General features: G+C 68.5%; 49 protein-coding genes, 1 tRNA gene and 1 pseudogene (2 of these 51 running past the window's edge). 17 read left to right on the top strand and 34 right to left on the bottom strand.

Annotation, left to right across the window (positions count from 1 at the left end; all coding sequences use genetic code 11):
- Positions 1–204 carry the 3' end of an aldo/keto reductase gene (locus JJJ14_RS05920; protein ID WP_201444961.1) on the top strand. 777 nt of this gene lie to the left of the window's left edge, so the window shows 204 of its 981 coding nt (coding positions 778–981); its start codon lies off the left edge, out of view; it ends in the stop codon at positions 202–204.
- A 38-nt stretch (positions 205–242) separates the two neighbouring features.
- On the opposite strand, the gene JJJ14_RS05915 is transcribed toward JJJ14_RS05920, so the two are convergent.
- From JJJ14_RS05915 to JJJ14_RS05870, 10 genes are all read right to left on the bottom strand, one after another.
- Positions 243–1,001 (bottom strand): iron ABC transporter ATP-binding protein, encoded by a 759-nt coding sequence (locus JJJ14_RS05915; RefSeq protein ID WP_201444960.1) that lies wholly within the window; start codon positions 999–1,001, stop codon positions 243–245.
- On the bottom strand, positions 998–1,981 hold the full coding sequence (locus JJJ14_RS05910) for an iron chelate uptake ABC transporter family permease subunit (RefSeq protein ID WP_201444959.1): 984 nt from the start codon (positions 1,979–1,981) through the stop codon (positions 998–1,000). The genes JJJ14_RS05915 and JJJ14_RS05910 overlap by 4 nt, the downstream gene beginning before the upstream one ends.
- On the bottom strand, positions 1,974–2,996 hold the full coding sequence (locus JJJ14_RS05905) for an ABC transporter permease (protein ID WP_201444958.1): 1,023 nt from the start codon (positions 2,994–2,996) through the stop codon (positions 1,974–1,976). The genes JJJ14_RS05910 and JJJ14_RS05905 overlap by 8 nt, the downstream gene beginning before the upstream one ends.
- Positions 2,993–4,084 (bottom strand): siderophore ABC transporter substrate-binding protein, encoded by a 1,092-nt coding sequence (locus JJJ14_RS05900; RefSeq protein WP_185989473.1) that lies wholly within the window; start codon positions 4,082–4,084, stop codon positions 2,993–2,995. Before JJJ14_RS05900 ends, JJJ14_RS05905 begins: the two co-directional genes overlap by 4 nt.
- A gap of 188 nt (positions 4,085–4,272) precedes the next feature.
- Positions 4,273–4,596: a DNA primase gene (locus tag JJJ14_RS05895; RefSeq protein WP_201444957.1), complete on the bottom strand. Its 324-nt coding sequence runs from the start codon at positions 4,594–4,596 to the stop codon at positions 4,273–4,275.
- Positions 4,597–4,667: 71 nt separating this feature from the next.
- The gene (locus tag JJJ14_RS05890; protein WP_201444956.1) at positions 4,668–5,768 is read right to left on the bottom strand and encodes an NAD(P)/FAD-dependent oxidoreductase; all 1,101 of its coding nucleotides are present in this window, start codon (positions 5,766–5,768) and stop codon (positions 4,668–4,670) included.
- A gap of 48 nt (positions 5,769–5,816) precedes the next feature.
- Positions 5,817–7,868 carry a M3 family metallopeptidase gene (locus JJJ14_RS05885; RefSeq protein WP_201444955.1) on the bottom strand — a complete coding sequence of 684 codons (2,052 nt, stop codon included), beginning with the start codon at positions 7,866–7,868 and terminating at the stop codon, positions 5,817–5,819.
- Between the two features lie 58 nt (positions 7,869–7,926).
- Positions 7,927–8,496, bottom strand: coding sequence for a TetR/AcrR family transcriptional regulator (locus tag JJJ14_RS05880; protein ID WP_101558244.1), 570 nt, complete (start codon positions 8,494–8,496; stop codon positions 7,927–7,929).
- Positions 8,493–10,007 (bottom strand): MFS transporter, encoded by a 1,515-nt coding sequence (locus JJJ14_RS05875; RefSeq protein WP_201444954.1) that lies wholly within the window; start codon positions 10,005–10,007, stop codon positions 8,493–8,495. The genes JJJ14_RS05880 and JJJ14_RS05875 overlap by 4 nt, the downstream gene beginning before the upstream one ends.
- A 55-nt stretch (positions 10,008–10,062) precedes the next feature.
- Positions 10,063–11,202, bottom strand: a complete 1,140-nt coding sequence (locus JJJ14_RS05870) for a bifunctional GNAT family N-acetyltransferase/nucleoside triphosphate pyrophosphohydrolase family protein (RefSeq protein WP_101558245.1) — start codon at positions 11,200–11,202, stop codon at positions 10,063–10,065.
- Positions 11,203–11,320: 118 nt separating this feature from the next.
- Between JJJ14_RS05870 and JJJ14_RS05865 the strand changes: the two genes are divergently transcribed.
- Positions 11,321–12,670 (top strand): hypothetical protein, encoded by a 1,350-nt coding sequence (locus tag JJJ14_RS05865; protein WP_201444953.1) that lies wholly within the window; start codon positions 11,321–11,323, stop codon positions 12,668–12,670.
- Here the strand turns inward: JJJ14_RS05865 and JJJ14_RS05860 are convergent.
- Positions 12,652–13,935 (bottom strand): annotated as a pseudogene (locus JJJ14_RS05860) (MFS transporter). The gene JJJ14_RS05865 and the pseudogene JJJ14_RS05860 sit on opposite strands and share 19 nt — an antisense overlap.
- A gap of 210 nt (positions 13,936–14,145) precedes the next feature.
- Between JJJ14_RS05860 and JJJ14_RS05855 the strand changes: the two are divergent.
- Together JJJ14_RS05855 and JJJ14_RS05850 are read left to right on the top strand one after the other, a co-directional pair.
- On the top strand, positions 14,146–14,715 hold the full coding sequence (locus JJJ14_RS05855; protein WP_201444952.1) for a DUF805 domain-containing protein: 570 nt from the start codon (positions 14,146–14,148) through the stop codon (positions 14,713–14,715).
- Between the two features lie 302 nt (positions 14,716–15,017).
- Positions 15,018–15,515 (top strand): DUF805 domain-containing protein, encoded by a 498-nt coding sequence (locus JJJ14_RS05850; RefSeq protein WP_201444951.1) that lies wholly within the window; start codon positions 15,018–15,020, stop codon positions 15,513–15,515.
- A gap of 66 nt (positions 15,516–15,581) precedes the next feature.
- On the opposite strand, the gene JJJ14_RS05845 is transcribed toward JJJ14_RS05850, so the two are convergent.
- Both JJJ14_RS05845 and JJJ14_RS05840 read right to left on the bottom strand, forming a co-directional pair.
- Positions 15,582–15,672: transfer RNA gene (locus JJJ14_RS05845), tRNA-Leu, on the bottom strand.
- 113 nt (positions 15,673–15,785) lie between these two features.
- Positions 15,786–16,697: a D-hexose-6-phosphate mutarotase gene (locus JJJ14_RS05840; RefSeq protein WP_201444950.1), complete on the bottom strand. Its 912-nt coding sequence runs from the start codon at positions 16,695–16,697 to the stop codon at positions 15,786–15,788.
- A 69-nt stretch (positions 16,698–16,766) separates the two neighbouring features.
- Between JJJ14_RS05840 and JJJ14_RS05835 the strand changes: the two genes are divergently transcribed.
- Positions 16,767–18,224, top strand: coding sequence for an AI-2E family transporter (locus JJJ14_RS05835; protein ID WP_201444949.1), 1,458 nt, complete (start codon positions 16,767–16,769; stop codon positions 18,222–18,224).
- A gap of 12 nt (positions 18,225–18,236) precedes the next feature.
- On the opposite strand, the gene JJJ14_RS05830 is transcribed toward JJJ14_RS05835, so the two are convergent.
- The 5 genes from JJJ14_RS05830 to JJJ14_RS05810 form a co-directional block, all read right to left on the bottom strand.
- Positions 18,237–21,644, bottom strand: a complete 3,408-nt coding sequence (locus tag JJJ14_RS05830) for an error-prone DNA polymerase (RefSeq protein WP_201444948.1) — start codon at positions 21,642–21,644, stop codon at positions 18,237–18,239.
- A 23-nt stretch (positions 21,645–21,667) separates the two neighbouring features.
- Positions 21,668–24,016 (bottom strand): HNH endonuclease signature motif containing protein, encoded by a 2,349-nt coding sequence (locus JJJ14_RS05825; protein ID WP_201444947.1) that lies wholly within the window; start codon positions 24,014–24,016, stop codon positions 21,668–21,670.
- Positions 24,017–24,467: 451 nt separating this feature from the next.
- Positions 24,468–25,274: a hypothetical protein gene (locus JJJ14_RS05820; RefSeq protein WP_201444946.1), complete on the bottom strand. Its 807-nt coding sequence runs from the start codon at positions 25,272–25,274 to the stop codon at positions 24,468–24,470.
- On the bottom strand, positions 25,271–25,969 hold the full coding sequence (locus JJJ14_RS05815) for a SatD family protein (protein WP_201445091.1): 699 nt from the start codon (positions 25,967–25,969) through the stop codon (positions 25,271–25,273). Before JJJ14_RS05815 ends, JJJ14_RS05820 begins: the two co-directional genes overlap by 4 nt.
- Positions 25,970–26,099: 130 nt before the next feature.
- The gene (locus JJJ14_RS05810; RefSeq protein WP_201444945.1) at positions 26,100–26,747 is read right to left on the bottom strand and encodes a thymidine kinase; all 648 of its coding nucleotides are present in this window, start codon (positions 26,745–26,747) and stop codon (positions 26,100–26,102) included.
- 147 nt (positions 26,748–26,894) lie between these two features.
- Here JJJ14_RS05810 and JJJ14_RS05805 point away from each other — a divergent pair, with 147 nt between their 5' ends.
- Positions 26,895–27,638, top strand: coding sequence for a phosphatase PAP2 family protein (locus JJJ14_RS05805; RefSeq protein WP_201444944.1), 744 nt, complete (start codon positions 26,895–26,897; stop codon positions 27,636–27,638).
- Here JJJ14_RS05805 and JJJ14_RS05800 read toward each other — a convergent pair.
- Positions 27,603–29,303 (bottom strand): DNA polymerase Y family protein, encoded by a 1,701-nt coding sequence (locus JJJ14_RS05800; protein ID WP_101558258.1) that lies wholly within the window; start codon positions 29,301–29,303, stop codon positions 27,603–27,605. The genes JJJ14_RS05805 and JJJ14_RS05800 overlap by 36 nt on opposite strands.
- A complete protein-coding gene (locus JJJ14_RS05795) occupies positions 29,300–30,214 on the bottom strand; it encodes a hypothetical protein (protein ID WP_201444943.1) in 915 nt (304 codons plus the stop codon). The genes JJJ14_RS05800 and JJJ14_RS05795 overlap by 4 nt, the downstream gene beginning before the upstream one ends.
- Before the next feature lie 229 nt (positions 30,215–30,443).
- Between JJJ14_RS05795 and JJJ14_RS05790 the strand changes: the two genes are divergently transcribed.
- Both JJJ14_RS05790 and JJJ14_RS05785 read left to right on the top strand, forming a co-directional pair.
- Complete coding sequence (locus JJJ14_RS05790) at positions 30,444–31,019, top strand: YbhB/YbcL family Raf kinase inhibitor-like protein (RefSeq protein WP_201444942.1); 576 nt, start codon at positions 30,444–30,446, stop codon at positions 31,017–31,019.
- On the top strand, positions 31,016–31,879 hold the full coding sequence (locus JJJ14_RS05785; protein WP_201444941.1) for an SDR family oxidoreductase: 864 nt from the start codon (positions 31,016–31,018) through the stop codon (positions 31,877–31,879). The genes JJJ14_RS05790 and JJJ14_RS05785 overlap by 4 nt, the downstream gene beginning before the upstream one ends.
- Positions 31,880–31,902: 23 nt before the next feature.
- Here JJJ14_RS05785 and JJJ14_RS05780 read toward each other — a convergent pair whose 3' ends face one another.
- From JJJ14_RS05780 to JJJ14_RS05765, 4 genes are read right to left on the bottom strand one after another with little or no spacing between them, the layout of a single operon-like run.
- Positions 31,903–32,361, bottom strand: a complete 459-nt coding sequence (locus JJJ14_RS05780; protein ID WP_201444940.1) for a tRNA (cytidine(34)-2'-O)-methyltransferase — start codon at positions 32,359–32,361, stop codon at positions 31,903–31,905.
- A gap of 44 nt (positions 32,362–32,405) precedes the next feature.
- Positions 32,406–33,188 carry an ABC transporter permease gene (locus JJJ14_RS05775; protein WP_201444939.1) on the bottom strand — a complete coding sequence of 261 codons (783 nt, stop codon included), beginning with the start codon at positions 33,186–33,188 and terminating at the stop codon, positions 32,406–32,408.
- The gene (locus JJJ14_RS05770) at positions 33,188–33,928 is read right to left on the bottom strand and encodes an ABC transporter permease (protein WP_236592924.1); all 741 of its coding nucleotides are present in this window, start codon (positions 33,926–33,928) and stop codon (positions 33,188–33,190) included. The genes JJJ14_RS05775 and JJJ14_RS05770 overlap by 1 nt, the downstream gene beginning before the upstream one ends.
- Before the next feature lie 14 nt (positions 33,929–33,942).
- Positions 33,943–34,938 carry an ABC transporter ATP-binding protein gene (locus tag JJJ14_RS05765; protein ID WP_201444938.1) on the bottom strand — a complete coding sequence of 332 codons (996 nt, stop codon included), beginning with the start codon at positions 34,936–34,938 and terminating at the stop codon, positions 33,943–33,945.
- A 337-nt stretch (positions 34,939–35,275) separates the two neighbouring features.
- Here JJJ14_RS05765 and JJJ14_RS05760 point away from each other — a divergent pair, with 337 nt between their 5' ends.
- The gene (locus JJJ14_RS05760; protein WP_201444937.1) at positions 35,276–35,929 is read left to right on the top strand and encodes a GNAT family N-acetyltransferase; all 654 of its coding nucleotides are present in this window, start codon (positions 35,276–35,278) and stop codon (positions 35,927–35,929) included.
- 6 nt (positions 35,930–35,935) lie between these two features.
- A complete protein-coding gene (locus JJJ14_RS05755; RefSeq protein WP_141110816.1) occupies positions 35,936–36,529 on the top strand; it encodes a YbaK/EbsC family protein in 594 nt (197 codons plus the stop codon).
- 43 nt (positions 36,530–36,572) lie between these two features.
- Here JJJ14_RS05755 and JJJ14_RS05750 read toward each other — a convergent pair whose 3' ends face one another.
- Entirely contained in the window at positions 36,573–38,024 is a 1,452-nt protein-coding gene (locus JJJ14_RS05750) for a dihydrolipoyl dehydrogenase family protein (RefSeq protein WP_201444936.1), read from the bottom strand.
- A 367-nt stretch (positions 38,025–38,391) separates the two neighbouring features.
- Between JJJ14_RS05750 and JJJ14_RS05745 the strand changes: the two genes are divergently transcribed.
- Both JJJ14_RS05745 and JJJ14_RS05740 read left to right on the top strand, forming a co-directional pair.
- Entirely contained in the window at positions 38,392–38,853 is a 462-nt protein-coding gene (locus JJJ14_RS05745) for a prevent-host-death protein (RefSeq protein WP_101558267.1), read from the top strand.
- Between the two features lie 119 nt (positions 38,854–38,972).
- Positions 38,973–39,197, top strand: a complete 225-nt coding sequence (locus JJJ14_RS05740) for a hypothetical protein (RefSeq protein ID WP_233431529.1) — start codon at positions 38,973–38,975, stop codon at positions 39,195–39,197.
- A 14-nt stretch (positions 39,198–39,211) separates the two neighbouring features.
- Here the strand turns inward: JJJ14_RS05740 and acnA are convergent, their stop codons facing one another.
- Entirely contained in the window at positions 39,212–41,884 is a 2,673-nt protein-coding gene (gene acnA / locus JJJ14_RS05735) for an aconitate hydratase AcnA (protein ID WP_201444935.1), read from the bottom strand.
- A 647-nt stretch (positions 41,885–42,531) separates the two neighbouring features.
- On the opposite strand from acnA, the gene JJJ14_RS05730 reads away from it, so the two are divergent.
- The gene (locus JJJ14_RS05730) at positions 42,532–44,658 is read left to right on the top strand and encodes a DUF7926 domain-containing protein (RefSeq protein ID WP_236592923.1); all 2,127 of its coding nucleotides are present in this window, start codon (positions 42,532–42,534) and stop codon (positions 44,656–44,658) included.
- An 81-nt stretch (positions 44,659–44,739) separates the two neighbouring features.
- Here JJJ14_RS05730 and JJJ14_RS05720 read toward each other — a convergent pair whose 3' ends face one another.
- The gene (locus JJJ14_RS05720; protein WP_101558270.1) at positions 44,740–46,137 is read right to left on the bottom strand and encodes a class I SAM-dependent RNA methyltransferase; all 1,398 of its coding nucleotides are present in this window, start codon (positions 46,135–46,137) and stop codon (positions 44,740–44,742) included.
- Entirely contained in the window at positions 46,134–48,242 is a 2,109-nt protein-coding gene (locus JJJ14_RS05715; protein WP_201444934.1) for an APC family permease, read from the bottom strand. Before JJJ14_RS05715 ends, JJJ14_RS05720 begins: the two co-directional genes overlap by 4 nt.
- 91 nt (positions 48,243–48,333) lie before the next feature.
- Between JJJ14_RS05715 and JJJ14_RS05710 the strand changes: the two genes are divergently transcribed.
- Both JJJ14_RS05710 and JJJ14_RS05705 read left to right on the top strand, forming a co-directional pair.
- On the top strand, positions 48,334–48,957 hold the full coding sequence (locus tag JJJ14_RS05710) for a potassium channel family protein (protein ID WP_010615099.1): 624 nt from the start codon (positions 48,334–48,336) through the stop codon (positions 48,955–48,957).
- 3 nt (positions 48,958–48,960) lie between these two features.
- Complete coding sequence (locus JJJ14_RS05705; protein WP_065362316.1) at positions 48,961–49,623, top strand: potassium channel family protein; 663 nt, start codon at positions 48,961–48,963, stop codon at positions 49,621–49,623.
- 15 nt (positions 49,624–49,638) lie between these two features.
- Here JJJ14_RS05705 and JJJ14_RS05700 read toward each other — a convergent pair whose 3' ends face one another.
- The 4 genes from JJJ14_RS05700 to JJJ14_RS05685 are packed head-to-tail and all read right to left on the bottom strand — an operon-like array spanning position 49,639 to position 51,867.
- Positions 49,639–50,415: a DUF3159 domain-containing protein gene (locus JJJ14_RS05700; protein ID WP_201444933.1), complete on the bottom strand. Its 777-nt coding sequence runs from the start codon at positions 50,413–50,415 to the stop codon at positions 49,639–49,641.
- 33 nt (positions 50,416–50,448) lie between these two features.
- Positions 50,449–50,826 carry an OB-fold nucleic acid binding domain-containing protein gene (locus tag JJJ14_RS05695; protein ID WP_004565028.1) on the bottom strand — a complete coding sequence of 126 codons (378 nt, stop codon included), beginning with the start codon at positions 50,824–50,826 and terminating at the stop codon, positions 50,449–50,451.
- On the bottom strand, positions 50,827–51,534 hold the full coding sequence (locus JJJ14_RS05690) for a DUF3710 domain-containing protein (RefSeq protein ID WP_201444932.1): 708 nt from the start codon (positions 51,532–51,534) through the stop codon (positions 50,827–50,829).
- A gap of 27 nt (positions 51,535–51,561) precedes the next feature.
- Entirely contained in the window at positions 51,562–51,867 is a 306-nt protein-coding gene (locus JJJ14_RS05685; RefSeq protein ID WP_004565030.1) for a DUF4193 domain-containing protein, read from the bottom strand.
- 338 nt (positions 51,868–52,205) lie between these two features.
- Between JJJ14_RS05685 and sepH the strand changes: the two genes are divergently transcribed.
- On the top strand, positions 52,206–53,666 hold the full coding sequence (sepH, locus tag JJJ14_RS05680) for a septation protein SepH (protein WP_020991548.1): 1,461 nt from the start codon (positions 52,206–52,208) through the stop codon (positions 53,664–53,666).
- A 41-nt stretch (positions 53,667–53,707) separates the two neighbouring features.
- On the opposite strand, the gene JJJ14_RS05675 is transcribed toward sepH, so the two are convergent.
- Positions 53,708–55,063: an alkaline phosphatase family protein gene (locus JJJ14_RS05675; RefSeq protein ID WP_201444931.1), complete on the bottom strand. Its 1,356-nt coding sequence runs from the start codon at positions 55,061–55,063 to the stop codon at positions 53,708–53,710.
- An 11-nt stretch (positions 55,064–55,074) separates the two neighbouring features.
- Complete coding sequence (locus JJJ14_RS05670) at positions 55,075–55,695, bottom strand: DUF5998 family protein (RefSeq protein ID WP_175284670.1); 621 nt, start codon at positions 55,693–55,695, stop codon at positions 55,075–55,077.
- A gap of 151 nt (positions 55,696–55,846) precedes the next feature.
- Here JJJ14_RS05670 and JJJ14_RS05665 point away from each other — a divergent pair, with 151 nt between their 5' ends.
- Positions 55,847–56,599, top strand: partial view of a DNA gyrase/topoisomerase IV subunit A gene (locus tag JJJ14_RS05665; RefSeq protein WP_201444930.1) — the start only. 1,791 nt of this gene lie beyond the right edge of the window; the window shows 753 of its 2,544 coding nt (coding positions 1–753); the start codon lies at positions 55,847–55,849; the stop codon falls past the right edge of the window.

Here is a 56,599-nt window from a genome sequence, read left to right as displayed (position 1 = left end):
TCGGGCCTGGACCGTAAGCCGGCCGAGGTCGCACTCGCTTGGGCCCGCGATGCCCCCGGGATCGCCTCAACCATTGTGGGTGCCCGCACTCCGGCTCAGCTCCAGGGCGTGCTGTCGGCAGACGACCTGGAGCTTCCGGTTCAGATCCGACACGCCTTGGACGAGGTCACCTCCGTCCAGCTCGGCTACCCCGAGCGCTTCTAAAGCTCCCGGCGCTGCTGTGAAGCGGCCCCTGGCGAGTATCAGCCCCAGACGAGGGCGATGCGCCTGCCGTCGATCTCATGGACCGGTACATCCATGCCGAAGACCTCACTCAGACACTCCCGGGTCATGGTCTCCTCGGGGGTTCCTTGAAGGACGACCCGGCCCTCACGCATGGCGACGATCCGGTCCGACCATGCAGCAGCCATATTGATGTCATGCATGACAACCACGACCGTGCGCTCGAGCTCGTGGGCGGCAGCGCGTAGACGACGCATCATGGCTACCGAGTGGACCATGTCCAGGTTGTTGAGGGGCTCGTCCAGGAGCATATAGGGAGTCTCCTGGGCCAGCACCATGGCGACGAAGGCCCGCTGGCGCTGCCCGCCGGACATCTCGTCGAGGTAGCGGTCGGCCAGCTCTGTCAGGTCCATCCACTCCAGGGCCTGGTCGACGATCGTCTCATCGTACTCGGTGGGACGTCCCCGGTTGTGCGGATAGCGGCCGAATCCCACGAGGTCACGCACAGTCAGTCGCACGGCGAGATGGTTGTCCTGCTTGAGGACGGACAGAACGGTGGCGAGCTGGCGTCCCGGGGCGGTGGCGACGTTCAGACCACCGACTTCCACCGTGCCGGCGTCGGCTCCCAGGAGTCTGGCGATCACGGACAACAGCGTTGACTTACCGGCCCCGTTGGCACCAACCAGCCCGATGACTCCGCCGGCCGGCAGGTCGAGGTTGACGTCGGAGAGCACCTGACGCTCACCGTAGGACTTGGCAAGGCTACGAACTGCGATCATGAACGTCTCCTGGAGCTGATGATGAGGGCGATGAGGGTGAGCCCGCCGAGGAACTCGATGATGACGGACAGGACGTTGTCGGCGTCCAGGACATGAGCCAGCACTGTCTGTCCGGTCACCAGGACGAGCATGGCGACGAGTGCCGCCATGGGCACGGTGACCACATGACGGTTGGTACCGGCGGCCCAGTAGGCCAGGTGGGCAACGAGGAGGCCCAGGAACATGATCGGCCCGACCAGGGCCGTGGACACGGATACCAGCACGGCCACCATGACCATCACGCGCCGGCTGATACGACGGTGATCGACTCCGAGTGCGGTGGCGATATCAGGCCCGAGAGCCACGACGTCGAGCGCCCGCAGCTCCCGGATCGCCAGAATCGACACGGCGGCGGTCAGGACCAGCGAGAGCACCAGCAGATCGGGGTTGATCGAGCCGAAGGAGGCGAAGAGCCGGTCCTGAAGGATGAGGAAGTCATTGGGATCCAGGAGCCGCTGGATGAAAGTGGTCCCAGAGCGCAGGAAGGTTCCCAGCACGATGCCCAGCAGCACCAGAGTGGTCACCGAGCGCCTGGCACCGAGCACGGCCCCCATGAGTGCCACGGACACACCGATCATCACCAGAAGCGTCAGGACGAAAGCACCCAGGTCCGGCAGCGAGGAGAGTCCCGCCGCCCCCAGCACGAGAAGAAGAACCACCTGCAGCAGGGCGTAGAGCGCATCCAGACCGAGCACGGAGGGCGTGAGGATCCGGTTGCCGGTGACCGTCTGGAACATGACGGTGGACACGCCACTGGCCCATCCCACACACAGCATCGCCCCGAGGGAGGGCAACCGGTAGGGCAGGACCAGAAGCGGGTCGAAGGCGTTGATGACCAGGAAGACGCCGCTGGCCACCAGCACCAGGAGCAGGACGACCACCAGGCGGAGGATGGAACGCCGGTTCTCCCGGCGACGACGTCCGGACAGCGCGTCAGCCACGTTCCACTCCTCGCAGGATAAGCACGGTGAAGACGCCGGCGCCGACGACCCCCATGATGACGGACAGCGGAACCTCGTAGGGGTAGCGAACCACGCGTCCGACGACGTCGCACCCCAGCGTCAGAACAGCACCACCGACGGCAATGATCGGAAGACTCCGGCGCAGATTGTCCCCCATGAGCCGGGAGACGATGTTGGGTACCACGAGCCCGAGGAACGGCAGGCTCCCGACCACGACGACGCTGACCGCCGTCATGACGGCTGCGGCCATGATCGTGAGGTTGATGGTGCGGTGATAGCTCAGCCCGAGCCCGGTGGCCGTCTCCGCCCCAAGGCTCGCCACAGTGAGGCGGTCGGCGGCGAGATAGAGCAGCAGGACGATGAGCGCCACCAGCCAGAGCAGCTCATAGCGGCCGGCCAGCACCCGGGACAGGTCGCCGGCCGTCCAGGAACCTAGTGACTGCAGCAGGTCGTAGCGCCAGGCCACGAAGGTGGTACCCGCTCCGACCACGCCACCGAGCATGAGGCCGATCAGGGGGACCGTGACGTCATCGGACGTGCGCCGGTGGGGCAGCAGTCGCAGGAGCCACAGGAAGACTGCCGAGCCCGCTACCGCGCATGCCGAGGCCACCAGCATCTTCGCCAGAACACTGGTGCCCGGTGCGAAGAGAGCCACAAGCAGCAGCCCGACGACGGCGAACTGAGTCGTGCCTGCCGTGGTCGGGGACACGAAACGGTTGCGCACACTCATCTGCATGACGGCGCCCGCCACAGCGATGCCCGAACCGGCGAGCACGGCCGCCAGGGTGCGCGGCACTCTCGAGACCATGAAGAGGCGCATGGAGCGGCCCTGCGAACCGGTGCGAACCAGGTCCACCGGATCGAAGTCTGCCACTCCGATACACACCGACACCAGTCCCAGGACGAGCAGAAGCAGAAGACCACCGACCAGGAGCGACAGGCCTGACCGTTGCGACCTGCGCCCCCAGGCCGCAACGGGGTTCCTGGGGCTCATGCGGACAAATCGCCCTTGATCTCCTTGGCCATGCGCAGACTGACTCCGAATCCGGCGCCCAGGAGGTACCAGTCGGGGCCGTCAAGGTAGTAGACCTTGTTGTTCTTCCAGGCATTGGTGGCGGTGACCAGCTCGTTGTCGAGAATCTCCTTGGCCGAGGAGCCCTCTTGCCCGATGGTGGCGTCGCGGTCCAGGACGAAGAGGACATCAGGGTTGGCCTGCCCGATGAACTCGAAGGAGACGGCCTCGCCGTGGGTCGCCGCCTCGATGTTCTCAACAGCGGGGGTGACACCGAACTCGTCAAAGATGACGTCAAAGCGGGAGCCCTTGCCGAAGGCACTCACTTTGCCGCCGGTGGTGAGAAGGCACAGGCCCTTGCCGGCGTTCTTGGCCACCGTGGCCACCTGAGCGGCAGCATCGGTGAACTCCTTGACCTTGGCCTGCGCCGCGCTCTTCTTTCCGAAGATCGAGCCGAGGATCGTGGAGTGGCTGGTGAGGATCTCCGTCATCGACGCGGAGGGCTCGTTCTTCTTGCCCTTGTCCCCGTTACCGCCCTGGCCACCCTGATCGGGGCTCGCGGCCGCCGTCGCACTCGCACCCTGCGGCTTGACAGTCATGTCAATGGTGGTGAACTTGCTTGAGAAGTCCTCATAGGACTTGGCGGTCCGGTTCGCCACGATCACCAGGTCCGGCCCGACCTCGGCGATGGCCTCCTGCTTGGGCTCCTTGAGGCCGCCCATATCCTTGTACTTATCGTCCTGGAACTGGGACAGGGACTTGGGCAGGTTGCCACCGGTCTTGGGGATGCCGACGACGAGGTCGGCCAGGCCCAGTGCGGCCATGGAGTCCAGGACACCGTAGTCGAGAACGACGACGCGCTGGGGCGCCGCCTTGATCGTGGTCTCCCCTTGGGCATGCTTCACGGTGACCGGGTACGTCACCGCCTCTGCGCTCGATCCGGCAGAGGCGGCGCCGGCCCCGGTGCCTGACGAGCTCGAGGACTTCGAACCACAGGCGGACAGAGCCAGCAGACCGGCTGTGGCCGCGGTCGTGGAGAGCAGCTGACGGCGGGACGGAGACATGGGCATCAGGATTCCTATCTTCGTGGGCGACAACCGAGGACGGGTCACAGGCACACAACTACTGAGGGAAGGCTTACCTACGGTATTTAACCGTATCATACCCAGGACAAAGCGGTGGGGCCCACGCAGTTCGCGTGGGCCCCACCGCCGAGAGATGGGCTGAGGAACGTCGTCCGTCCAGTCAGGGACCTCAGTCAGTCCTCGTCGTCGTAGTCCTCATCATCCTCATCATCGCTGTCGTCGTAGTCGTCGTCATCCTCGTCGTACTCGCCGTCGTCGTAGTCCTCATCATCGTCATCGTCGTCCTCATCGTCGCCATCGGAGTCGAAGGCCTCGAAGGGGAGCTCGATGCCGTATGCGGTGAACAGCGAGTCGTCGTAGGTGAAGAAGGCGTCCTGGAGGGCGTTCTCGGCCGCGACCACGGCCGGGGAGAGCTCGTCACCGGTCGCGGCAGCATCCAGGTGCGCCTCGAAGGCGGCAATGAGTCGGTTGAGTGCGGACCGCGGATCGTTCGTCATGTGGGACACACTACCGGCTATCCCCCGCGCAGCGCACAGGCGAACGGCGTTGCCCGGCCACGTCGACCCGATCAGGCCTCCGACTCGACTCCCAGCTCCTGACGGATGAAGCCCAGGAAGAGGTCCTCTCCCTTGATCTTGCTGGTCTCCTCGGGGCCGACGACGACGCGCACACCGTCGCGCAGGATCTGGGAGGCACCGCCGTCGGGCCCCAGGGGCAGGATGATCCGCTCGGTTCCGGGCGTGTAGGTCGCGGAGGGCTCGCGGCCCGCGATCATGTCGGCGATGTTGCTGGCGACCACTCGGGCATGGGCGCGGGCGGCGTCGGCGCGCTTGGACTCGCGCACGTCGGTGATGTCTCCGATGGCCCAGACACCGGGGTGGTCCACCACGCGCAGGTACTCGTCGACGCGGATCGTGCCGTCGTAGTGGCGCACCTCGTCATAGTCCTCGCTGAGGAATCCGGTGGCGGCCGCCGAGCCGTAGGCACGGAACCACATGTCGGCCTCGAGCTGGCGCCCGCCCTGGGTGGTGACCCGGAAGGGAGAGAGCACACCGACGTCGACCGGGGGCAGGAAGCTGAGGGAGTCACCGGTGAGGATCTCCACTCCGCGCTGGGTGAGCTGGTCGGCGATGGCCTCACGAATCTCCGGCTTGTAGTCACCGGCGGGCAGAATCCTGTCGGCGGCCTCCAGCATGGTCACCTTGACCTGCGGGAAGGCCGAGGTGATCTCACCGGCCAGCTCGATGCCGACGGCGCCGGCGCCCACGATGAGCACTCGCGAGGACTGCTCGAGGTTGGAGTGGACGCGCTCGATACGGGCCTTGGCGATGACGGAGGAGGACTCCATGTGCTTGGCGGGGAAGGGGTAGGCGGTCCCGGTGGCCAGCACCAGGTAGTCGGCCTCGATCTGCCCGTGACCGGAGACCTCGACGGTGGTGCCTCGCACGGTCAGCGCCGTTCCGTGAATGACGCGCCCGTTGGTGAGGAGCTTGTCGTAGGGCAGGAAGATCTTCTCCGCCCAGTCACGGTCGACCGCAGCGCGCAGCGCCGCGGCGTGGCTGACGAAGGCGTCCTTCTGCTCCACGAGGGTGACCTCGGCGACGTCGTCGAGGGCCTTGGCGGCGGTGATGCCACCGTATCCACCGCCGACGATGGTGACGCGAGCCATATTGTGTTCCTTCCGGTGATGAGAGGGTGAAGAAGCGAACTGCGCCCGTCAGGCAAGTCCGCGACGTTGAAGAAGAGGCAGGATGCCGGGTTCACGCCCAGTGAAGGCCCGATAGGAGACCAGGGGGTCTCGACAGTCGCCGCGGGAGAGGAACTCGCGACGGAAGATCTCTCCGGCCCGACGATTCAGGCCGAGGTCGCCGTCGATCGCGCCGTCAGTGGTGAACCACTCGATGGCATCGGCGTCCATGACCTCGCTCCAGATGTAGGCGTAGTAGGCGGCGCTGTAGCCCCCGGCGAAGACGTGGGAGAAGTAGGTGGAGCGGTAGCGGGGAGGCACGAGCGCGTCATCGACTCCGGCCTGGGCCAGGGCCCGGTGCTCGAAGTCCTCCACCTCGGCAACGTCTCCGGGGACCTCGTCGGGGGCCAGGGTGTGCCAGGCCTGGTCGAGCAGAGCCGCCCCCAAGTACTCGGTGGTGGCGTAGCCCTGGCCGAAGGTGCCCTGGCCGCGCAGCTGCTCGGCGAGGTCGGAGGGCATGGGCTCGCCGGTATCCACGTGGCGCGCGTAGGAGGACAGCACCTCGGGGTGAAGCGCCCACTTCTCGTTGACCTGGCTGGGGAACTCGACAACGTCGCGGGGCACGGCCGTTCCGGAGGCCGAGGGGTAGCGGGCCTGGGAGAACAGGGCATGCAGAGCGTGCCCGAACTCGTGGAAGCACGTAACGACCTCATCCCAGGTCAGCAGGACCCGGCCGGAGGTGGGCTGCTCGATATTGCAACAGTTGATGACGACCGGCTTGCGGCCGGTGAGCGTTGAGCCGGTGACGAGGCTGTCCATCCAGGCGCCGCCGGACTTGCCCGCCCGGGCGTAGTAGTCGCCGACGAACAGACCCAGGACCGGCGCCTGGGCGTCCTCACCGTCGCGCACCTCCCAGACCTTCACGCCCGGGGCGTACATGTGCTCGGCCAGGTCCTCGCGCTCGTGGAAGGTGATGCCGTAGAGGCGGTTGGCGGCGTAGAAGACCCCCTTGGTGACCACGCTCCACAGCTCCAGGTAGGGGGCCAGCACCTCGTCGTCGACGCCGAAGCGCTCCTTGCGCTCAGCGGCCTCGTAGAGGGGCCAGTCGGCGGGCCCGAAGGTCTCACCGGCCTGGGTCTGCGGGTCCAGGTCCATGCGGGCGGCGTAGACCTGAGCGTCAGCGCGGGCGTTGTCCATGGCCGGCGCAGTGAGCCGGGCGAGCAGCTCTGAGACCGCCTCGGTGGTGCGGGCGGCCGACTCCGCGGCCACGAGGGCGGCGTGGTGCGGGAAGCCCAGGAGGACGGCCCGCTCAGCGCGCAGCCGGGCGAGTTCCAGAACGATGCCGCGAGTGTCGCCGAAGGCGCCCTGCTCCCCCAGCCCCCGGCTCATGGAGGTCTCCAGCAGGGCGAGCCTGGCGCCGTGGGGCCGGGTGGTGGCCAGGGCCGGCGGCACCGTGACATTCGTGACCCCGGCGGTATGCATGGCCTCGGTGACCAGGACGGAGAAGCGCATCTTGAGCGCGTTGACGCGGGCGTTGATCTCCTTGAGCGCCTGCGTATCCGCTTCGTCCAGGCCGACGCCGTTACGTTCGAACTCCTCGACGGTCAGGCGGATGAGGCGGGCGGCCTCAGCACCGATGACGGCGCCGTCGGCGTCGCGCGCGGCCTGCCCCTCAGGGGCTTGGGACACGAGCTCGTCGAGCGCCTTGAAGCGTCGGTAGAGACGGGAGTCGAGGTGATAGGCGTCGGAGTGGGCCGCCAGCTCGGGGGCCAGGGCCTCCTCAAGCTCATCGAGGTCCGGGCAGTCGGTGGCGGAGGTCAGAGCGTCCAGCACCGTCAGCGCCCGCTCCAGCAGCTCGCCGGATCGCTCCAACGCGTCGACGGTGTTGGCGATCGTGGGTGCGTCCTCGTTGGTGGCGATCGCCTCCCACTCCTGGCGCTCGGCAGCCATCCCGGCGCGGATGGCCGGTTCGATGTCGGCATGGTCCACGGCTGTGAAGCCGGGCAGGCCGAGATCGAGCGGCCATGGCTTGGCGAAGACGTTCGACTCCGGGAGGTCGGTGCCGTCGGTGGTCTCGCTCATGGGCCCATCGTGCCATGAGCCCAGGGCATCTCAAGCACAACCTGCAGACATTCGTGGGTCATTGGTCCTTATTGGAGGGCTTGCAGAGCTTCTCGTCGGGCGGGTTTCCCGCCACCAGGGACACGATGAGCTCGGCGATGGCGGGCTCATCGGGATTACGGCTACGGCTGTCGACAGCGCGGTTCGCCCACCATCCGTCCACGGCCAGCAGCGCCACGCGCTGCATCGCGCTGAGCTCGTCCACCTCGCCGATCCACTCGTCACGCAGCATGTCCCAGGCGTTCTTGATCGTCTCGGCCTGCGGCGTGGACGAGAGTATGAAGCTGACCTCTCCGGGGAGGATCTCGCCATCGAGGACGGAGCGCGCCAGGGCCTCGATGCGCTCGGTGCGGTTCGCCTCCTCCAGGGGCTTGCCCAGTGCTTCCAGCGCCTCGGCCCGCCACCGTTCCTGGAAGGCCACAGCGATCCCCTCCAAGAGCTCGGTCTTGGTGCGGAAGTGGTAGATGACACCGCCTCGAGTCAGTCCGACGTGCTCGGCCAGGGCGTCGAAGGTGAGGGCATCGAAGCCGTCTCGGTGGGCGAGCTCGAGCGCCCCGGTGATGATGCGGTCCCGTTTCGAGGTTCTCATGCGGACTCCTCACTCGTCTCGCTCGTGGCCGGAACATGGCGGGCGGCCATGACGCCCGCACCCAGGAGGATGACGGCGGCGATAACGGCCGTGGCCTGCATGGCGCAGGTGAACGCCTCCCGGGCCTGGACCATCAGCTCGGCCTGCCCGGGGTTGCTCAGGTCGATGGCACCCGCCAGGGTGGCCAGGGACTGCTCGGCGGCCTCGGCCACCCGCTGCGGAAGACTGGAGGGGGCGGGTCCGAGCAGCAGCCGGTAGCCGACGTCCTGAATCGTGCCGAGCACCGCGATCCCCAGGGCGACACCCAGCTCGAGACCGGTCTCGGAGATGGCCGAGGCCGCTCCTGCCCGGTCCGCCGGCACCGCTCCCAGGACCGCTCCGGTGGAGACCGTGAAGGCCAGGCCGATACCTGCGCCGATGACGAGCAGACCGACGCCGATGACCACGATCCCACCGTAGGACTCCCCCAGCGCGACCACGACCATCCCCACCGCGGCCACCAGCAGGCCGCTTCCGAGCGCCCGACCGTTGCCGAGCCGGCGCACCACCGCGGCGACGACCGCGACCACAACGATGGAGGCCAGCGACGCGGGCAGCTCAGTCAAGCCGGCTCGGAGTGTGGAGTAGCCCCGGACGAGCTGGAGGTACTGGGAGAAGAAGTACAGCAGGCCGGCCAACGCGAAGATCGCCAGGACGGTGGCCGCGATCGCCCAGGTGAATGCGGGCCGCCGGAAGAGCTCGACGTCGATCAGCGGCGTGGCCAGCGTGCGCTGACGCCTGATGAACAGCCAGCCGGCGGCCAAACCGCCCACCAGTGCCGCGATCGCAACGACGGTGAGGCCGTCGTGCGCGAAGGACTTGACGGCGTAGGTGATAGGCACGATGGCCAGGACCGACAGGACCGCGGAGGCCAGGTCCACCGGGGCTCCCTGATCGTTCTTGGACTCCGGCAGGAGCCACAGGCCCGTGACGATGACGGCCGCCATGACCGGGACATTGATGAGGAAGACGCTGCCCCACCAGAAGCGCTCGAGCAGGACTCCGCCCACCAGGGGCCCCAGGGCGGTGCCACCCGAGCTGCCGGCGGACCAGATCGCAATGGCGGTGGTGCGGTGGCGGGCGTCGGGGAAGATGTTGCGGATGAGGGAGAGGGTGGAGGGCATGATCGTGGCACCGCCGACGCCCAGCAGGGCTCGGGCGGCGATAAGGGCTCCCGCGCTGGGAGCGAAGGCCGCCATGATGCTGGCCGTTCCGAAGCCGAACGTCCCGATGAGCAGGAGGCGTCGCCGACCGATGCGGTCGGCGACATTGCCCATGGTCACCAGCAGACCCGCCAGGGTGAAGGAGTAGATGTCACCGATCCACAGCAGCTGGCTGGCCGTTGGACTCAGGTCCGCACTCAGCGAGGGGATGGCCAGAGCCAGCACCGTGGAGTCGATGGCCAGCAGGGTCACGGCCAGGGTCAGGACGGCCAGGGCCGCCCAGGCGCGAAGTCCAGGAGTACGAGTCACGGCCAGAACTGTACTACATGCACAGTATAGTTATGGCCGCGTCGCAGGGCTCCTCTCAGCGCAGGCGGCGACGGCGCAGCACAGCCTCCACATTCGGAGGGAAGTAGTCCGGCCCCTTGAGGACCTTGCCGTCCTCGCGGTAGACCGGCTTGCCGTCGGCACCCAGCTTGGACATGTTGGAGCGCTGCACCTCGGCGAGCACGGATGCCAGGTCGATCCCGGTCTCCAGGGCCATGCCGTAGATGACGTAGATGAGGTCCGCCAGGGCGTCGGCGGTCTCGACGGTGTCGCGAGTACCGTCGTCGGCGGCCACGGCGCGACGGTAGCTCGACTCGATCTCGGCGCGTGCGGCCTGCCCGTAGACGGCGCCGACGAGCTCGGAGAACTCCTCGGCGATGAGACTCATGCGCATGTCGAGACTCTCGCGCTCAAGGCTGGCGCCGTCGGTCTGGACGGGAAGTCCGTAGACGTGGTGGAAGCGGCGCACCAGAGCCTCGGGGTCGTCACCCTCCCTCTCTCCGACGCCGTCGTGAGCCACGAGGGGAAGCACGCCGCCTGTCTCAACGGGGCCGTCCCAGGGAGCTCGCGGCTCGCGCGGGTCGTCGGGCAGCAGGGTGGCGATCCAGCCATCATGGAGCCGACCGTCATTGGGCAGGAAGCGGCGCACTCGCCCCTCCCGCTGGAAGCCGAGGGACCAGGCGACCTTCCAGGAGGCCCAGTTGGGCACGGGGCCGTGGCTCGTCTCATGGATGTCGCAGCGCCACCGCAAAGCGGACAGGGCCAGGGGGCCACTTGGGTCGAAGGCCGTATCGATGAGGGCGGCGACGGCGCGAGTCATGGTTCCGCGCCCGCGCGCCGCAGCAGCGAGCCAGTAGCCGACCTCACCGGTCCGCGCACCCTCAGGGCCACTCAGGGTGATGCCGAGCATGCCCACTAGGTCCGGAGGGGCACCGGCATCAGCCTCGCGGATCGCCCAGGTGAGCTCGCGTCCCTCGCTCCAGCCCTTAGCCACGACCTGCTCGACGAAGAACTGCGCGTCACTGCGCTGATAGTTGCGGGGGACGAAGGTCCACTCCTGAATGTCCGCGTCCTGACAGATGTCGGTGATGCGGTCGAGGTCGTCTCCGGTGGGGACCGACAGGACCAGAGCGGGCAGGTCGCCGTCAGCAGCAACGGTCATCTCAAAGGAGTCCATGGAGGCTGATGCTAACGCCTCTCCCCCACCAGACTCTTGATGAGATCCCCATAATCCTCCCTCAGGTCATTTCATGGGCCTATGCTCGAGAGCGACGTTCCCGACGAGAAGAGCCTGAGTGACTACCGCATCCACACCTGAGAGCCAACGCCATGGTGCCGCCATCCCCCGCTGGATGCTGCCCTCGGTCCGAGTACGCAGACGCGGCGATGTCATCACGGTCGAGCAGCGGGTCCCCGCCCGTGTGGAGAGCATTCAGACAAGCAGCAGTTACGACTCGGCCCATCGCGGCTACGTGGAGCACCATGACATTCCGAGCTTCGAGTCCGGCCTGGGGTCTCCGACCGGCCTTGCCCTCGTCAAGGAGCGTCTGACCATTCCGGCCAGTGCGGCGAGTGAGCAGCAGGTGCGTCAAGCCGTGGACCAGGCCATCGCCGCCTATGACCCGGGCACGGCGGCGTCGGCCGTTCTGCTCGGTGGGGGCGGGCTGCTGCGGCTGCTGCAGGCCTTCTCCTCGCTAGGGCTGGCAGTAGCCGGCCTGATTCTCACCATCTCCTTCCTCCGAAGCCCCTCCACCGCACCCCCGGGCGATCTCTTCGCCAGTGCCCATAAGATCTTCACGGTTCTTTCCGGCGCCTTCACCCTCGTGACGCTGACCATTGCAGTCACCTGCGCTTGCGCCGCCTGGATCCTGCGTACTCCGAGGTTCGTGGCCGAGGAGCAGTGGGGGCTGTTGCGTCAGACTCTGACCCAGCTGGCAGGGCAGGAGCCCGGATCCTCGCGTCCCCTGGACATTGAGGCGGGCCTGCGCCGAGATCTCATCACGCACCCGAACGGAGGGTCCCTCGCGCGTGGCGTCACTCGTGACGGGCGTATGGGTCCCCCGTGGCCGGATGCCTACGATGTCGACAAGCGCGTCAGGCAGGGGCGGCGCGCCCTGGTCGGCATGACCGTCTTCGCCTCAGTCTTCCTGCTCGTGGGGATCGTGATCTTCCTGCTGTTCATAGCCGCCGGACAGCTCACGCTCATTCCCCTGCTCCTCGGCGTCAGCGTTTTCGGCGCGCTCCTCTCCCACACCTCCAAGCAGTGCGACCGGCTCCTCGTCTCGTATCCCCGCATGATGCCCGGAGGAGAAGAGCCGCGGGAACTCAGCTGGGAGGATGTCGACGCTCCCTCCTTGCCCGCGTGGTGCTATGCGCGCCGGCGCGAGCGCTACTGGAACCTTGCTGCGATCGTGTTCCTGGTTGAGTTCGTTGTGGCTGTTCTCGCCATCTTCGCCTCCGTGATGCTGAATCAGACTGCGTTCTCGGCCGGCTCCTCCTCGCAGGATGCTCACACTCACGCACTGATATGGAACTCGGTCCTTGCACTCGTCGCTATCGCTGCGGCACTCGCCACCGTCGCGATCGGCAGACTCTGGACTCGGAAGAAGGACAGCGAGCTGCGCCATCAGGCAGGACTGCTCTGAGCTCGGCCCCGCCGCTGACTCACCGCAGGCCTGCGGCGCAGGACCGGCCAGCAGGAGACCATGATGAGACCTCCCAGTAGGCCATAGGCCAGAGCCACCTACAGTCCGTGATCGTCAGCGAGCCGGCCGACAACCGGTGGCGCCAGGAGACCCGCCAGACGGGCCAGCCAGGACACGATGGTCAGTCCCAGCCCGGGAGGAAGCCCTTCAACGTCGTCGGCGGCGGAGTAGGTCACGGGGACGGCGACGGCGCACCCCGCCCCGGAGATCGCCATCCCCAGCAGTGTCCCGGGTACGGAGGAGACCAGGAGGGCGATACTCATTCCGAGGGTGACCAGTGCTCCGCCCCAGGCGATCACGGCCCGCTGACCGACAGCGTCGATGATGCGGTCGCCCACCAGGCGCCCCACGATCATCGTTCCTTGAAGGGCCACCAGCCCCAGCCCGACGTGACCGGCACCGGCGCCCTGTTCGAACAGGAACAGGGAGGACCAGTTCATGGCGACGTCTTCGGGGAACATCGAGGCCGCGCATAGCAGTCCGACGACGAAGAGCACGAGGATCGTGACCGGTCGGACTCGACGAGGCGATGTCGCCGGCCTCATCTCGGGGGCGTCGTCGAGCTCCTTGTTCTGATCGGGGGTGCGATCATCACGATCATGGCCGGGGAGGAACCAGCCTGCGAGCAGGGGGCCTACCGAGAGGACGAGCAACACCACCGCCGTCAGCACCATGTGGGTTCCCAGCCCCACTCCGGCTCCGGCCATGGCCTGACCCATGGCTGCCCCCAGGACCGCCCCCAGCGACCACGAGGCGTGGAAGCTCGTCACGATGGAGGCGCCCCAACGGCGCTGGACCCGCAGTCCGTGAGCGTTCTGCGCGACATCGACAATGGAGTCCGTCCCGCCCACAACCAGCATGCAGACCGCCAGGACGAGCCATGAACGGGCCAGCCCCGCTCCGAGGAGCGCCAGGGCCACCACGAGCATGCCCAGGCTGGCGACCTTGGCCGAGGTCAGGCGGGAGATGAGCCATGACGCGGCCAGCCCCGCCACCAGAGCACCGACGCTGGCTGCTGCCACAGCCTGCCCGAAGTCGCTCTTGCTCAGCCCCAGCCCCGCCACAATCTCTGGGAAACGCGGAACCAGGTTGGCGAATCCCAGGCCATTGGCCAGGAACACCAGACAGACCCCGGCGCGCGCACGGAGCAGATCGGGACTGTGCCGTGTCCCTGGAGGGCTGCTCAGTGAACTGGCGGAGTGCATGAGGGCTCACTCTACCGACATAGGTGTTCCGTGGCCTGGTATAGGGAGTACTCCCCACCGCAGCGGGAGGGAATCGAGGTGACGAGCCCTCCCCTCTGCCCTTAGGCTGTGACTCGTACGCCGATCTGACACCAGAAAGCGCATCAGTCCGGGTGCTCTCAACCATGACGGCACCCGTTTACTCCCTGCCCCGTCTTACATGGAGGATTCATGTCCTACGGAACCGGCCCCGCACCCTATGGCGACCAGGCGCCATACGGCGGTCCCGCACCCTATCCCGGTGGTCCCGCTCCCTACGGCGCCCCCAGCCAGTTCGGACAGTTCGGCCCGCCACCTCTGACACCCGACATCGCCCCGCAGCCTGGCGCAAGCTTCGGTGAGGCCGTCAAGCGCTTCTTCCAGCGCTACGCCCAGTTCAGCGGATATGCGTCCCGCTCCGAGTACTGGTGGGTTGCGCTCTTCAACGCTCTCGTCGGACTTGGCATCTACGTCCTGCTGTTCATGGTCATTGGTCTTGGTGGAGCGTTGGGTGGTTCCTCAGACGATGTCGAGACCAGTATGGGTATCGGGGCGATCATCGTCATGCTTCTCGCCTTCGCCTATTCGATAGCTACATTAATCCCGGGCCTGGCCCTCACGGTGCGGCGCCTGCACGATGTGGGAAAGCCCGGAACATGGTGGTTCATTCAGCTCATTCCGTTCGGCGTCGGCACCGTCTGGTTCCTGATCCTGATGGCATCAGAGTCCCGCCCCGACCTCTACCGTCCCGAGTGGAGCTAAGTAAAGCCTCCTGAAGGACAATAGATGGTCCCCGGAACCTCCTGGTTCCGGGGACCATTGCATTGGCAGTGCTCGGGGAGAAAGTGAACCCCCGCCTGACTCATGGCAGCTTGGTGGGATCGAGTATTTTAGGCTGATATTCTTCCGGTATTCCGTGTCCCTGTATCCCGGCATAGGAAGGGCCCCCTCCACCCTTAGGATGTGACTCGTGCGCCGACCTGACACCAGAAAGCCCATCAGCACGGGTATTCTGAGCCATGACGGTACCCACCACTCCTCTCCCCGCCTTACATGGAGGATTCATGTCCTACGGAACCGATCCCGCACCCAACGGCGACCAGGCGCCATATGGTGATCCCAACCAGTTCGGGCCCATGTCATTGGCTCCTGACGTCGCCCCCCTTCCTCGTGCGCGCTTGGGAGAGGCCGTCAAGCGCTTCTTCCAGCGCTACGCCCAGTTCAGCGGATACGCCTCCCAGTCGGAGTTCTGGTGGCCCTTTCTACTGCTCCAGATAGTCATCCCCTCTGGTCTCTACACGCTGATAACCATCATCAGTGCTCCGTCAGCACTGACGCCCGTTCCTGACATACCTGCAGCAGTGTACGTGATCTTAGGTCTATTGTTTTTCTACGAGATCGTACTCATTACCCCGGCGCTCGCAGTGACGGCCCGCCGTCTCCATGACACCGGAAAGTCAGAGCTGTTCCTGCTTTTCTACTTCATTGGACTGGGGATCGTTCCGCTCATCATGTGCTGCATGCGTTCCCAACCTGACCTCTACCGTCCCGAGTGGGGCTGAGCGAAGCCCCCTGAAGGACAACGCAATGATCCCCGGAACCTTCCGGTTCCGGGGATCATCTGTTGGTGGTGTCCGAGGGGGGACTTGAACCCCCACGCCCGTTTAATAAGGCACTAGCACCTCAAGCTAGCGCGTCTACCTATTCCGCCACTCGGACTTGTGTTGTCTCCTCCGCCTTTCAGCGGCCTGGCCAGGCCCTCGTCCTGGCGACGCAGAGAAACTTAGCATGGCGGCCACCGAGGCCACCAAGCCACGTTCAAGTGCTTCCCATCACACTGCGGTGTTCTCGACGCTCACGGTCACCTGCATGGACCAGCTTGCCCCGGGCTCGATGGTGGGCGCGTGCTCTCGTACCGCCCCGCTTTCAACGCACACCATCGCAGGGAACTCGTCGTCGGCCATGTCCGGCAGCGGGGCGCTGTGCGTGGACCAGGGGTTCCACACGATCGTCGAGGGCGCGTTGCGCTTGTCGATGCCGATGATGCGCTGATGCCCGGGATCAGTGACGATAATCGGCTCGGCGGAGTCATAGATGCGGTCCACGGGGCCATGGATCGTCACATCGCCCTCCTGGACGTGGTGGGCCTCCTGCGGGCTGCGAGCCAGGTTGTCGCTGTAAGGGGCGCCTTCGAGCCCGCTGATGCGGCTGGCGGTGACGTCGTGGACTGAGAGATAGGTGTGCGCGGCCGCCTCCACCGTGCGGGGCTCACTCCCCTCGTTGCGCAGGCTGAGTCCCAGGCGCAGCGTCTCTCCGACCTCGACCTCGTAAAGCGCTGTCAGGCCGTCGCGACTGACGCTGAGAAGAGCGCGGACACCGCCGCCGTCGGTGCTGGTGACTGTCAGCAGCCGCCAGGGGGCGATACGGGCCCACCCGTGCTTCGGTACGGCGTCACCGTTGATGCCAACCCCGAACTCCGGCAGGCACAGGGGGATTCCTCCACGGATGGCGGTAGCGCCGTCGAAGACCGCCTGCCGGGAGGTGAAGATGACCTCTGAGCCGCCGCGCGGCACCCAGGAGGTCACGGTGGCGCCGTGGAGGTAGATCTCTGCGGCCCCTGCTGGGGCGTCGATGAGGAGCCTCTGCTGTCCTCCCCGTCCTGACCCTAACGCGGCGGTGCGAGGCAGACGCAGCTGGTTCGTCACGGCGGGGTGAGTCGGATTGCCGACATTCGGGGCGGTCATGGGGCCACGCTAGTAGGCTGGGCGTGTTTCGTCAGCCCGTTATCCAGCGAAGGACTGATCGTTCACCCCATGGCAACCAACAGCTCTCCGTCACAGGAGCCGACGCAGGACGCGCCGCCCGAGGTTCCCGAGTCCTCCCAGAGCTCCGACTCCCACCAGGCGGTTCAGGGACCCGGCTCGGGGAAGAAGTCCGCCCGAGAGACGCTCAGCAGCAGTGGCTTGCTGAGCCGGCTCAAGAGCGCCCGTACGGCGCTGGACCGGGGGATCGACTGGGCGGAGAGGCGCAGGCAGGCGGACCGCGACTACCAGCTGCACTGGGAGTCGACTCCGGAGGAGGCGGAGAGCAGGCCGGCCGCTCCCCCGGTGTCCACCACTCATGTGCGCGTGGCTCCCTCGGTCTCCTTCCCTGAGACGGTCACGACCCGTTCCTCGGTCATGGACTCCCTGCCCGCCTGGCTGGTGCGGGGTGGCATGGGGGCCTGGCTGGGACTGGGCATCATCATTGTCATCGGCCTGCTCTTCTACGCCACCTCGCAGGTGATCCCGGTCTTCATCGGCCTGTTCATGGCACTGGTGTTCACCTCGATCCTCCAGCCGATGGTCAACCTCTTCGCCAAGATCATGCCCCGCTACCCGGCGACCTTCCTGGCACTTCTCACCACCATCGGTGCGATCGCCGGACTGGTCACGTACGTGGTCACCTCGGTCACCAGCCAGTGGAGCTCCCTCGCGTCCCAGTTCGGCGATGGCCTCAACACCATCATGGACTTCCTGGAGAATGGGCCGCTGCACCTGACGCAGCAGCAGATCTATCACCAGCTCCAGCTCTGGCTGCGCCAGGGGCAGCACTATCTGCAGTCCAATGCCCCGTCCCTGGCCTCGGAGCTGCTGTCCAACGCCAGTGCGGTCGTTGATGTGCTCACGGTCCTGGCCCTGGCACTGTTCGTCACGATCTTCTTCCTGGCCTCCGGGGGCAGGATGTGGCGCTGGTTCCTCAACGAGCTGCCTGCCACAATGCGGGAGTCGACCCACCGGGCTGCGGGCGCCGGCTGGTACACCTTCGCCGGGTACGCCCGCGGCACTGTGCTGGTGGCGCTCACCGACGCCATCATGGCCGGGATCTTCCTCCAGCTGGTGGGGATCCCGTTGGCAGCACCCCTGGCGGTGCTCGTGTTCATTGGTGCCTTCATCCCGATCATCGGCGCACCTCTGGCGATGCTCGTGGCCATGGTGGTGGCCCTGGCCTCCGGCGGCTTTGTCACCATGATCGTTGTCGGCGTGGGAGTGGCCGGGATCGGCCAGATCGAGGGGCACATTCTCCAGCCCCTCATCATGGGTCGCCAGGTCTCTCTGCACCCTGTGGTGGTCATCATCGGTGTCGCCTTGGGGACCTACGCCGCCGGCCTGCTCGGCGCGATCGTCGCGGTCCCGCTCATCAGCGTGCTCTGGTCCGTCTACTCCGAGCTGCACACCAAGGACGCCCCGGTCACTGGCGAGCTGCCCGCCTACTCCTCCCGCAAGGAGTGAGGGGCGCCGCTGTCAGCACCAGTCCCGGCTGCCGGTGCCCGGGACACCGGGAAGGACCTGGAGACGATCGGCCATGAGCGCGACGACTCCGTCGCCCTTCTCCACGGTGCCGCGCACGATGAGAGCGACGGCGCGTCTGCCGATGCTCCGGTAGCGGCGCCACATACCGGCTCGGCAGGCGACGTTGAGCAGACCAGTCTCGTCCTCCAGGTTGAGGAAGATCATGCCGGAAGCAGTGTGGGGGCGCTGCCGGTGGGTGACGACGCCGGCGACGCGCACCCGGCTCCCATGCTCCTGATCTGCCAGGTCGGCTGCGCTGAGCACACCGTCGGCGGCCAGTGAGGGTCGCAGCAGCCTCAGGGGCGAGCCCTGCGTGGACACTCCGGTCAGGCTCAGGTCGGCGGCCTGGCGCTCGCGGTCGGTCATGGTCGGCAAGGTTGGGGCCTGGGAACCGACGGCGGTTCCCGGAAGCGTGGGCTGGCACCACACTTCCGGCCCCTGACGGGAGGCGCCACGACGTCGGCCGTGCTCATCGGAGAGGACTCCGGCAGCCCACAGGGCCTGACGGCGCTCCACGCCTAGACTGTCCAGGGCTCCTGAGACGGCCAGTGACTCAAGGCGGGAGCGGCTCAGACTCACGCGTCGTGCAAGATCGGCCAGGTCCTGGTAGGGGCCGTGAGCACAGCGCTCGGTGACGATGGCCTGCGCGGCCCGCTCCCCCAGACCCTTGATCGGGGCCAGGCCCAGGCGCACCGCGAGATCATCGTGGACGTCCAGGGAGGACGGGGCAGCGGGATGGGGCCTCAGCGGCTCCCACTGGTCTGACGGGCCGGCGTCCTGGTGGTCCTCCCGCTGCTCGACGGTGGCCTGCGCCAGTGAGCGGTTGACGTCCGCAGGCAGGACGCGCACACCGTGGCGGCGAGCGTCAGCGACCAGTGACTGCGGGGACCAGAAGCCCATGGGCTGGGCTGCCAGGACCCCGGCGTAGAAGTCCTCGGGCTTGCGCGCCTTGAGCCAGGCTGAGGCGTAGACCAGGTAGGCGAAGGAGAAGGCGTGGGACTCGGGGAAGCCGAACTCGGCGAACGACCTCAACTTGCTGTAGATCGTCTCCGCTGTGGGCGCGTCAATACCCCGGGACCTCATTCCGGCTATGAGCTTGTCACGGAGGGCGTCCATGCGCTCGATGGATCGTTTGGCTCCCATGGCCTGACGCAGGCTGTCGGCCTCGGCGGGGCTGAAGCCTGCGGCGTCGACGGCGATCTGCATGAGCTGCTCCTGGAAGAGCGGCACTCCCAGGGTCTTGGTCAGGGCGGGTTTGAGGGAGTCATGCAGGTAGGTGACCTCCTCGCGCCCCAGCCTGCGGCGGATGTAGGGGTTGACGGCGTCGCCCTGGATGGGGCCGGGGCGGATGAGGGCGACCTCGACGACGATGTCGTAGAAGGTCTGGGGCCGGAGTCGGGGCAGGGTGGCCATCTGGGCACGCGACTCGACCTGGAAGACTCCGACCGTGTCCGCGGCCGTGAGCAGTCGGTAGACGGCCGGGTCCTCTTCGGGCAGGGTGTGCAGCCCCCAGGGACGGCCGGACTGGGAGGTGCGCAGTTCTCCTTCCGTCACGGCGTCGGGAACGGTCTGCCCCCGTTGTGCCAGCGTGGTGAAGGCCAGGCGCAGGGCGGTGAGCGCTCCCAGGCCCAGGAGGTCGAACTTGACCAGCCCGGCCTCGGCGCAGTCGTCCTTGTCCCATTGGAGGACCGAGCGGTTGTCCATGGCGGCCCAGCGCACCGGGCAGACCTCGGTGACGGGGCGGCCGCACAGGACCATGCCTCCGGGGTGGACCCCCAGGTGGCGGGGCAGTCTCAGCAGCTTCTCCGCGATGTCGAGGACCGGCTCGGGGACCTCGTCGTTCTGCCCGGTCAGTCCTCCGGGGCGCACTGAGGTCCACCGCTCCATCTGCTTGGCCCAGGCGTCCTGTACTCCGGCGGGGTGGCCGAGGGCCCGGGCGGCGTCACGGACTGCGGATCGGGGGCGGTAGGAGATGACGTTGGCGACCTGGGCGGCACGTTCTCTGCCGTAGCGGGAGTAGACGTGTTGGATGACCTCTTCGCGGCGGCAGGCCTCGATGTCGAGGTCGATGTCGGGGTAGCCGGCTCGCCCCGGGGACAGGAAGCGCTCGAAGAGCATCTGGTGCCTGACGGCGTCGACGGCTGTGATGCCCAGGGCGTAGCAGACTGCGGAGTTGGCCGCCGAGCCTCTCCCCTGGCACAGGATTCCCGACTGTGCGCAGAACTCGACGATGGCGTGCACGATGAGGAAGTAGCCGGGGAATCCCAGGGACTCGATGACCTCGAGCTCGTGGTTGAGCACCTCCCAGGCCCGGGGGTGCTCCTGCGGGGTGCCGTAGCGGCGGGTGGCGCCTTGGCGGGTGAGCTCACGCAACCAGCTGGCAGGTGTGTGGCCCTCCGGGACATCGGCGTCGGGGAGGTCGGGGGCGATGAGGGACAGGTCGAAGGCGAGGTCTGCGGCGAGGTCGGCAGCCAGGTCGACGGCTCCGGGACTGCGCCGGTGGAGCAGCGCCATGTCCTGGGCCCCTCGCAGCCAGCGGCCAATGGGGGTCAGGTGACCGCGGGCGCCTTCCAGGTCGGTGACCAGGCGGGTGGAGGTGAGCACGTCGGCGAGACGAGCGTCGGCCGGGCGGGCGCAGCGCACTGCACCGGTGGCCACGAGGGGCAGCCGGTGGTCGTGGGCCAGCCGGGTCAGGGCGTCGGTGAGGGCGGCGTCGGTGGGGCCTCCGTCCAGAGTAAGCTCAACGGCCAGGCCGATTGCGGCGTCCCCTTCAACCTGCCGGTGAGCGGCGGTCGTGGGGCCGGCACCGAAGGGACGGCCTCGGTCAGGCGCGGCGAAGAGCTCGGTCAGGTGTCCCAAGCAGGTGTCTGCCGCCTTCAGATCCCAGGTGTCGGGTCGACGTGGATCCCCCAGGGCCCGACGCAAAGGGCCGTTGGTGGTACCGGTGAGGACGAGGCAGGTCCCCGCCGCCGCCTCGGTCTGGCCGGTGGACTCGGAGCGGAGAGCCGAGGCGAGTGTGGGCAGGTCGTGGGCTGGTTCTTGACGTTGCCCTGCGTCCAGGTTGTGCCGGGAGATGGCGGACACCAGGCGGCGGTAGCCGGTGGGGTTGCGAGCCAGAACGGGCAGGTGGGAGCCGTCAGCAAGGGTGAGTTCGGTGCCGTGAATGGTGAGCAGGCCGTGGGTACGGCCTGCTTGGGCGTGCTTGACGATGCCGGGGACGCCGTCGTGATCGGTCAGGGCGAGGGCCTCCAGACCGAGCTCAACGGCAGCCGAGGCCAGCTCATCGGGCTCGTTGGCCCCGTCGAGGAAGGAGTAGGCGGAGTGGGCGTGGAGCTCGGCATAGCGGTGTCGGCCGGTCATGACTATGGGTGGCACCTGGAGCGTTAGAAGGGCGGGACTTGGTCGATGAGGGGTGCCAGCCCGAGGGTGTGGGCGGCCCTTGGGTAGGGGGTGGGCTCGTAGTCTCCGGCCTTTTCGCCGGGGCGGGGGCCTCGGGTGACCAGCCGGGCACCGCCGTTGCTGGGCTGGGTGTGGTTGAGGGCGGTGTTGAGTCGGTCGATGAGGTCGGGGCCGATCTGCTTGCTCAGGTCGGCTGGTACGACGGTGCCGGGGACGTGGTGCTGGTGGGGTCCGGTCTTGCGGGGCAGGCGGGTGATGGTGCCGTTGGGGTGGCGCTGGTAGACGGTCTTGTCGGGGGTGTGCCAGGACAGGATCCCGCTGGCCTGGTCTCGGGTGAGGGCCCATCCGGGGGTGTGCTTGAGGCGGTGGTGGGCCTCGCACAGGGTGGCGAGGTTGTCCAGGCTGGTGGTCCCGCCCTGGCTCCAGGCGGTGAGGTGGTCGATGTCGCACCGCTCGGCGGGGGTCTGGCAGGTGGGGAAGACGCAGGCTCGGTCGCGGGCGCGTACCAGGTCGGCCAGACCGGCCGGGGGACGGTACCTGGTGCGTCCCACGTCGATCACGACTCCGCTTGCTGGGTCGGTGACCAGGCGCCTCCAGGTCCCGCCGGCGGCCAGGGCCCAGGCGGTCAGGGCCGGCACCGCCACACTGCGCGCCCCGATGCGCACCTCCCCGACCTCAGTCGGCGAGGCGGCCGGCTGGGCGATGAGAGCAGTGGACAACGACGCGGCAGGCGAGGAGTCGTGAGCAGCCGAGCACGAGAAGGCGGGAGTAGCCGGGTCGGGTACAGGCAGACTCCTCCCACTGGAGCCGGGCAGACTCCACCCGTTGTCCTGGGATGCTGCACCGTTGAGGTCGGTTGTGACGGTGGGGTTCTGGTCTGGGGAGGCTCTGCCGGAGTTCGGATGGCGGGGCCCCTCGAAGCACTCGCCGCCTCCGGGGTCACCTCTGCCGGTGGGGTCTTCTGGTGGTGCCAGACCAGCCAGGCTGGTCAGGGGGACGGTGACCTGAACATCGATGTGGATGCCCTCTGGGAGGGGGAGGTGTCCGGTGCCTGAGGGGGTCCACCACGGGCTGGCTGAGCCCACCAGAGAGCTCAAGGCCCCCAGGAGCCCTTCCAGAGGCACCCCGTCAGGCAGCAGCCGTACCTGGGTAGCCGGCCCGGAGAGGTTGGCCTCGGCCTGGGCTTCGCCGTCATGCTCGGCTTCCTTTGGGGAAGGCTGGGTGAAGGCGGTCTGCTGGCTGGTGCGTAGTGTGGACAGGGCCATCGCGCCGAGTGCGTCGGCCCGCAGCTGGGCTGGGGTGCGCTGCTCACCGCAGGCCCGCGCGCTGGCGGCGATCGCGTCCAGGGTCGCGTCCAGCAGCAGCGCGTCCATCGTGGGCAGCACCAGGCGAATCTGGGACACGCCTTCACCGACCGGCCTGGGGCGCGACACGCACCGCCGGGAGACATTGAGCCGCACCCGCTCAGCATGCCCGGCGGGGTCGACCTCCATCAGGGCCCGCTCGATGTCGCGTCCCACCTGGGACACGCTGCGCCTAGGAGCCTGAGGCAGCACCCGCTCCTGAACGGCCAGCGCCACCGGAGCCGGCACGTCTCCCAGGCGGCGAGTCACCAAGGACGCCTTGGCTGCATCCAGCACCCCGCACCGCTCCATAGCCTCAGTGGGGCCGAACCCCATGTCCATCAGAGTGCTGCCGTGATCCACGATCTGCCCGGCCCGGCTCCGGGATACCCCCAGGCGGGCCGATAGCAGGCAGGTGGCGTTGAACCGCCGCTCCTCGAACCCCACCACCGACGAGACCCGACCATCCGGACCCCACTGACCCGGATGAGTCGACAACTCGGCGCACCCGGTCAGGCACGCAGCCGCCAGGGACTCACCCCACGACGCCCACGCCACCAGCCGGCGACACGCCGCCGCCAGCTCCCCCAGACCCCGCGCCCCCAGACCAAGCAACCCAGTAGCACCAGCCTCCTCCAGAGACACGACCCTGTGTCCCTCAGCGGCAGCCACCAACGTCGCGTCAGCACCCGACTCGCCGGTGAGCAGGGCCGGCGCCGCATCACCATCAGCAGCGCAACGCTCACCGTCACCACTTCCATCGCCGCCACCGTCGCTGTCGTCGTCGTGGTCCTGGGCGGTGACCAGCAGCCGGGCCAGCAACCCCTCCACCACACCGGCCAGCGCTCCGCCAGCGGCCAAGGACCCCAGCAGGCCCGCCACACTCTCAGGGCAGGTCACGGCCTCCGCCGACGCGTTCCCGCCAGGCGCACCCAGCACCCCGGCCGCACCACCGGCCGGGACACAAGGAAGCACACCACCTTCGAACATATGTACAGTATAGCCCGATCCTCCGCACCCTGCACGCTGAAGCAGCCACCCAGAATCACCGGCACAGCAACGAAAACCCAGGGCGTCAACCTTCTTATCCGGAGGCACACAGAGACCGGACGGCCCTCACGGCCGGGCCTCACACCCACACCCCGAACCAACCCAACCGAAGCACCCCCCCCAAACCCACCCACCCGAACCGGCCAACCGGTTTGGGTAAGCCGGTCCGGGACGTCCGGTCCGGGTGGGCTAGTTCAGGGACACAGGTTCGAGAGGGCTGGGTGCGGGGACATAGGTTCGGGTGAGCAGGTCCGGGTGGACTAGTTCAGGGATGCGGGTTCAAGGCGTCCGGTTCAGGCCGGCCCAAACCCGCCTACCCGAACTCGCTCACCCGAAACGACCGACCCGAATCCACCCATCCACCCCCACCTCCTCCCCGACGTGACGCGGCTCAGGCGAGGTGAATGGTCACGGCACCCAAGACCGCCAGGATCCAGGAGGCGAAGGAGCCGATGAGGAACTCCTCAGCCTTCTGCCCCGCTCTATCCTGGCTGATCTCGGGAAATCGAATCACGCCCTTGGCAGCAACAATTGCGGCAATAGCAGCGGGCGCCTCAACGGAGGCGAGCAGGAGAATGAGGATTCGCTCAAGCGGACCTATCCAGCGACCGCCGCGCATCGATCCCTCCATCTCATCCTGCTTTCCGCTCTCCTGCGAGGGCTCGCAACCTGCAGCAACAACTTCCCCATTCCCCTGCATGGAGTGGCGCGCAACAGCAAGAATGTCGGCGACGACTCGATTAGCGGGAACAGTCAGGAGGACAACGACTCCGACGACGGCGCTCATCTTGGCAGCCCGAGACCCAAGCGGCTGCGACGCGACGACGCAGAGCGCCACGGCGAGGAGCAACAGACTCGCGCAGGCAAGGCGAATGAGCGGTTCCAGCCGATCCGTACCGTTCTCGGAGGCGCCCCGCCCCACTCGCACCCACTGACGGATCCTCAGCGACTTCTCCCACTGGGCCTGCGAGACCAGGCCACAGCACAACCATGCAGTGGCTACCAGGACGCTGACGACGACACCCCCTACCCCAAGATGAAGAACGGGCCACCCGACCAGGACGCCAAGAGCAAGGACTGCAGACACTCCCACCAGGAATCTCACCCCGGCGGACATCCGGGACAATCCCCCACTCACCCAGCCAGAACCGCCAACCACGGAAGCGACGGCAAACAGAAGAACGAGGAGGGCCGTCACTCTCCTTCACCTCCCCCACTCAACCCGTCGAGAAGCTTTTGAACCTCCAGCAATGAGGAACCGGCACTGCGAGCGAATTCAGAGACGGCCTGCTGACTCACCTTCTCCTGGCGGGCGATCTCAACCTGGGTCACCCCCATGAGAAGTCCGGCCATGATGCGACACTGACGGGGCTGAAAGCGGAATATCGTCTGGTCACGCAGGACGAGGACGGAGTTGACGACCACCTCGCGTTCACTCTCCCCCTCTCCAGATCCAGCGACCGCATCCGGATGGATGCGCAGCCAGGTGCGAATGAAGGGCCTCCCCGCATCCTGGAGATGATGAGCCTTCTCGATGGCTTCGCGTGCGGCCCACCACGCCGAGCCGTCCTGGATCGGACGCCCTGACGCACCGTCTGCACCGCTTCCCGCCGCCCCCTCAATCTCGGAGATCGCTCCGACTCCGATTCCGAAGCGCAGGCCCAACTCATCAGGCAGAAGAAGGTGTGTACGCATGGTGAGAGCGAGAGCGTCGGCAAGGGTCGCCGAGACTGCCTGCAGCTCGTCGCCGACCGTGGCGTACGGGCGCTGCGTCAGCGCCAGACCTTCAGCGGCCCGATCCAGAGTCTCGTGAATGACGCGCTGAGCACGCCTGCGATCAGGGAGCTCGCGCGAGCGGATGATGTCTGCGATGAGTGCGTAGGAGACATTCACAGTTTCACGATAATGCTTGTAATACCCAGAATACAAGGATCATCTCGGAACGAAGGCCGTCTCCTCGCTCCCCATCACCCTCGGTCAGCCTTGTACTCCCGCCAACACAAGCTCAGTCCCGGAGCGAGGCTCACCGGTCGGGAAGCCTCCCACCGGCGGCGAGGTAGCACTGACCGCACAACGACTCGTACGTGACGTCCCCGGAGTCGATGGCCACCTGATCGCCGTCGAAGACGAAGGACTCCCCCACCTTGCGGGCATTGAAGATGGCCTTGCGCCCACAGCGGCAGATGGTCTTGAGCTCCTCCAAGGAGTGGGCGATCTCCAGCAGCCTGCGCGACCCGGGAAAGCTGACTGTGCGGAAGTCGGTGCGGATCCCGTAGGCCAGGACGGGCACGTCGTCGATCAGCGCGATCTCCATGAGCTGGTCTACCTGAAGGGCCGTGAGGAACTGAGCCTCGTCGATGAGCACGCAGTCAAGAACCTCACGCAAGGTCGCCGCCTCTCGCGGGACGCCGTCCTCGTCGCGGACGGGCCGCGCACCGCTCAGGGCCCGCTGGTGCACCAGGGCGCGCAGGTCGTCGTCGGCGTCGACGAGGAGGTCAACGCGGCGCGACACCCCGAGCCGGGAGACCACTGAGTCCTCGCCCTTGGTGTCGACCACCGCCTTGAGGAGCAGGACGCGCTGATCGCGCTCCTCGTAGTTGTAGGCGGTCTGGAGCAGCCCTGTGGACTTACCGGAGTTCATGGCGCCGTAGCGGAAGTAGAGCTTGGCCACGCGGGTCCTCCTGAGCCGGATCGAATCACTCGGGCCGGATGCTACCCGCCGAGCGCCCCGGGCGCGGGCAAGACGTGACGACGCCGCTCAGCCACTCCATGGCGCACGCATAGCCTCATCCAGACCAGCCCGGATAACCTCCCCCTCATGCTCTCACTCGACCACCTGCCTCACACCTGGCGCACCAGGCAGGCCGGCACGTTGGCCGCGACCGCCATCATCACGCTGTCGCTGTTCTCCTGGCTGGCTCTGACCACGAGCTCCGGGACGGGGCTGGCGCCTCATGACCAGAGCGTCACCACCTGGGCCGTGGATGAGCGTCACCCTGCCTTGACCGTCATCATGCAGGTGTTCACCGCCCTGGGTTCCACCGTGGGGCTGACGATCCTGACCGCGATCTGTGCCGTCCTCCTCTTCATGAGGGGCCACCACGTGCGCGCACTGGTCCTGAGCCTCACGATGATCGGCTCCAGCCTGCTGACGGTGGCGCTCAAAGAGTTCTTCAGGCGTGCACGCCCCTCAACCGACACCCTTCTAGGCGAGCCCGCCTCGACCACCTCCTTCCCCTCGGGGCACTCCTTCAACACGGCCGTCTTCGCCGGCATGCTGGCGGGAATGGTTCTGACATCCACTGCGGTGACCCTGTACCGGACCTTGGCGATCATGGCGGCGGCGGGGTCGACCCTGCTGGTGGGGGCATCCCGTGTCTACCTGGGCTATCACTGGATGACCGACGTGCTGGCCGGCTGGTCCCTGGGGCTGGCCTGGCTGTGCCTGGTGACGCTGGCGCTCCTGTGGCTGAAGGGACGACGGCGCCAGCCCCCATCCCTTGCGGCCACGCCATCGGACAGCTCCTCAGGAGTAGAGGGCATCGAGCCACCACCTACCTGATCGCACCAGCAGGCGGGGCGGCCCGACGTCGGTGACCACCTGGAGGTAGGCGCGTCGTGAAGGCCCCTGGGAGGTCCACCACCCCTCGTCGACCGGCCAAGGCCCGGCCCACAGGAGCACGGACTCCATCTGGGGCACAGTCCCCACAGCACCCTCATCAACTCCATCCACGCCGTCGTCGACACTGAGAAAGCCGGGGACACCGTCGAGCTGACCGTGGATGTCGACACCGAGCTCTCTCCCCTCAATGTCGGTGAGGCGCGCGGGAACCGGTCGAGGCAGGACGATGGAGGGTGAGGGCTCAGGCAGAGCGCCGCTCCAGGGCGCCATCTCATCATCCGTGGACTCCCCTACGCCTTCGTTCTCACCCCAGGGGATGAGACGAACCCGCGAGCGCGGGTCGCGCCCGGGAACAACCCTGGGAACCTGGATGCTTCCGGCCCCCAGGAGTGACTCCACGCGTTCGGCAGCGCGGCGAGCGCGTGACTGGGCCTGGTGGCCCGGCGCTTGCCACAGTCCCGTCTGGGAGGTCGTGGCGGGGCTCAGCTCGAGGGCGGTCAGGCTCAGGTGGGTCAGACCGGAGGAGGGTGGGCGCCCGGAGCGTCCGGAGAGCCATCCCTCGAGCTGCCAGCGCACGCGGTCGGTGAGCTCGGCGGGGGTGGGGGTGTCCTCCAGCATCCAGCTTCGGGACAGGTCGGTGCCGTCCTCGCAGCGGGCGGCAACGCAGAGGCGTCCGACGGAAAGGCCTGCGGACAGCAGGCGGGCCGCCAGGTTCTCGGCGAGGTGGCGGGCGGCGAAGGCTGCGGTGTCGGCGCGTTCGACGGGAGGGTCGAGGTCGGAGGTGACGGTGATGTCCTGGGCCGGCCGGGGCATGGCGGGGACCTCGTGGTGGGTGCCGGCGGCCAGGTGGTGGAGCCTGCTCCCCAGGGGACCGAAGCGGGCGGTGACGTCTTTTCGGGGCAGGGCAGCCAGGTCCGCCAAGGTGCGCAGGCCGAGTCGGGAGAAGCTCTCCAGCAGGGGGCGGGCGTCGCGCCTCAGGCGGCTGAGGGGCAGGCAGGTCAGGAGTGCGTCCAGGGGCCAGGGGGCGAGGAACTCCGGGGTTCGTCCCGGTTCGACGATGATTCCTTGGCGGGCGGCCAGGACGGCTCCGGGCAGGGAGTCGGCGATGCCGACCTGGCACTCGACGTCGGCCTCCTGGGTGACGGTCTCCACGAGTGCTGAGGCGAGGGGTTCTTCTCCGCCGATCCAGGCGGCGGGACCTCTGACGTGGGACAGGGCCAGTCCGGGGCGGGCCACCATGGGGTCCGCCAGGAGGGAGGTAAGGGCCTCCATGACGGTTTCGAAGGCGCGGGCCTGGCGCTCCTCCTGGGGAGGCAGGACGGTGAGCTCGGGGCACAGGGAGCGGGCGGTGCGCAGTCGCATGCCGGTGGTGATGCCGGCGCGGCGGGCCGGGGCTGAGGCGGCGAGGACTCCGCGAGCGCCGACGACGGCGACGGGTTCGGTGGCCGGGTCCGGCAGGCGGGGGGCTCCTTGGAGTGCTCGGGGGTGTCGATGCTGTTGGCGGGCCTCCATGGTGAGGGCGACGACGGGCCAGTCGGGGACCCAGATGGCCACGAATCTGGAGGCGGGTGGGCCGGGCGGCGAGGGCGGTTGTGGCGGGTTCATCCGGCCACCTCCTGCGGGTGGGGGGCCGGGTCGGCGGTGTCGGCGGCGTTGCGGGAGCCTGTGCGCAGCCCTTCGGCGGACAGTGAGAGCGTGAGCTCTTCGGTGGGGGCGAGCCGTGGGCGCTGAGGGTCGGCCAGGGTCCAGGTGAGGCGTCGCAGGTATCCGGCCGGCATCTCGATGGCTCGCACTGGGGCGGGTGAGGCTCCTCGCCCGATGGGGATGACGACGCCGTCGGCGGAGGGCTGTGCGGGGGCCTCCACCGGGGCCTGGGCGGGAGGCGTGTTCCTGGTTCCAGTGTCGGGGGCCAGGGCGTCGGCTCGGAGGATGCGGGCGCCTTCCCAACGGGCGGGGGTCAGGATGAGGTGGCCGCGTTCGCGCGCTCGGGACAGCAGGCGTCTGCGGTGCTGGGGGCGCAGGCCTTCGGCGATGGTAGCGCCGATGAGGAGGGTGTCGACGCCATCGAGCAGGGTGGAGGTGACCGTCAGGATGGAGGCGTCGTCGAGGAGGGGGGCTGGAACGGTGAGGACCCGGTTGAGGTCGAGGCCGACCTCAGTGGCTGCGCACCAGCCCAGCTCGTCTCCCCCGATGACGCCGCACCAGCCGGTGGCGCCCTGACGTAGGGCGAGGGCGGCCAGGAGGAGGGTGGCGGAGCCGTGGAGGGTGAGGACGCCGGAGTCCTGACATGCCGAGAGCGCCGCAGGAGGTGCGGGGAATGCGGAGGAGCCGGCCTGAGACGAGTCGGCTGATGCGCTCAGCAGGGCGCTGGTTGACGCCGAGGACAGGGCGCGCTGCACCGTCAGGGCTGCTGAGTCACGCAGTCCGGTACGTTCCTCGGCCAGCCTCAGGGCGAGGCGGGCCCGGTCGAGGCGGTTCTGAGCCTCCGCAGGCGCGCGCGTGGTCGAGGTTCCCATGACACCCCCCTCTGTACGTATGTTCGATGGGTGGGTTTCAGGATAGCGCTGCGCTGCGACATCAATCGGGGGCGTAGGCAACAAGGGGGGTCTCAGGGCGCGACGAGCCCACGGAGGTCCCCCCACAGGAGATCCACAGGGACGGGTCTGCGCAAGGGCGTCTACAGTTGGGGCTGTGCCCTCATGGAAGGCCACCTTCCCTACCCGTCACCTGCCTGGAGGTACACCTATGACAGCCGACCTCACTCGCCCCCGCCCGCCGGCCCCTACCGGCTTTCTGCCCTCAGTCCCCTCCTTCACCCTGACCTCTGCGGACCTGACCGAGCAGGGGCGGGTCCCGGACATCTTCACCGGCATCCATGACAACGTCTCCCCGGCCCTGAGCTGGTCGGGCTTCCCCGAGCAGACGCAGTCCTTCGTCGTGTCCTGCTTCGACCCGGACGCTCCGACCATGTCGGGCTGGTGGCACTGGACCATCGTGGACCTGGACGCCTCGGTCACCTCGCTGGAGCGGGGTGCGGGGGCCAGCGACCTTCAGCTCGACGGCGCCGCCTTCCACCTGGCCGGGGACTCCGGCGACCACGCCTGGTTCGGTCCCTACCCGCCGGCGGGCGACGGCGACCACCGCTACGTCTTCACCGTCTCCGCCCTGGACGTGGACACGCTGGGCCTGGATGACGACGCCAGTCCCGCCATGGCGGCCTTCACCCTGGCGCCGCACTGCATCGCTCGGGCCACGCTCACCGCCACCTACTCCGTACCCGGGGAGCCCGGGGTCGCCGCCTTCCTCAGGGACGGCCAGTGAGCCCGCAGATCGCCCAGGTCGACGCCTCGTCCTCCAAGGCGGGCCGGCGTCGTCGTCAGGGGGAGTCCGTCCCCTTCACCCCTGCTCATGGTTTCACGCGCGCCGGTTCCGGCCGCCACCAGCGCCGCCCCATCGCCCTCATCACCGGGGCGACCTCCGGGATCGGACTGGCTGTGGCCAGGGACCTGGCCCGGGACCACAACCTCATCCTGCTGGCCCGCTCGGTCAATGACCTGGAGGAGCTGGCGCTCGCGCTGGAGGAGGAGTCTCAGACGGCGGTTCTCATCTGCCCGGTCGACCTGACCGATGACACGGCCCTGGCCAGGCTGGTCAGCCGGATCGACATCGAGAGCCTCGACGTGCTGGTGCACAGCGCCGGCATGGAGGCACCGGGCGCTGTTGACAAGATCACGCCCACGCGTTGGCGGGCGGTTCTCAACCTCAACCTGGTGGCGACGGCCTACCTGACGAGCCTGCTGCTGCCGGCGCTGCGGGAGGCGCGCGGGCTGACGGTGTTCATCAACTCCGGCGCCGGGGTGAGTCCTCGGTCGGGCAACGCCCTCTACTCCGCCTCCAAGGCGGGGCTGAAGTCCCTGGCTGACACGCTGCGCCAGGAGGAGGCCGGCAAGGTGCGGGTGACCTCGATCTACCCGGGCCGGGTGGACACTCCCATGCAGGAGCGTATGCACGCCTTCAATGCGGCGCGCCTGCGCACCGAGGGGATCATGGCCACCCCCGCCTACCGGGCTGCGGACCATATGGCACCGCAGTCGGTGGCAGCGGCCGTTCGCCTGGCCGTCAACACCCCGATGGACGCGGTGGTGGAGGATCTGGCGATCCGCCCCGCCGGCATGCTCTGACAAGGCGCGGCTCAGGCGCGGGCTCAGGCCCCTCCGGCGAAGCCCAGGGACCGCCAGGCCTCGTACAGGCCGATGGCGGCGGAGTTGGCCAGGTTGAGGGAGCGGTTGCCCTCCACCATGGGGATGCGCAGGTGGGCGCTCACCCGCGGGTGGTCGAGGATCTCCTGGGGCAGACCGGTGGGCTCGGGGCCGAACAGGAGGGCGTCGTCACTGCGCCAGTCAACCTGGGTGTAGAGGCGCTCGGTGTGGGAGGTGAAGGCGTAGATGCGTCCGGGGATCTGCTCGAGGCACTCCTGCCAGGTGGCGTGGACGCGCGTGTTGGCCAGGTCGTGGTAGTCCAGGCCGGCGCGGCGCAGCTTGGCGTCGTCCATGTCAAACAGGGGGTCCACGAGGTGGAGCATGGAGCCGGTGTTGGCGCTCAGGCGGATCGCCGCCCCGGTGTTGCCCGGGATGCGCGGCTCAAAGAAGATGACGTGCAGCACGGGGACAATGAGACCACATGCTGAGGCAGACCTCCTCCTCAGACTCAGATGGTGTCGGTGCGTTGGCCCTGACGGAGTCGAGTGACGGCGCGACGGGTGACGGCCAGCCCGATCCCGGCCCATACGGCGGCGACCGCGAGGTCGCGACCTAGCAGGGCCGGGACGGCAGCTGCCGGTGCGTCCAGGACCGTCACGGTGCCGCTGACCGGAACCAGGTGGGCCAGAGCCTGCAACCAGGTAGGGCACTGCTCGAGCGGTACGATGACGCCGGTCAGCAGCGGCAGGAACGTGGCGATGATCGTGGCACCCAGATAGGGATCGGGCAGGTTGACTCCGACACCGGCGGCCATGATCCCCATGAGCAGCCCGCACACGATGGTCGGCGCTGCCAGTGTGATGACACGCCCCAGCGCTCCAACGTCGTGCAGCGGTGAGAGCGCGAAGACGACGCCGATCGCTACGATGGCGGTCGAGGCGGCCAGGAGCGCCGGCACGACGGCGACGGACAGCCAGTAGGCGACGTCGAGGCGCCTGCGGGTATGGACCTCCTGGAAGACGCCCAGCATCCGGTCCGTGGCCACGGTCCCCACCACTCCGGAGGCCACCGAGACGGCCAGTGCCACCAGGGCCGCTGCGTATCCGGTGCGCACCAGGTCAGGCGCGGAGAGGTCCGAGCCCATGAGGACATCGAAGAGCACGTCCAGCAGCGGCAGCACCAGCAACGTGACCACGGCCGTGCCCAGGGTCGCGAAGGCCGTCGACGAGGCCCACGAGACACGCACCCCTGAGGAGAACCGGTAGGCGAAGGCCAGAGCCCGGGAGCGCATCAGACCACCTCCAGGGTGCCGGTCCGTGTCGCCAGACGCAGCGCCCGCCGGCCGAGGAAGGCAGCAAGCCCCAGCCACGCGGCCGTGCACACCAGCCAAGCGCACAGCACCACTGCCGACGTCGCCCGGCCCAGCAGCAGCTCGAAGGGTACCGACAACGGCAGGAACCGACTCACCACAGCCAGCCAGGCAGGCGGCGTCGTCGAGGTGAACACGATGCCTGAGACCACGAGCACCGGCACCAGCAGCAGCCCCTCGTACTGGATCGCGTTGGGGGTGAGCACGAACAGCGCCGCGATGACCAGACTCAGGGCAAGACAGCCGACCAGCAGCATGAGGGCCCCTGCGGTCAGGCGCACCCAGACCTCCCACCCCGGCCCCGTGAAGGAGACTGACGTCGACAGCAGCGCCCACGTGCACCACGCCACCGGGAAGGCGACCAGACCGAAGGCCGCCGCCGCGCACACCACGGCCGCCAACGACCTAAGCGCCCCCACCGGAGCCATGACCAGATGGACCAGCGTGCCCTTGTACCGCTCGAATCCAATGATCCCCGCCGCGCAGGTCGTCGTCGTCCACATCCCCACGACGCCCCCGCGCACCCAGCCCTGCGTCGGGGTGATCCCGCCCCAGGCCGAGGCCGCCAGGAACTGCACCAGCGTGGTGGATATCGTGGTCATGACCATGAGCTGAATGAAGTAGGGAACCGACACGAACTGACGGACGTGAAAGACCGTCATCCTCACCTGACGCCTCATCGGGCGAGCCTGTCGGCCAGGGCCAGGTAGGCCTCCTCCAAGGAGACCGGCCGCGTCAGCAGGTCCGACGGCGCTCCCACGCCGGCTTCGGCCAGGACCTGGCGAACCCGCTTGTCAGCGTCGGTAGTGCCGGCAGCCTCGGAAGCCCAGTAGACCGTCACGGCCCACCGGGCCGAGGAGGCGCGCTGCTTCACCGTCGCCGGCGAACCCAGACCACTGCGAAGTGCCTCGACGGCACCCCCGTGGCGGGCCGGTAACGTGAAAGTCGTGGTGGCACTCACCCCGGCCAAGGCGGACACGTCCCCCACGCCGCCGCGCACGACGATCCGGCCCGCCCCGATCACCGAGATGACGTCGGCCAGCTCCTCAACCTCCGGCATCGAGTGCGAGGTCAATAGCACCCCCGTTCCCCGCTGCGCCAGCTCACGCACCAGATCGCGTACCTGCAGCGCCACGTCCGGATCCAAGCCGGTGGTGGGCTCATCCAGCAGCAGAAGAGCCGGCGACCCGAGCAGCGCCCGGGCCAGGTGCAGACGCTGCCGCATCCCTCGAGACAGCTCGCCCGCCTTGCGGGACGCCGCCTCGACCAGCCCCACACGCTCCAGGGCGTCCATGACCGCGCCGTGTCGCCGTCGGACGTCAACGCCCTGAATATCGGCGAAGAACAGCAGGTTGTCGCGTGCCGTAGCCCGCGGGTAGAACCCCAGTTCACCGCCCAGGACCAGGCCCAGCCGGGACCTGGCCCGCTCCGGATGGCGCACCGCATCGATGCCATCGACCCAGACCTCACCCGACGTCGGAGCCAGCAGCGTGGCGCACATCCGCACCGTCGTCGTCTTACCGGCACCGTTGGGCCCCAGCAGACCATGGACCTGCCCCGCCCCGACGTCCAGAGACACATCCTCCACGGCGACGAAGGTTTTACCCTTTCTCCCGAAGGAGCGAACCAGGTGAGAGGCACGCAGCAGCAAATCTCCATCAAGTAATACCATAGAGCTCCTCCACCCCCAAAGGATCACGATAGATAACGTCAACCACTCTCTCAGCCTACAGTCACCAAAGAATAAAATGAATGCATCAATTGCATGCTTTAAATCAGCAAGAGCAGATCACCCAACACGACTGCACCGACTGCCGGCCGTGATTCCATCCCGTCATCATGCCGGCAAATACTCGCACCTTTATATAAGATATTTTACGTATCAAAATACAGTTCGCAACACTTGACGTGTAGTCAAGATTCGAAGATGACGTAAAGCACAGGGACAATGAGACCACATGCTGAGGCGTCTGGGCGGCGACTGCGCCACGGATGCCATGATCGGCAGCATGAGCACCACTGAGTCGCATACCACCTCCCCCATTCTGACCTGCGGCGCGCTGGCCGGCAACATCGTGCGGCTGGAGCCGCTGACGCCGGAGCACGTGCCGGGGCTGCAGCTGGCCGCCGAGGGGGCCGCGACCAGCCCCTTCGCCACGGTGCCGACGCCGGAGACGGTCGAGGACTACGTGGCCCATAGCCTGGCCCGCCGGGACACGGGTACCTACGCGCCCTTCGCCCAGGTGGAGGTCGCCACCGGCCGCGTCGTCGGGCACACCGCCTACCTGACGCCCCGGTGGATGCCGGACGGGCATCTCTTCGCCGTCGAGGTCGGCTCCTCCTGGCTCTCCCCCACTGCTCGCGGCACCGCCATCAACCCGGCCGCCAAGCTCCTGCTGCTGACGCAGGCCCTCGAGGACTGGAGCGTGGACCGCGTGGATATCAAGACCGACGCACGCAATGAGGTGGCTCGCGGCGCGATCGCGGCACTGGGGGCGACCTTCGAGGGGGTCCTGCACGCCTGGCAGCCCTCCCTGGCTCCCGGTGAGGAGGGGCGCACGCGCGACACGGCCATGTTCGCCATCACCCCGGAGCAGTGGCCCGGGGTCAGGACCCGTCTGGTGGAGCGCATCGAGAGGCGCTCGACGTCGTCGAAAGGATGAGAAGGAATGACTGAGCTGCGTGATCCGGCTGAGGTCTTCGCCACGGAGATCGGCTGGCAGCCGGCGCTGGAGCGTACTGACCTACTCGCCGAGCCCGTGGCCGCCGCGCTGCGGGCGCTGGAGGCGGCCTCGCCCGAGGGCGCGGACCTGGCCCGTCAGGCGCAGGTGGTGCCCATTGATCCGTCCCACTCCGACACCGACGCTCTCAACGCTCACTACGACCTGGATCCTGAGGCGACCGGGAACTGCGTACTTGTGGCCGGTAAGCGGACCGGCCAGGAGCGCATCGCCGCCTGCGTCGTGCGTGCCACCGACTTCGCCGACGTCAACCACGTCGTCAAGAAGCGCATTGACGTGCGTAAGGCCTCGTTCCTGCCGGTGGAGCGGGCCGTGGAGATGAGTGGCATGGAGTACGGCGGGATCACCCCGGTCGGCCTGCCCGAGGACTGGCGGCTCTTCATCGACGGCGCTGTGGCGGAGCGGGCCACGGTGCTCATCGGCTCGGGCGTGCGCCACTCCAAGCTCCTGGTGCCCGGGGCACTGCTGGTGGCGCTGCCGGGGGCCGAGCGCGTCGAGGACCTGGGGGTACGCCCCGCCTGAGCGGATCTGTCTCACCGTTCAGGCGGGGCCAGTCCTCAGGCTCTTAGCCCAGGGAGTCCAGGACGATGTTGAGTCCCTCGCTCATGGTGGGGTGGGTGATGACGGCGTCGCGCACCTGCTGCCACGTCAGGTCACCCAGCATCGCCATCTGGATGCTGGTGACGACCTCGCTGGCCTCGGCGCCGATGATGGCGGCACCCAGGATCAGGTCGGTGCGGGCGTCGATGATGACCTTGAAGAAGCCCTCGGTGCGACCCAGGGTCTTGGCGCGCGGGACGGCCGCCGTCGGGGTCTTGGCGACGCGCACCTCGTAGCCGGCCTCGCGGGCCTCGGCCTCGCTCATGCCCACGTGCCCGAGCTCGGGCGTGGTGAAGACGGCCCAGGGGATGAGGCGTCCGGTGGTGGAGGCCTCCTTGCCGGCGAAGAGGTCACGCAGGACGCGGAAGTCGTTCCAGGAGGCGTGGGTGAACTGGGGCGTTCCGGCCACGTCACCGGCGGCGTAGACGTTCTCGGCGGTGGTGCGCAGATGGTCGTCGACGCGCACGAAGCCGCGCTCGGTCAGCTCCACGCCCGCGGCCTCCAGGCCGAGGCCGGCGGTGACGGGGGTGCGCCCCAGAGCGACGAGCAGGTGGGATCCACTCACCTCGTGACCGTCGGCGGTGGTGACGACGACGCCATTCCCGTCAGCCGCGGCGGCGACCTTCGAGGCGGGCGCTCCGGCTAGGACCGTGACCCCCAGGGCCTCCAGGCCGGCGGTCACCTCAGCGGCGACGTCCTCGTCCTCGCGGTCCAGGATATGCGGCCCGGCGTGGACGATGGTGACCGGGACACCGAGGAGCCCCATCAGGGAGGCCATCTCGACGCCGATGACGCCGCCACCCAGGACGATGAGGCTACTGGGCAGCTCGGGCAGGGTGAGCAGGTCCTCGCTGGTCCAGTAGCGCACGTCGGACAGGCCCTCGATCGGGGGGACCGACGGCGTGGTGCCGGTGTTGATGAGGACCTTGGCGCCGCGCACGCGCCGCAGGCCGCCGTCGTTCAGGGCGATCTCGACGGTACGCTCCCCCACGAAGCGGGCGGTGCCCTTGACGAAGTCCATGCCGGAGGCGGGGAACATCTTCTCGTGGGCGGCCACCATACCGCCCACGACGGCCTCCTTGCGGGCGCGGAAGGAGGCCAGCTCGATGCGGGCCTGGGCCAGGGCGTCGGCGCCGCCATCCTGCTCGGGAAGAGTGACGCCGTAGGCCTGTGAGCCCTGGACCTCACGAAGGACGCGGGCGGCGGAGATGAGGGTCTTGGTGGGGATGCAGGCGACGTTGATGCAGGTGCCGCCCACCTTGTCCCGCTCCACCATGACGACCTTGTCGCCGGCCTTGGCACGCAGCATCGCCAGGGACTTTCCTGCCTTGCCGCCTCCGACGACGAGAAGATCGACCTCCTCGACCGGGACGTCTGACTGGTTGGTCGTGTCGTTGTTGACGGTGGGCTGGGACATGAGTGCGCATCTCCTTCGGCGGTCGCCGCTCGGCATGATCTGAACGCCAGGGCAACGGGAAGCGCGGGGCCGCTATTCCGGGGCGACTGCGGGAGGCCTCAGTGGATCACCGACAGCACCCGGGGAAGCCTCACACAGCTCTCGCCCCTCCCAACCGGCCATTGAGGCGACTTATCCGTTCGTCCTCACTGATACCTGGCCGCCCTCCTGCTCGCCGAGAGCGATCAGGGCAGCATCCAGCGAGTCAACAAGCGTGGCAAAACTCACGTCAATGGATGCGTCCATGGCAAGCCCCATGGACGACGGTCGACCAGCGCACCGGAATCAACCACTAGACTTCCGAATACGATCCGAATAGCATGTTCGTATGGCACTCACCGTTGATTCCCCCCCAACTGTGCGCCGCTCATCCGACCTGAGCAAGCATTCGGCCGAGGTCTTCGCCGAGGCGGAGAACCACCCCGTCACTGTGACCCGCCGCGATGGGGAATCCCTTGTCCTCATGTCTCAGCGCGAGGCAGATGCTCGCAATGAGCTCTTGAACATCGCCGCCACCCTCATCACGGTGTCCCTTGAGGATGGCCCACTCACTGACCGGATGGCCAGCCGATACCCGTGGATGTACGCACTGACACCTCAGGATCAAGAACAGTGCGCCCGCGACCTCATCGACGCAGCGCGAGCCTCCTTCTCAACACTCCAGCCGCACCTGGCGATCACCAAGTTGACCAGCTGGCGCGAGACAGCCGCGGCAATCGCTGCGGGTCTGAGCCCACAACCGGTCGAGTGGCTCGACGATGATGATGAAGCAGTCGTCAACCGACCCTGATCATGTCCAAGGAGAGCCTCGTTCCACGACCGACGAAGAAGTCGGAGTTCCTTCTGAAGTTCGCCACGAAGCAGTCCGAGAAAGGGTGGCGAGACCTGGTAGCCACCATGAGGAATCCCATGAGCGACACCTGGGACTTCCTGACTCACTCACCTCTCACGATGACCCCGACCAATTACCCGCTCGAGGGGTCGCTACGTGCGCTAACCCGGGGTGGTCGCACTTTTCAGCGATGGCAGCACAAACCTACCGCCAAGGGCACTGCCCGCATCTGGTTCTATATCGACGGCAATACCGTCTACCTGGAGCAGGTTCACACCGCTCACCCCAACGAAACCAAGTAGTCCCATCGACCCACTCAGGAGCTGGCGAGCTGGCGCAGCACGTACTGCAGGATGCCGCCGTGGCGGAAGTAGTCGGCCTCGCCGGGGGTGTCGATGCGCACGACGGCGTCGAAGGAGACCGCCGAGCCGTCGGCCTTCTGCGCCGTGACCGCGACGGTGCGCGGGGTGGTGCCCTCGTTGAGCGCGGTCAGGCCCGTGATGGAGAAGGTCTCGGTACCGTCCAGGCCGAGCGACTCGGCGCTCTGCCCGGCCGGGAACTGGAGGGGTACCACGCCCATGCCGATGAGGTTGGAGCGGTGGATGCGCTCGAAGGACTCGGCGATGACGGCCTTGACGCCCAGCAGGGCCGTGCCCTTGGCCGCCCAGTCGCGTGAGGATCCCGAGCCGTACTCCTTGCCGCCCAGGACCACGAGCGGGATGCCGGCGGCCTGGTAGGCCTGGGAGGCGTCGAAGATCGACTCCTGCTCGCCGGTGAGGAAGTTGCGGGTGTAGCCGCCCTCGACGCCGTCGAGCAGCCGGTTGCGCAGGCGGATATTGGCGAAGGTGCCGCGGATCATGACCTCGTGGTTGCCGCGGCGCGAGCCGTAGGAGTTGAAGTCCGTGCGGGCCACGCCGTGCTCGGCCAGGTAGCGCCCGGCCGGGGAGTCGGCCTTGATGGCGCCGGCCGGGGAGATGTGGTCGGTGGTCACCGAGTCTCCCAGCATGGCGAGCACCCGGGCGTCCTCGATGTCGGCGACCGGGGTGAGCTCCATGGACAGGCCCTCGAAGAAGGGGGCCTTGCGCACGTAGGTGGAGTCCTCGTCCCAGGCGAAGGTGTCCCCCTCGGGGGTGTCCAGGCCCTGCCAGCGCTCGTCTCCGGCGAAGACGTCGGCGTAGTCGCGCGTGTACATCTCGCGGTCGATGGTGGCGTCGATGACGGCCTGGACCTCGGTGGGGTCGGGCCAGATGTCGGACAGGAAGACGTCGCGGCCCTCGGAGTCCTGGCCCAGCGGCTCGGTGGCGAAGTCGATGTCCATGGTCCCGGCCAGGGCGTAGGCAATGACCAGGGGCGGGGAGGCCAGGTAGTTCATCTTGACGTCGGGGTTGATGCGCCCCTCGAAGTTGCGGTTGCCCGAGAGCACCGAGACCACGGCGAGGTCGGCGTCGTTGACCGCCTGGGAGACCTCGGCCGGCAGGGGCCCGGAGTTGCCGATGCAGGTGGCGCAGCCGTAGCCGACGACGTTGAAGCCCAGCTCGTTGAGGGCGGGCCACAGCCCGGCTTTCTCGTAGTAGTCGGTGACGACCTGGCTTCCCGGGGCGGTGGAGGTCTTCACCCAGGGCTTGGAGCGCAGGCCCCGGGCGACGGCGTTGCGGGCCAGCAGGCCGGCGGCCATCATCACCGAGGGGTTGGAGGTGTTGGTGCACGAGGTGATCGAGGCGATGGCGACGTGCCCGTGGTCGAGCTCCGTGGCGGTGCCATCGGCCATGGTCACCGGCGTCGGCTTGGAGGGCTGGGAGGCGTAGGTGGGCAGGACCTCCTGGAAGGACTCCTTGGCCCGTGACAGGACAATGCGGTCCTGGGGGCGCTTGGGGCCGGCGATGGAGGGCACCACGGTGGACAGGTCCAGCTCGAGGTACTCGGAGTAGACGGGCTCGCGGGCCGGGTCGTGCCACATGCCCTGGGCCTTGGTGTAGGCCTCGACCAGGCGCACGCGCTCCTCGGAGCGGCCGGTCAGGCGCAGGTAGTCCAGGGTGACCTCGTCGATCGGGAAGATCGCGGCGGTGGAGCCGAACTCGGGGCTCATGTTGCCGATGGTGGCGCGGTTGGCCAGCGGCACCTCGGCGACGCCCTCGCCGTAGAACTCGACGAACTTGCCCACCACGCCGTGGGCGCGCAGCATCTCGGTGATGGTCAGGACCACGTCGGTGGCGGTGGCGCCGGCGGGGATGGCGCCGGAGAGCTTGAAGCCCACCACCTTGGGGATGAGCATGGAGACGGGCTGGCCCAGCATGGCGGCCTCGGCCTCGATGCCGCCCACGCCCCAGCCCAGGACGCCCAGGCCGTTGACCATGGTGGTGTGGGAGTCGGTGCCCACGCAGGTGTCGGGGTAAGCCTGGGTGACGCCGTCGGCCTCGTGGGTGAAGACGATGCGGGCCAGGTACTCGATGTTGACCTGGTGGACGATGCCGGTGCCCGGGGGGACGACGCGGAAGTTGGACAGCGCCTCCTGTCCCCAGCGCAGGAACTGGTAGCGCTCGGAGTTGCGCTCGTACTCGCGCTCCTTGTTGCGCTCCAGGGATCCGGGCAGGCCGAAGGAGTCGATCTGCACGGAGTGGTCGATGACCATCTCAGCGGGGTTGAGAGGGTTGATGACCTCGGGGTCGCCTCCGAGGTCAGCGACCGCCTCGCGCATGGTGGCCAGGTCCACGATGCAGGGCACGCCGGTGAAGTCCTGCATGACGACGCGGGCCGGGGTGAACTGGATCTCCGTGTCGGGCTCGGCGGCCGGGTCCCAGGCGGCCAGGGCGCGCACGTGGTCGGCGGTGATGTTGGCGCCGTCCTCGGTGCGCAGCAGGTTCTCGGCCAGCACCTTGAGGCTGTAGGGCAGGCGCTCCAGGCCGGGGACGGCGTCGAGGCGGTAGATCTCGTAGTCGCGGCCGTCGACGTCGAGGGTGCTGCGGGAGGCGAAGGTGTTGAGGCTGGTCACCGGGGCTCACTTCCAGTTGTCGTACCGATCCGCCCGTCGCACCGCCTCGGGTCTGTCACGCGGACCTGCGGTGACAGCCAGGCGGAGGCTGCGCGGATGCTCCGGAGTGGACCGTAGCCCACGGCATGTCATCCGTTGTCAATACGTAGGGAAGGCTGGCCAAACTCGAAGGCCGACGTGGGTACCGACACAGCAATTAGGCAAGGCCTGACGCACACAAGGGGGACGGAGGCCATCGTCGGACGCACGGAACCAAGGAGGCTGCGCACACCCGAGCATCCAATCGGCAAATATACCAATACAGCAACATAAAGGTTACAAAACGTAAACTACGCTCTCATTATTAGAGGTAGCACCATAGTATCTCCACGGATTCCTGTAATTCCCCAAAACGCAGGATTTTCACCCCATGAAGATGGAGATAACGAATGCACCTACAGCACCTCTCTGTGCATCGCAAGTACGTGGCGACCCTGCTCGCTAGCGTACTGTTAATAGCACTGGGTAGCTTTGTCGCACTGATAGCACCCCGTGCGAGCGCAGACCAGAATACCGGAGTGAAGGTTTCCTTCAGCCCTCTCATCCTCGCAGACAAGGATGGAACGGAGTTTCCGGGCAAGCCTGCGCACCTCGAGGACCCAGTTCGCATGAAGTTCACCTGGGACGCGTCTACCGCCAATCCTCAGCCGGGCCAATCCTTCAGCATCGGCCTTCCGGCGGAGTACCGGTACCGCGAGATCGGTCGACATGACGATCTTGTTCTCGGCAGCGGCACCAAGGTGGGTGACTGCGTCACAACCACCGAGACCCTCACCTGCACCTTCAACGCCGCAATCAGTGCGGCCACCGAGCTCAAGGGGTCGGGCAACCAGATGATCGTGGCCCAGAAGGTGACCCAGGTCAACAAGACCACCTTCGACGCCAACGGTACCGAAGTCGAGATCTTCCACCCCAACAACGAGCGAATTCTACCTATCGCCTGGGTTGAAAAGGACCTTGGCAAGTACGCCAACTCCCTTAAGCGCGACTCCAGCAGTCTGAACTGGCACATCCAGTTCAGTGGTACCACCATCGCCAACCACCTGGAAGCGGAGGCGGGTAGCGTCAACACCGTCACCTTCAACGACGTCTCCGGGGGCGGGCAGAAGCTCAACCCGGATCTCGGCTCCTGGTACGTGCGGGTCAACCCCGAGGAGTTCGGCGGTGGCGCCGACGGCTACTTCGACGTCGCCAAGGCCGATGGCACAGCCATGAACACTGACCACGGAAAGTTCACCCTGAAGCCGACCATCGGCGCCGACGGGACCACTGCGTCCATCACTCTGTCCCGTACGGACGGCAACTTCGCCAAGAACGCGAACTACGAGATCGTCTACCAGTCCCTGGCCGAAGGCGGCAAGATCGTCCCAGGCAAGGTCTACACCAACAGCGCCACCCTGAACGGCGGCAAGAACACCACGGTGTCCGCACAGATGGCCTACAAGGACCCGATCTCCTACGACGTGCAGCTGACTCAGGGCTTCGGATCCTTCGGGGTCAAGAAGTACATCACCGGCGCTCACCAGAACGACGTCCCTGCGGACACCAAGATCCGCGTGAACGTCGCCTACGAGCTCCCCAACGGAACGACCGAGGCCGACTACCCGACCTGGGCCAAGAAGCCGGCGTCGAACCCCTACACCGTTGAGGTGGCTGCGGGCCAGCAGCAGGCCGGGGACACCCTGCGCGAGTTTCCCAAGGGAACCAAGATCACGCTGACGGAGGACACGTCCGCAGCGGCCCTTCCCGGGGCCCTTGGCTGGGGAGGCAAGACCTTCTCCGTCAACGGTACTGAGACGCCGGACACCGCGACGTTCTCAGTCGATTCCTCCGTGCAGGCTGTGGGCCTGTACAACGAGGTCATTCAGAAGACCGGTTCCTTCTCCGTCGTGAAGAAGGTCGAGGGAAGCAACAAGGGCGCTTTCTCCAAAGAGACGTTCCAGATTACCTACACGTGTGAGAACGGCTCCAAGGGGACCCTTGACGTGAAGGGCGACGGCACGCCCGTCGACGGCCCGTCGGTACCGGTGGGTACCACATGCGACGTCACCGAGAAGGAAAAGCAGGCTGACGGCGGCGCTGAGCGCGAGGGTTACACAGTCGACACCAAGATCGACAACGGAACCTTCACAATCAAGGAGGGCGCTGCCAGCGCCACCCTTGTCACGGTGACCAACACCTACACGGAGGTCCCGAAGCCCACGCCGACGCCCACTCCCACCGAGGAGCCCACGCCGACGCCGACCCCCACCGAGGAGCCCACGCCGACGCCGACCCCCACCGAGGAGCCCACGCCGACGCCGACCCCCACCGAGGAGCCCACGCCGACGCCGACCCCCACCGAGGAGCCCACGCCGACGCCGACCCCCACCGAGGAGCCCACGCCGACGCCGACCCCCACCGAGGAGCCCACGCCGACGCCGACCCCCACCGAGGAGCCCACGCCGACGCCCACTCCCACCGAGGAGCCCACGCCGACGCCGACCCCCACCGAGGAGCCCACGCCGACGCCCACTCCCACCGAGGAGCCCACGCCGACGCCCACTCCCACCGAGGAGCCCACGCCGACGCCCACTCCCACCGAGGAGCCCACGCCCGGCACATCGGCCAGCACACCATCGAATAGCAGCAACCTGGCGAGCACCGGCTCGAACGCCATGCCAGTCATCGCAGCCATAGCTGCATTCCTGGTGACGGGATACGTGATCCTGGCAGTCCGTCGTCGCGCATCGTGACCATCGTCGGCTGACTAGGCTCCTTCCCGGAGCATGAGATGGGCCCCAGTCCTTCAAGGACTGGGGCCCATCGCCATGACCTCAGACTCTGTCAAGCACCGCGATCGTCTCGAAGTGGTGAGTGTGCGGGAACATGTCCAGAGCGCTCATAGAGCCCAGCGCGTAGCCGGCGCTCAGCAGGGTTCCCAGGTCCCGGGCCAGGGCCGCCGGGTCGCAGGCCACCAGGACGATCCGCCCGGCCCCCAGGGCGCCGACGGCCTCGATGACCTCGCGCCCGGCCCCCTGTCTCGGGGGGTCGAGGACGACGACGTCGGGGCGGCCACCGCTGAGGGAGCCGGCGAGCTCGCGCACCGAGCGGGCGCTCACGCGCCCCGCAGCCAGGCGCGCGGAGGGTTGGTCGTGCAGGGTGCGGCGGGCGTCGCGAACGGCCTGCTCATTGCCCTCCAGGGACACGACCCCGCCGCCGCTGCCCACTAGGGCGGCCAGCGGCAGGGTGAACAGGCCGGCCCCCGAGTAGAGCTCCAGGACGCGGGTGCCCGCGGCGCCTTCGAGGTCCTCCCCCAGGGCGCCTCGCACGACGCGCTCGACGAGCACCCGGGGGGCGTCGACGTGGACCTGCCAGAAGCCCTCGGCGTGGACTGAGTAGGTCAGCTCCCCCAGTCCGAGGCCGGAGGCGTCCACGACCTCCCGGACCCGGCGCCGCCCGGTGCTGCGGGCCTGGGCGGTCAGGAGCCGCTCGTCGAGCAGGACGACGGGCTCGCCGCCGCTGGGGGCGATGGCCTCGATGCGCATGCCGGGCCGGTAGTGGGCGCGCCAGCGGGAGCGCTCTAGCAGCCCGATCTCGGTGATGGCGTCAACCGCTAGGGGCAGGCGGCGCAGGGGCAGGACCGTCCCAGAGCGGAAGGCATGCATGCCGGGCCTGCCGTCCTCACCGACCGTCAGGCTCACGCGGGTGCGGGTGGCGGTTCCGGCTAGGGCGCGCCGCCGGGCGCTGTTGGAGGCCTGGGCGGCGGCGTCGGTGGGCATGGGCTCGATCGGCACGGCGGCTGCGGCGGAGGCCTCGGGCAGGGCGGCGACGGCGTCGGCCACCTCCTGCCCGCCGATCCGGCGCAGGCAGTCGGCCAGGACCCAGCGCTTCCAGGTGCGCTGGGCGTCCAGGGCCACGTGGGCGAGCTCTCCCCCGCCCACGCCCGCCGGGCCGGCCTCGGGCCAGACGGACTCGACGCGGTCCGGGGAGGCCTGGAGGATCTCAACGGCGTCGGCGCGCCAGGTCCGCGAGGTCATCTCGGTCAGGCGGGCCCGCACCGTCTCACCGGGCAGGGCGTGACGCACGAAGATGACGCGGCCACCCGGGTCGTCCACGGGGCGGGCCACGCAGTGCCCTCCGTGCGCGGGAGCCCCCACCGCCAGGGTCAGCTCGCGCGGCTCACCACGGCTGGGGGCGGGCTGGTCTGCACTCCAGCTGGGCTGGGGGGTCATCGATTCTCCTGGGGGTCGGCACCGACGCCGCCGGTGCCGGCGGGGCTGTGCTGGTCGAGGTGGCTGAGGTGGCTGTCAACGTGACGACGCATGGCGACGTCGGCGTCGATGATGCCCTCGGCGGTGCGGGCGCGCACGCCGTGGTGGATATGCCGCTGACCGGGCAGTCCCAGCTGCCAGGGCACGGAGGCCACGACGACGCCCGGGGTGAACAGCAGGACGGTCTTGAGGCGCAGGGCGGTCTGGTTGTGGAGGATCTGCTCCCACCAGTGGCGCACGATGTACTCGGGCAGGAAGACGACGATGAGGTCGCGGGGAGACTCGCGGCGCACCGAGCGCACGTAGTTGATGACCGGGCGGGTGATGTCCCGGTAGGGGGAGTCCAGGACCGTCAGGGGCACGGCGATGTCGGCCTCCTCCCAGGCGTCCAGGAGGCGCTCGGCGCCGCCGTCGCCGGTGTCCACCGTCAGGGCCTCCAGGACGGTGGGGTGGGTCGACTGGGCGTAGGTCAGGGCCCGCAGCGTGGGCTGGTGGAGGCGGGAGGCCAGGACGATGGCGTGGACGTGGGCCGGCAGGACGCGGGCGTCGTGGAGGTCGGAGATGGCCACCTCCTCGCTGACCCTGCGGTAGTGGCGGCGGATCCGGTTCATCACCAGGTAGAGCAGCGCCATGATCGTCAGGGTGATCCAGGCTCCCCGGGTGAGCTTGGTGAGCAGGACGATGACCAGGACCGTCCCGGTGCCCAGCACACCGATGGAGTTGATGATGCGGGCGCGGTGCATGCGCGAGCGGTCCCTGGGCTCGGTGGCGATGGTCAGCTCGCGCGTCCAGTGACGCACCATGCCCACCTGGGAGAGCGAGAAGGAGATGAACACGCCCACGATGTAGAGCTGGATGAGACGGGTCGTGTTGGCCTCGAAGCCGATGAGGAAGGCCACGGCCCCCAGCCACAGGACGATGATGCCGTTGGAGAAGGCCAGGCGGTCGCCGCGCTGGGACAGCTGGCGGGGCAGGAACTCGTCACGGGCCAGGACGCTGGCCAGCACCGGGAACCCGTTGAAGGCGGTGTTGGCGGCCAGGACCAGGATCAGCCCGGTGACGGTGGCGACCAGGTAGAACATCGGGCGGAAGCCGGAGAAGACAGTGGCGGCGATCTGTCCGATCGCGGGGTCCTGGTGGTAGCCGTCCCCGACCGGGACGCCGTTGTGCAGGAGCTGGTGGGCCGGGTCCTCCACCATGCGCACGCCGACGGCGCCGGCCAGGTGGATGACGCTCATGAGCATCAGCGCGGCGATCACCCCCAGGAGCAGCAGCGTCGTGGCGGCGTTGCGGGACTTGGGGCGCTGGAAGCTGGGCACGCCGTTGGAGATCGCCTCCACACCGGTCAGGGCCGCGCACCCCGAGGAGAACGCCCGCAGAACCAGGAAGCCCCCGGCCAGGCCGGTCAGGCCCTGCTCCCAGCCGGCGTGGGTGACGACGTCGAAGCCGGCCGACTCGGCCCGCCCGAGAGTCCCGGTCAGCTCCTGGACGAGCCCGACGACGGCCATGATGCCGATGACACCCATGTACAGGTAGGTGGGAATGGCGAAGGCCCGGCCCGACTCGCGTGAGCCGCGCATGTTGAGCACGGCCAGGACGGTGACGACCGCGACGGCGATCTCCACCTTGTAGGGGACCAGGGCGGGCAGGGCGGCCGCGAGGTAAGAGGTTCCCGAGGACACCGAGACCGCAACGGTCAGGACATAGTCGCTCAGCAGGGCCGAGGCCACCAGAAGCCCGGCGTGGGAGCCGAGATTGGCCGAGACCACCTCGTAGTCGCCGCCGCCCGAGGGATAGGCGTGGACGGTCTGGCGGTAGGAGGCCACGACGACGGCCAGGACGCCGACGACGGCCAGGGCCACCCACGGCGACAGGGAGGTGGCCGCAACGCCCGCCACGGCCAGGGTGATGAGCACCTCATCGGGGGCGTAGCCCACGGAGGACAGGGCGTCGGAGGCGAATACCGGAAGGGCGATCCTCTTGGGCAGGAGCGTCTCCCCCAGAGCTCCGCTGGGAACAGGACGGCCGACGAGAAGCCGCTTGATGCGGTCTGCGAAGTCACGCACGTCTCCAGATGTTACGTCCGCGGTCCGACAACGGAGTACCGTCCTCCTCGTGCACTTCGTCATCATGGGCTGTGGCCGCGTCGGAGCGTCCATGGCTGTTCAGCTCGACCGTATGGGGCACTCAGTGTCCGTCATCGACCGCTCCGCGGACGCCTTCCGCCGCCTGCCCTCGGACTTCAACGGCCGCAAGGTCAAGGGGGTCGGTTACGACCGCGACGCCCTGGAGCAGGCGGGCATCGACGAGGCCTACGCCTTCGTCGCCGTGTCCAACGGAGACAACTCCAACATCGTGGCTGCGCGGGTAGCCAGGGAGAGCTTCGGCGTGGACAACGTCGTCGCCCGGATCTATGACTCGCGGCGGGCCGACGTCTACGAGCGCCTGGGCATCCCCACCGTGGCCACCGTGCGTCAGACGGCCGACCAGATGATGCGCCGTATCCTGCCGGGCTCCAGCGCCCGCGAGCTGGAGGACCCCTCGGGCACGGTCGCTCTCATCCAGCCCAACGCCTCCCCGCAGTGGGTCGGTACGACGATCGGGGTGCTGGAGGACCGCCTCAGGGTGCGGGTGGCCTGGATCTCACGCGATGCCACGGCGCTGCTGCCCGAGGCCGCCACCGTCATCCAGGAGCACGACCGACTGCACCTGGCGGTGAGCACCGACCGTATCGGCCAGGTCCGCCGCGCCCTGTCACACGCCCCGACCCAGGAGGCCTGAGCCATGCAGATCGTCATCGCCGGAGCCGGATCCGTGGGCCGTTCCATCGCCCGCGAGCTCATCAGCCACGGTCACGAGGTCACCCTCGTCGACCGTTCCACCGAGGCTATGCGCATCGCCTCGGTCCCGCAGGCCGACTGGCAGCTGGCCGATGCCTGCGACATCGATGCCCTGGAACGCGCCGGGGCCGAGACCTGCGACGTCATCGTGGCCGCCACCGGGGATGACAAGGCCAACCTGGTCATCTCCCTGCTGGCCAAGACCGAGTACGGGGTGCCCCGCACAGTCGCGCGCGTCAACAACCCCAAGAGCGAGTGGCTCTTCGATGAGACCTGGGGCGTGGACGTGGCCGTGTCCACCCCGCGTTTCATGACGGCCCTGGTGGAGGAGGCCGTCAGTGTCGGCAGCCTGGTGAGCATCTTCCACTTCCACCAGTCGGGCGCCTCCATGCACGAGCTGACCCTGCCCGAGGACTCACCGGTCATTGGCGAGCTCGTCACCGACATCGAGCTGCCGCCCCACACGGTGCTGGCGGCGATCCTGCGCGACTACCGCCCCATCACACCGGACCGCGACGAGCGCTTCGAGCGCGGCGACGAGCTGATCTTCCTCACGGCGCGGGAGGGAGAGTCCAGCTTGGAGGAGCTGCCCCTCATCTTCACGTGACGGTGGGAGGCGGCGCTACCGCTGGGCAGCCGCCTGGGCCTGGGCGATCCGGCTGGGTGCCACGAGCAGCCAAATGAACCACAGGGTCACGGCGTACAGCGGCACGCCCAGAATGAGGCGGGCCGCCCCGAGGTAGGACACCGCCTGGGCGCCGGCCAGGTAGAGGGGCACCTCGACGACGAGCCGCAGGGCGAACATGAGCGTCAGGACCCAGGTGCCCGCGTGGTAGCGGCGCCGAACATGGCGCAGGGCCGGCTCGGTGCGCCAGGCCGAGGGGCGGGCGGCGGGGTCGTCGTCGGCCTGTGGAGTCTCGGCGCGACCCGAGTCCCGGCTCGCCTGGCCTCCCTCGGCGTGAGCCGACTCGTCGGTGACGCGATGCCACAGAGTCATGAGGGCGCCCACGATCGGCCAGCCGATGAGCAGGGAGACCAGGCAGGCGACCAGCCAGGCCGCGTTAATCATGAGGCCGGTGGCGTAGAAGTTGGAGGCGTCGCCGCTGCGCCAGGCCCACAGGGCCGAGACGAGGACCAGCACGGCCCCGCCGACGACCTGAGCCGGGGACTGGCGCTGCGCCAGGCGGGCCATGAGGCAGATGGCGCTGATGGCCAGGGAGGCGAGCAGGGCGGCTACCAGGGCGGCGGGGCGCACCGCCATGACCAGGACGAACATGAGGGTGGGTACGACGGACTCCAGGATGCCGCGCCACCCGCCCACGGCCGCGATGGCGTCGAAGTGCTGGGAGTCAATGGCCCCCAGGCCCGTACGGGTGGTTCCAGTGGAACGGCTGCTCATTCGATGGTCCTTCCCGCAGGTGGCTGCCGGTTGCTACTGCCCCGGCCCCAGCAGGCGATAGGCGGGGTTGTGGATCTGCTGACGGTGGGTGCCGTCGGCGACCCGCCCCTCAGCGAGAAGATGGGCCCCTGGCTTGATGCCGGGGATGCGTCGCCGGCCCCACCACACCAGGTCAATGCTGCCGGTGCCGTCGTAGAGCTGCCCGACGAGGATGGGCTTGTCCTGGCTCGAGCGGTAGGTGACCGCCTGAAGCACACCGGAGACGCAGGTCCGCTGGCGCGAGGTCAGTGAGCCGATCGGATCGGTGCCCCGCCGGCTGGCGGAGCGCTCCTCATCCTCGGCCTCCAAGTGCTCGCGGCTGGTGCGCAGCGACTCGTAGAGCCGCTTGACCCGCGCCGACAGCGCCCCCATCTAACGCACTTCGGCGACGGTCGGTCCGGGCGCCAGCGGGTCGATGCCGGGCAGGTCCTCGGCCTCGGGGCCGGTGACGGCCCCGGGCGCGTGCAGGGGCAGGATCTCGCGGGGCGGACGGGCCTGGCCATCGCGGACGACGACGATTCCGCGCAGCACCTCCCGCAGCGCCTGGGCGGAGTGCTCGGAGGAGGCGGCGGGCCCCTGGAGGACGCCGCGCAGGAACCAGCGGGGGCCGTCGATCCCCAGGAACCGGATCGTGCCGGTCGCCATCGTGCCGTCGGGGCCACGCATGGGCAGGTGAGCGACCAGCTCGGTGCCGTGCTCCCCGTGGCTCTCCTCGTAACGGGCACCGTTCCCGGCGAGCTCGTTGGCGATGTCACCGCGCAGCTCGTCCCAGATGCCCGCGGTACGCGGCGCTGCGAAGGCCCGCAGCTCGAGCGCCGAGCCACCCAGCGCCAGGACGACGGCGGTGACGGTGCCGTCGGGCGCCTGCTCCAGGCGCAGCTGCATCCCGTCGACGGCCGGGACCTGCAGCGAGCCCAGGTCGATGCGGGGCACCTCCTCCTCGTCCTCGGGCAGCTCACTGAGGTCCCAGGGGCCGGAGGCGGCGGCCTCGTCGAGGGCGTCGTCGCCGAGGTCTCGCCCGAGGACGGACTCGTCAGAATCGGTGGTTGCGTCGTCACGACGGCGCGAGAACAGTCCCATGGGGATCTCCTGAGTTGGGTGGGAGCGTCAGCCGGCGCAGTCGGCGCACACCGGAAGACCGGTCGCCTCGTCGACGAAGGCCAGCTGGCTGCGGTGATGGACGAGGAAGCACTCCGAGCAGGTGAACTCGTCCTCGAGCTGGGGCACGACGTGAACGCTCAGCTCCTCCCGGGACAGGTCCGCCCCGGGAAGCTCGAAGCCCTCGGCGGCCTCGTTCTCGTCCTCCTCGATCGCGGCGGATGACTGGTCCTTCTGCCGCGAGGTCAGCTCTTCGATGGAATCGGCCTCGGGCTCGTCATCATTCTTGCGCGGGGCGTCGTAGTCGGTCGCCATGGCCTCGTCACTCTTTCTGTCGACGGCTCTCGGGTGACCTTCACAAGGCGGGAGCTGAGCCGTGCACGCGCGCCGGCGTCGTGCCGAGGATTCGGCGCCCTCGTCCCGGAAGGCACGCGCACAATAGCACCGCCAGGTGGGCCGTCAAGCCAAATCGCCCGACGAAGGAGCACGATTGGTTTGCGGCGGGCCCGACCCGAGGGATTTCACGAGGGTATTCACACGTGGTTCACATGTGGCACACCGCTGCGCCTCCCACGGCTGGGCGCCTGCGGATGGCAGGCTGTGAGGCACAGTGGAGCATATCGTGCTGACACGGGATGAAGGAGGCCCCGCCCATGGTCGAACTCGAGCTGCTGGGTGCCAACGGTGACACGATTGTCATGACCGATGAGGACGGCGAGCGTTACAGCATCGTCGTCGATGACGCCCTCAGGGCCGCGGTGCGCCGTGACCGCGGAGCGATCCTGCCCCCGTCGGGGACGGTCGCCGAAGCGCCGGCGCCCCTGCGCCCCCGGCAGCTCCAGGCCTACATGCGCGCCGGCGCGACCGCCGCCGAGGTGGCGATCAGCACGGGCATGGACGTGGAGCACGTACGCCGTTTCGAGGGACCGGTGCTCGCCGAGCGCCAGTGGGCCGTCTCACAGGCCCAGTCCTGCCGGATCGGCTGGGAGAAGGACTCCCCCCTCCTCGGCGAGCTGGTGGTGGACCGCCTGGCCACGCGCGGCGTCGACCCCTCCAGCCTCGAGTGGGACGCGCTGCGCGAGGGCCGCGACCCCTGGCTCATCATGGTGACCTTCGTGCAGTCCGCCGAGGAGAAGCAGGCACGCTGGTCACTGGACCTGACCGCCCGCGCGGTTCACGCCCTGGACGACGAAGCGCGTTGGCTCACCGAGGCCGGAGCGGGAACCAAGCGCCCGGCCGTCTTCGACCAGGACTCCAAGGCCCCTGGGGCCTCAGCCTCTGCGCCGTCGGCCCAGTCTGGGCACTCCCCCGCGGCCGCAGGCTCAGCAGCCGGCAGCGCGGTCTCGGCGGCCTCCGCCCCGGCCGCAGCCTCCGGCGAGTCCACTGGGCTGGCCGTCGAGATGCCCGCCGGGATGCTGCCGGTTCGTGAGTACGGTCGCCCCACCAGTGGCGCCATGTCGGCCGATGACACTGACGCGCTGCTGGCCGACCTGGCCTCCAGCCGGGGCCGGCGCGTCGAGGTGGAGATGCCCCAGGACGACGACCTGAGCGGCTTCGCCGGGGAGGGGAACGCGGATGAGGACGCCTTCACCGATCCCCACGGCATCGACTACACCAGCAGCCCTGAGAGCCCCGAGGTCCCCTCACCCCCGGCCCGGGGCATGGAGGAGCGCCGCGCCGAGGCCGGCTCCAGGGCCGACGATGAGCCCTTGGAGCAGACCGCGGGCCTGAGCGCGCAGGTCTACTCGATGTCGGAGCGCAGGCGTCTGCACACCGGCAACCATCCGGCCGGAACCCGGCTGGTGACAGCCTCCAGCGCCCCCTCGGCGGCGCCGTCCGCTCCGAGCCCCGCGGTGGAGCGCATCCCCGTGGGACGTCGAGCACCGCTGGGGGCGGACAGCCCCACTGAGCCGGTGCCGGAGATCCCCATGCCGTCGCGCTCCGAGGTCCTGGCCAAGGCCTCCCCCGGCCCGTCTGCCGCCTCGGCGGCGGGTACGCAGGAGCCTCTACCCGACATGCCCAGGACGCCTCCGACCAAGAAGAAGTCCCGCCGTCGCTCACGGCGCTCCGTACCCTCCTGGGATGAGATCGTCTTCGGAGCCAGGCCCGAGTAGCCCCTGCGGAGCCACCGAGTAGCTCCCGAGTGGCCGAGTTCTCAGGCCTCGGTGATGAGCAGCGGCACCTCGGTCTCGGCCGGGGTGAAGGAGCCGTGGACGCCGGGCATGGCGATGGCGGCCTCGGAGTGGACCCGGGGGTCCACGAGGACCCAGTTCTCGGCCATGGCCACGACAACGTCCCCGACGACGCCCCGTGCTCGCGCGCCAAGGACACCCAGGTGCTCGCCGGCCTGCTCCCTGGTCCCGATCCACATCGCCCGATCCTCCAGGACGTGGCGGTAGCGCTGGGCCACCTCGGCGGCCAGGTCCACGTCGCCATCGGCAACATGCAGGTGCGTCAGCCTGGGCTCTCCGGCCACGGCGACGACGTCGCGGACGAGCTCGCGGTGGGCGCTCAGGTCGATGCGGTGGTCGGGATCGGTGTCGACCATGCCGTGGTCGGCGCTGAGGAGGATCCTGGTTCCGGCGGGGACGCGGCGAGTCAGCTCGGCCATGGCGGCGTCGAGGCGCTCCAGCTGGGTCAGCCACTGCTCACTGAGCCACCCGTGCTTATGACCGGTCTTGTCCAGCTCGCCGACGTAGAGGTAGACCAGCGGGGTGCCGCGGCGCAGGGCGCCGGCAGCCAGGCCGGGCCGGTCCTCCAGCCGGTCGGCCCCCAGGTGCGAGGCGCCTCGTAGGGCGGCCTCGGTCAGGCCGGAGCCGGCAAACCGGCTCGGTCCGATGCTCACCGCGCTCCCGGCCGGGAGACGTTCGAAGATCGTGGGCACGTCCTGCCAGGAGGCGGGGCTGGGGACGTTGTCGCCCTTCCAGGTGATGAGGCTGAGGACCTGATCGGGGCCGGGGACGGCGGAGGCAGCAAGAGGGGACCGCAGGCGGGGGTTGAGCACCGAGTAGCCGACCATGCCGGTGGTGCCGGGCAGGGCGGAGGTGCCCAGCATGGTCAGGGCCGCAGCCGTCGTCGAGGGTCGGCAGGTGAGGATTCCTGCGCCGGTTGCGGCAGTGGCGGCCTCGCGCTGCGCCAGCCACTGGCGCAGGGTGGGCGTGTGCCCGCGACGCTGACGAAGCATCTCCAGACCCAGACCGTCCACGAGGACGACAACGGTTCCCGGGCCGCCACCGGCCTCCCCGGGCTCACCGGCCGGCTCGATCCCCCAGCTGCGGGCGACCGCGCGTGCCCGGGCATCGGAGACGACTGGTTCAGCGGGGCCACCGGTGGGGCTGAGGACGGCATCACGGTCGGCATCACGGCCGGTATCGCCGTCGTGCTCGGTGTCGGCCAGGCTCAGTCCGGCACTGACGGCGCCCACCGCCAGGACGTAGCGGAGCGCCGGATCCTGCGGACAGTCCGGGGCGGGTGCCGATGCGGGCTGCCTACCGGAGGTCTGGCCTCCCATCCCCGGCCCCGTCACAGGGCGGCGGCGCGGGCCGCCATCTGTGAGAGCCGGCCGGCGAAGGTCTCGGCGCGGGCCAGGGCGGCGGCGCCCTCCACGCCCGCGGCCACGCGGATGACGACGTCGTCGGGCACGGACACACCGGTCATGCCGTGGTCGGCCTGGCAGTCAGGGTCGCCGCAGGTGGCCGGCTCCATGTCGATACGGCGCACCGAGCCCCAGGAGACCGCGATCGTCATCTCGGTGAGGGTTCCGCCACCCCGGGCAGGGTCGGCCACGCCGCGGGTCAGGGCCATGGAGCGGATACGGCTGAGTGGGACGGCCTCGCTGGTGGCCAGGGCGCCGGGGCTGCCGTCGTCGCGAGGGGTGTCGTCGACGTGGACGATGATGAGGCGGCTGGGGGTCAGGGCCAGGACGGTCAGGTGGCGGTGGACAGCCTCGGCGAAGGTGGTCTCGGACTGGACCATGCCGGAGAGGATCTCCTCCTCGCCCGTGGCCAGGCGGAGGGTGTCGAGCACCAGCTCGGGGTAGTAGCCGGCGAGCTCCACCTGCTGCACCAGGTCTGCGAAGGCCTCCTGGGACGCCTCGTGCGAGGCGGGACCGGTGGCCGAGCTGCGGCCTGAGTGGGTCGTCATGGTCGCCATTGTGCCATCGTCCGCCCCTACGCCGTCGAGCACCGATGTGCCCTTGCTCGAGGCGGGCCGATCGCTGCCGGCTAGCGCGTCTGACCTGTCACGCCCGGGTGTCGTGGTTTGTTTTCGGCCCGATTCCTCGGAGAATGCGCCCATGCCGAAGTCTGCCACCACCCGGACTCCTCCCCCGACCGACGGGGAGATCGTCGATCTCGACCTGTCCACGGAGATGCGCACCAGCTTCCTGGAGTACGCCTACTCCGTCATCTACGCACGCGCCCTGCCTGACGCCCGCGACGGGCTCAAGCCGGTTCAGCGCCGCATCCTGTTCCAGATGGATCGGATGGGGCTGCGCCCGGATCGTCCGCACGTGAAGTCCTCCCGGGTCGTGGGCGATGTCATGGGGCGGCTCCACCCCCACGGGGACACCGCGATCTATGAGGCGCTGGTGCGCCTGGCCCAGCCCTTCACGATGCGCCTGCCGCTCATTGACGGTCACGGTAACTTCGGCTCTCTGGACGATGGGCCGGCGGCCCCCCGCTACACCGAGGCGCGCCTGGCCGCCTCGGCCCTGGCGCTGACGGCGGACCTGGATGAGGACACGGTCGACTTCTCCCCCAACTACGACTACACGCTCACCGAGCCCGAGGTTCTGCCGGCGGCCTTCCCGAACCTGCTGGTCAATGGCGCGGCGGGCATCGCGGTGGGTATGGCCACGAACATGCCGCCGCACAACCTCGTGGAGGTGGTGGCCGCCGCCCGGCACCTGCTGACTCACCCGGAGGCGACTCTGGAGGAGCTCATGGCCTTCGTGCCGGGGCCGGACCTGCCCGCCGGCGGCATGATCGTGGGCCTGGACGGGATCCGGGAGGCCTACCGCACGGGGCGCGGCAAGTTCCTCACACGG

This window comes from Actinomyces sp. HMT 175 (assembly GCF_016694895.1).
Classification (GTDB): domain Bacteria; phylum Actinomycetota; class Actinomycetes; order Actinomycetales; family Actinomycetaceae; genus Actinomyces; species Actinomyces oris.
The sequence above is the reverse complement of the archived record's forward strand: the minus strand, read 5'-3'. Positions and strand labels throughout refer to the sequence as shown.

Excerpts from the sequence above, each read along its gene's own strand:
- JJJ14_RS05745 (WP_101558267.1), top strand. The coding sequence starts at position 38,392 with ATGGCACTCACCGTTGATTCCCCCCCAACTGTGCGCCGCTCATCCGAC.
- JJJ14_RS05775 (WP_201444939.1), bottom strand. The coding sequence starts at position 33,188 with ATGCGCTCCCGGGCTCTGGCCTTCGCCTACCGGTTCTCCTCAGGGGTG.
- JJJ14_RS05730 (WP_236592923.1), top strand. The coding sequence starts at position 42,532 with ATGAAGTTCACCTGGGACGCGTCTACCGCCAATCCTCAGCCGGGCCAA.
- JJJ14_RS05750 (WP_201444936.1), bottom strand. The coding sequence starts at position 38,024 with ATGTCCCAGCCCACCGTCAACAACGACACGACCAACCAGTCAGACGTC.
- JJJ14_RS05705 (WP_065362316.1), top strand. The coding sequence starts at position 48,961 with ATGCAGATCGTCATCGCCGGAGCCGGATCCGTGGGCCGTTCCATCGCC.
- JJJ14_RS05755 (WP_141110816.1), top strand. The coding sequence starts at position 35,936 with ATGACTGAGCTGCGTGATCCGGCTGAGGTCTTCGCCACGGAGATCGGC.
- JJJ14_RS05825 (WP_201444947.1), bottom strand. The coding sequence starts at position 24,016 with ATGTTCGAAGGTGGTGTGCTTCCTTGTGTCCCGGCCGGTGGTGCGGCC.
- JJJ14_RS05720 (WP_101558270.1), bottom strand. The coding sequence starts at position 46,137 with ATGACCCCCCAGCCCAGCTGGAGTGCAGACCAGCCCGCCCCCAGCCGT.
- JJJ14_RS05710 (WP_010615099.1), top strand. The coding sequence starts at position 48,334 with ATGGCTGTTCAGCTCGACCGTATGGGGCACTCAGTGTCCGTCATCGAC.
- JJJ14_RS05915 (WP_201444960.1), bottom strand. The coding sequence starts at position 1,001 with ATGATCGCAGTTCGTAGCCTTGCCAAGTCCTACGGTGAGCGTCAGGTG.
- JJJ14_RS05740 (WP_233431529.1), top strand. The coding sequence starts at position 38,973 with ATGAGCGACACCTGGGACTTCCTGACTCACTCACCTCTCACGATGACC.
- JJJ14_RS05850 (WP_201444951.1), top strand. The coding sequence starts at position 15,018 with ATGTCCTACGGAACCGATCCCGCACCCAACGGCGACCAGGCGCCATAT.
- JJJ14_RS05840 (WP_201444950.1), bottom strand. The coding sequence starts at position 16,697 with ATGACCGCCCCGAATGTCGGCAATCCGACTCACCCCGCCGTGACGAAC.
- JJJ14_RS05880 (WP_101558244.1), bottom strand. The coding sequence starts at position 8,496 with ATGAGAACCTCGAAACGGGACCGCATCATCACCGGGGCGCTCGAGCTC.
- JJJ14_RS05790 (WP_201444942.1), top strand. The coding sequence starts at position 30,444 with ATGACAGCCGACCTCACTCGCCCCCGCCCGCCGGCCCCTACCGGCTTT.
- JJJ14_RS05870 (WP_101558245.1), bottom strand. The coding sequence starts at position 11,202 with ATGGACTCCTTTGAGATGACCGTTGCTGCTGACGGCGACCTGCCCGCT.
- JJJ14_RS05700 (WP_201444933.1), bottom strand. The coding sequence starts at position 50,415 with ATGAGCAGCCGTTCCACTGGAACCACCCGTACGGGCCTGGGGGCCATT.
- JJJ14_RS05890 (WP_201444956.1), bottom strand. The coding sequence starts at position 5,768 with ATGGCTCGCGTCACCATCGTCGGCGGTGGATACGGTGGCATCACCGCC.
- JJJ14_RS05905 (WP_201444958.1), bottom strand. The coding sequence starts at position 2,996 with ATGAGCCCCAGGAACCCCGTTGCGGCCTGGGGGCGCAGGTCGCAACGG.
- JJJ14_RS05760 (WP_201444937.1), top strand. The coding sequence starts at position 35,276 with ATGAGCACCACTGAGTCGCATACCACCTCCCCCATTCTGACCTGCGGC.
- JJJ14_RS05770 (WP_236592924.1), bottom strand. The coding sequence starts at position 33,928 with ATGACGGTCTTTCACGTCCGTCAGTTCGTGTCGGTTCCCTACTTCATT.
- JJJ14_RS05895 (WP_201444957.1), bottom strand. The coding sequence starts at position 4,596 with ATGACGAACGATCCGCGGTCCGCACTCAACCGACTCATTGCCGCCTTC.
- sepH (WP_020991548.1), top strand. The coding sequence starts at position 52,206 with ATGGTCGAACTCGAGCTGCTGGGTGCCAACGGTGACACGATTGTCATG.
- JJJ14_RS05690 (WP_201444932.1), bottom strand. The coding sequence starts at position 51,534 with ATGGGACTGTTCTCGCGCCGTCGTGACGACGCAACCACCGATTCTGAC.
- JJJ14_RS05685 (WP_004565030.1), bottom strand. The coding sequence starts at position 51,867 with ATGGCGACCGACTACGACGCCCCGCGCAAGAATGATGACGAGCCCGAG.
- JJJ14_RS05885 (WP_201444955.1), bottom strand. The coding sequence starts at position 7,868 with ATGAGCGAGACCACCGACGGCACCGACCTCCCGGAGTCGAACGTCTTC.
- JJJ14_RS05835 (WP_201444949.1), top strand. The coding sequence starts at position 16,767 with ATGGCAACCAACAGCTCTCCGTCACAGGAGCCGACGCAGGACGCGCCG.
- JJJ14_RS05800 (WP_101558258.1), bottom strand. The coding sequence starts at position 29,303 with ATGAACCCGCCACAACCGCCCTCGCCGCCCGGCCCACCCGCCTCCAGA.
- JJJ14_RS05670 (WP_175284670.1), bottom strand. The coding sequence starts at position 55,695 with ATGACGACCCACTCAGGCCGCAGCTCGGCCACCGGTCCCGCCTCGCAC.
- JJJ14_RS05675 (WP_201444931.1), bottom strand. The coding sequence starts at position 55,063 with ATGGGAGGCCAGACCTCCGGTAGGCAGCCCGCATCGGCACCCGCCCCG.
- JJJ14_RS05855 (WP_201444952.1), top strand. The coding sequence starts at position 14,146 with ATGTCCTACGGAACCGGCCCCGCACCCTATGGCGACCAGGCGCCATAC.
- JJJ14_RS05900 (WP_185989473.1), bottom strand. The coding sequence starts at position 4,084 with ATGCCCATGTCTCCGTCCCGCCGTCAGCTGCTCTCCACGACCGCGGCC.
- JJJ14_RS05795 (WP_201444943.1), bottom strand. The coding sequence starts at position 30,214 with ATGGGAACCTCGACCACGCGCGCGCCTGCGGAGGCTCAGAACCGCCTC.
- JJJ14_RS05805 (WP_201444944.1), top strand. The coding sequence starts at position 26,895 with ATGCTCTCACTCGACCACCTGCCTCACACCTGGCGCACCAGGCAGGCC.
- JJJ14_RS05830 (WP_201444948.1), bottom strand. The coding sequence starts at position 21,644 with ATGACCGGCCGACACCGCTATGCCGAGCTCCACGCCCACTCCGCCTAC.
- JJJ14_RS05765 (WP_201444938.1), bottom strand. The coding sequence starts at position 34,938 with ATGGTATTACTTGATGGAGATTTGCTGCTGCGTGCCTCTCACCTGGTT.
- JJJ14_RS05695 (WP_004565028.1), bottom strand. The coding sequence starts at position 50,826 with ATGGGGGCGCTGTCGGCGCGGGTCAAGCGGCTCTACGAGTCGCTGCGC.